This is a genomic window from Streptomyces sp. NPDC001848 (assembly GCF_042891915.1).
Taxonomy (GTDB): Bacteria; Actinomycetota; Actinomycetes; order Streptomycetales; family Streptomycetaceae; genus Streptomyces.
The window spans coordinates 110,665-166,828 of sequence record NZ_JBIATP010000002.1; the positions used below are offsets into that span (position 1 = coordinate 110,665).

Genomic DNA, 56,164 nt, shown 5'->3' on the forward strand with positions numbered 1-56,164 from the left:
TGCGGGGCGTGCACGGCCGTGGCCCCCGCCATGCCGCCGGCCACCGCGGCGCCCGCCGCCGGGGTCCCGAGGCCCAGCGCCAGCAGGGTGCCGCCGCCCGCCTCCACCAGCCCGGAGGCCAGCGCGCTCCGCTTGCCCGGCCGGTAGCCCACGGACTCCATCCACTGCCCGGTGCCCTCGAGCCCGCCCCCGCCGAACCAGCCGAACAGCTTCTGCGCGCCGTGCGCCGCCAGCACCCCGCCGGCACCCAGCCTGAGCAGCAGCAGCCCCACGTCACGTCGGTCGAAACACGTCACGGTCACTCCCTGGCAGACAACAGGAACAGTCCCCTCCGCGTTCCCACGCTCCCATCTCCGACACCGCTCCGGCCTGTTCGGCGGTGCCGTTCGGGTGGCGGGGCGCCCCGCTCCCGGCCTGCGGGCTTGCCCTCGTGTGCGCTCCAACTCCTACGGTCACCGGCATGGAGAGCTTCGAGCACGTCAGGCCACTGGGAAGAAGCGGTATCCGGGTCAGCGCCCTCGGCTTCGGCTGCTGGGCCGTCGGAGGCGAGTGGGCGTCGCTCGACGGACAGCCCCTCGGCTGGGGGAAGGTCGACGACGAGGAGTCCGTACGGGCGATACGGCGCGCCCTCGACCTCGGTGTCACCTTCTTCGACACGGCTGACGCCTACGGCGCCGGCCACAGCGAGCGCGTCCTCGCGCGCGCCCTCGGCAAACGGCGCGCCGACGTGGTGGTGGCCACCAAGTGGGGCAACGTCATCGACGAGGAACGCCGGCTGCTCACCGGCAGCGACGACTCACCGGCGTACGCCCGCCGCGCGCTCACCGCCTCCCTGCGCCGCCTCGACACCGACCACATCGACCTGTACCAGCTGCACCTGTCCGACGCGGACCCGGAACGTGCGGCCGAACTCCGCGACACCTGCGAGGACTTCGTACGGGAAGGGCTCATCCGCGCGTACGCGTGGAACACCGACGACCCGGCCCGCGCCGCCGTGTTCGCCGTGGGGGAGCACTGCACGGCCGTCCAGCACCGCCTGAACATCCTCCAGGACGCGCCCGAACTCCTCGCCCTGTGCGAGGAGTCGGGTCTCGCGAGCATCAACCGCAGCCCCCTCGCCATGGGGTTGCTGACCGGCAAGCACCGCGCCGGACGCGTCCTCGAAGCCGGCGACATCCGCAACGCCCCGCCCGCTTGGCTGCCGGGCTTCACCGAGGGTGGGGGCGCCGACGGCGAGTGGCTACGGCGTGTCGAAGCCCTGCGGGACGTCCTCACCAGCGGCGGCCGTACGCTCGCCCAGGGCGCCCTCGCCTGGATCTGGGCCCGCAGCCCGCTCACCGTCCCCATCCCGGGCTTCCGCTCGGTCGCCCAGGCCGAGGAGAATGCCGGCGCGCTCGGGAAGGGGCCGCTCGCCGCGGCGCAACTGGCCGAGGTGGACCGGATCCTGGGGAGGTGAGCGCACCTGGGCGGTGGCCCGCCGTGGGTCCGGCCATGTGCCGGGGCGAACCGGCCGACGGCCCCGAGTAAGAGATGCGTGAGGGCTGGGAAAGCGGTGCCCGGGCCGGATTTCCCCAAGACAGCGCAATCTTCGGCGGTTGACGGTGTGGTTCCGGGAAACCCCTGGTGAGTGGTGTGTTCTGCGCCACGGACGTTTTCCGGACATGACCCGGCCTTTGCCGCGCCTTTGTCATCCCGCTGTGCGTCACCGGTGATTCGCTCTGTACCGTCCCGGCGTGCGTTTTTCCTCTCCGCTTTCCCCGTCCGACGCGCGGCCGTCCCGGCGCGCCGTGCTCGCGCTCGCCGCCGCCGCGCCGCTGACCCTGGCCGCGCCCGCGTCCGCGGCGGCGGCCCCCACCATCGGAGGCGAACGGCTGGGTCTGGCCGGCGTCCAGGTGCAGGGGGGTGGCCCGCTGCCGAAGAAGCTCACCGCCCGCTCCTGGCTCGTCGCCGACCATGACAGCGGTGCGGTGCTCGCCGCGTGCAACGCGCACCGGCGGCTCGCCCCCGCCTCCACGCTGAAGATGCTGTTCGCGGACACCCTGCTGAAGAGGTTCGAGCGGACCCTGACCCACACGGTGACCGACGCCGACCTCGCCGACATCCCGGCCGGCTCCAGCCTGGTCGGCATCAAGCCCGGAATCACGTACACCGTCGAGCAGTTGTGGCTCGGCGTCTTCCTGCGCTCCGGCAACGACGCGGTGCATGTCCTCAGCATGATGAACGGCGGGATCGCGAAGACCGTCGCCGAGATGCAGGCCAAGGCCGAGGATCTGCAGGCCCTGGACACCCATGTGGTGAGCCCCGACGGCTTCGACCACCCCGGGCAACTCTCCTCCGCGTACGACCTGACGCTGTTCGCCCGCCACGGCCTGAAGAACGGTGACTTCCGGGGCTACTGCTCGACACGGATCGCGAACTTCCCGGCGGGCGGGAAGAAGACGTTCCAGATCCAGAACACCGACCGCCTGCTGACCGGTGCCTGGGGCCTCGGCGCCTACAGGGGCCTCATCGGCGTCAAGAACGGGTACACCAGCAACGCGGGCAACACCTTCACCGGCGCCGCCACGCGTGGCGGGCGCACCCTGCTCGTGACCGTCATGCACCCCGAGCCCGGCGGCAACGGCGTCTACCAGGAGACCGCCTCCCTGCTCGACTGGGGCTTCGCGCACGCCGGGAAGCTCCAGCCCGTGGGCACCCTGGCCGAGCCGCTCAGCGAGGGCGGGGCGAGGGCGACACCCGCGCCGGGACCACAGGCGTCGGCCCACGGGTCGGCCGCCGCGGCGCACGGCGGCTCGTCGTGGGGGCTGATCGGCGGGGCCGGGGGAGTGGCGGCGCTGCTGGCCGGCGGGGTCTACGCGCTACGCGGGCGCGGGCGGCGCAGAGCCGCCGAGGACGGCCGCCACCGGCGCTGAGGCGAGGAGCATGGGCAGCCGTTCCGCGGCCCGGCGCGTACCTCGCGGTCCCGCGCGAGGTCCACCCCCTGCCGGACCACGGAACGGCCGCCGTCTCCCCCCCCATGGGTGTGGCGTGCGGAATTCCAGTGCTCCAAGTGTGAAGCTCCGGTGTAGATGGGCACAGCGTAAGCCCGTTATGAGCCCAGATGGTGCGGAGTCTTCCATTCCGTTTGTGGAAGTTGAGTTGTCGACAAAGCGCCGTCCAGGTCGCCGCTTCCCGCGCGCCCGGAGGACGCCGCGCCTCGCGCGCGGCGTGTCCGCCCCTCGGTACACCGTCCCGTCCACCCCCTGCCGGCTGAGACCATGAGCGGCGGACCGCACACCGAGGGAGGAGCACATGCCCGAGCGTGGCCGCACCACGCACGACAGGGAGCAGCCGGAGAACCACATAACCGAGCCGGGGACGGCCGCGCCCTGCGCCGCACCGCACACCGAAGGCGGGTCCTGGCGGTGGGCCTCACGGTCGTCACCCTCGCCGCGACCGCGCTGCTGCTGATGGCGACGGGCGCCCTCGGCGACGTCGGCCTCGCACCGGTCGCCGCCACACTGTTCGTGCTGATGTCCGCCATGGGCATCACCCTGCCCGACACACAGGCACTCGCGCTGATGCGCACCCGCCACAACGCCGGTTCCGCCTCCGCGCTCCTCGGCACCACCTCCTTCCTCATCGGCGCGGTCGCCTCGCCGCTCGTCGGGGTCGCCGGTGAGCACACCGCCGTCCCGATGGCCGTCGTCCAACTGGCGGCGGCACTGGTGGCGATGGCCTGCTTCGTGGCACTGTGCCGTCCCTGGAACGCACACGCGGCCGAGAGCTTGGGGGAGGAGAGCTGAGCGCACCGAGACTGCGCGTCGACACCCCGGAGAAAGCCGGGCTCGACGCGGAGCAACTGCGTCTTCTCGTACGCGAGGTCCACGCCGCCGTCGCCGGGGAGCGCCCCTGGGCGGCCGGCGCCGTGGTGGTCGCCGGGCGCGGACCGGTGATCGCCGTGGAGAAGGCGGTCGGCTGGGCGGTCCGCTACTCCGCCTACGACGAGCGGACCGACCGGGGTGTGGAGCTGCCGCGGCAGGAGCGGGTGCCGATGACCGTGGACACGCCCTTCGACCTCGCCTCGCTGACCAAGCTGTTCACGGCGGTCGCCGCGGTGCAGCAGCTGGAGCGGGGCACGCTCGGCGTCGACGCCCGCGTGGACGCGTACCTGCCGGAGTTCCGGGCGGCGGCGGACGCCGGGATCACCGTACGGCACCTGCTCACCCACACCTCCGGGTTGCGGCCCGAACTGCCGTTGTACGACTGTGCGTCGCACGAGGAGCGGCTCGCGCTGCTGCGGGCGGAGGCGCCGGTGAGCGCGCCCGGCACGTCGTACCGCTATTCGGACCTGAACCCGCTCCTCCTGCAGCACGTCCTGGAACGCGTCACCGGCCGCACCCTCGACGTGCTCGTCCGGGACGGGATCACCCGGCCGCTGGGCATGACCGCGACGGGCTTCGGTCCGTGTCCGGACGCGGCGGCGACGGAGGACCAGCGGCGGCCTTGGGCCAAGGCCGACCGGGGAATGGTGCGGGGCCGCGTCCACGACGAGAACGCGTGGGCGCTCGGCGGGGTGGCCGGGCACGCGGGCCTCTTCTCCACGGGGCGGGACCTGGCGGTCTTCTGCCGCACACTGCTGGCCGGCGGCTCGTACGGGACGGCGCGGATCCTGGGTCCCGATTTCGTGGAGCTGATGCTGACCCCGCCGGGGCTGGGCTTCGCGGTCGACCAGCCGTGGTTCATGGGGGAGCTGGCGGGGCGGGGCGCGGCGGGCCACACCGGCTTCACGGGCACGTCACTGGTGCTGGACCCGGCGACGGACACGTTCCTGGTGCTGCTCGCGAACAGCGTGCATCCGCGCCGCCGGGGGCCGGACAACGGGCCCCGGGCGCGGGCGGGGGATCGGCTGGCCCGGGCGGTACGAGGCGTGAGCGGCGCTCTCGGGGGAGAGAGCCGCTCTTGTAGGTGAGCGCTGGTGTCGGCGGCTCAGTCTCCTGCGGCGGCTCCGTTTCGCTCTACGGGCCGCTCGGGCTGCGGGCGTGGCCGCCGGTGTTCTTGACGATCACCGTGTCGCCGATCCGGCTGAAGTCGTAGAAGCGGTGGGCGTCCGCCGTGCTCAGGTGGATGCAGCCGTGGGAGGTGTCGGCCCGGCCGATGGCGTGGTCCCAGGGTGCCGCATGGACGAACACACCGGCGCTGGTCAGGCGCACCGCCCAGTGGACCGTGAGGGCGTAGTAGTCGGCACTGTGCGGATCACACGTGATCTTCGCGCTGCACGAGGTCATCCTGATGACCGCGTCCTTGCCGAGCACGTGGAACGTTCCGGACGGAGTGGGGAAGAGAGGCTTGCCGAAGCCCACGGCGAAGGTCATCACCGTCCGGCCGTGATCCGTGACGGTCATCCGGTGGGTCGCCGCGTCGATCGTCGAGACGTGGCCCGAGGGGGCCGGGGCAGGACCTGCGCCCAGCGACAGGACGGCCGCCACCACACCGGCCAGTGCGAGCCGGGAGGCATCACGAAGGCGTGAGCCGGGGACCTTGCGTCGGTGGGCCATGTCTGATCACCATCGCCTCCTGTACAAGTCAGGGTATTCCGGCCCTTTCCTCCCTTCGAGCCGGCTCAACTGTCGGACGAAGTCGGCCCGGCGACTTCGGGTCGTCCGAGCCGCTGCGTCGCCAGGATCGCTGCTCTCCGAAGTGAGCATCGCTCTCCAAAGTGAGCAGCGCTCTCAAAAGCGTCGCTCTCCGAAGTGAGCACCGCTCACCATCCTAGAATCTCCACGTGAACGCCCCCGACTCCCCGGCCGACGCCCTCCGTGCCGCCCTCGCCAGGCTGCTCGACGGGCTTCCGTCCCGGCAGGCCGCGCAGGCCGTGGACCGGCTGATCGCGAACTACCGGGGGCGGACCCCGACCGACGCACCCGTGCTGCGGGACCGTTCCGACGTGGTCGCCTATGCCGCCTACCGGATGCCCGCGACCTTCGAGGCGGTGTGTGCCGCGCTCGGCGCCTTCGCGGACGCCGCCCCCGGCTGGGTGCCCGCGAGCCATGTGGACGTCGGCGGCGGGACCGGCGCCGCGACCTGGGCCGTGAGCGCCACCTGGGGTGGGGAACGCCCGGTCACCGTGCTCGACTGGGCCGAGCCCGCGCTGGCGCTCGGCCGGGAGATGGCTGCCGCCCTCCCGGCGCTCAAGGCCGCCGAGTGGCGCCGCTCTCGTATCGGATCGCAGCTCACCATGGAGAGCACTGATCTCGTCACGGTCTCGTACGTCCTCGGCGAGCTGACCGAGGCCGACCGTGCCGCCGTCGTGGACACGGCTGCGACCGCCGCCCAGGCGGTCGTGATCGTCGAACCCGGCACCCCCGACGGCTACGCCCGCGTCATCAAGGCGCGCGACCGCCTGATCCGCGCCGGCTTCCACATCGCCGCCCCTTGCCCGCACAGCGCCGCCTGCCCCATCGTCCCCGGCGAGGACTGGTGCCACTTCTCGGCCCGGGTCAGCCGCTCCTCACTGCACCGCCAGGTCAAGGGCGGCTCGCTGGCCTACGAGGACGAGAAGTTCAGCTATGTCGCCGCGGCCCGCTTCCCGGTGCGCCCCGCCGTCTCCCGCGTGGTCCGGCGTCCCCAGATCCGCAAGGGCCAGGTGCTCCTCGACCTGTGCGGTCCCGACGAGTTCCTGCACCGCGACACGGTGACAAAACGCCACGGAACGCTCTACAAGGCCGCCCGCGACGCGGATTGGGGCGACGCCTGGCCGCCGCCGTCCGGCGACGCGGAGGGACAGACCGGATGAAATCCCGCGATGTCACCTGATTGTGGCCCTCAGTTGGCATCGTCCCGGCCACCCCGGTTGGGCACTCCGGCCACCCGGCGCGCAGGATGATGGGACCATAGGGCATGCTGTCGGGACCACAGCAGCGAGGCGAGGGGATAGATGAGCGCAGACTTCGGCCGCCGCACGAGCGTGCAGGGCAGGATCTCCCAGTGGCTGCGCGGACGACGTCCCGCCCGTCTCAAGGAGGACGCCGGCGACGGCGGCCGTGAGGCGATGCTGCTGGCTGCCGCCGCGGCCGGGTTGCCGCTCGCTCCCGCCGCCCACCCCGTCGGCTACCGCTGTTCCTGCGACCGCGTCGGCTGTCCCACGCCGGCCCGGCACCCGGTCTCCTTCGCCTGGCAGACGCAGTCCACCACGGACCGGGCACAGATCGAGCGGTGGGCCCGGCACCAGCCGCAGGCCAACTTCATCACCGCCACCGGGATGGTGCACGACGTGCTCGACGTCCCGCGCGAGGCCGGCGAGGAGGCCCTGGAGCGGCTGCTCGCCTCCGGCGTCGAGGTGGGGCCCGTCGCCACCACCGGTGACGGCCGCATGCTGTTCTTCACCCTCACCCGCGGCACCCCCGAGGACGAGGACGAGTGGTGGCCGTGCGAACTGGACTGCCACCCCGAGACGATGGACGAGCACCCGGGGCTGCGGTGGCACTGCCGGGGCTCGTATGTGCTGGTGCCTCCGGCGCAGTTGCCGGGTGAGCCGGCGGTGGAGTGGGTCCGGGGCCCCGAGCACGCGCTGCCGGATCCGCTGAGCCTGCTGGAGGCACTCACCGACGCGTGTGCGCGGTACGCGGGCGACGAGAGCGAGTTGGCGGGCTGGCCGCACCGGGGCTGAGCCCCGGTGGCGACCCGCGTCGCTGACGTCACTCCCCCTTGGCCCCCGTCAGCCCCTCGACCCGGCTGACGAACTTCACCTCGCCCTTCCTCGGATCCACCACCGCCTGGTTCGACACGTACTCCCGGGTCAGGGACTGCTTGACCTCCCCGGTCAGCAGGGCCTTGGCGTTCGGGTCGGTGATGTCGATGTTCACCCCCTGCGCGGCGATCTGCCGCTCGTAGTGGTGCGTGGCGAAGAACACCAGCGCGCCGCCGTCCGTGGTGCGCAGCCCCACCGGGGCGTAGTCGCCGTTCGTCAGCGGCTCGTCGATGTACTGCCGGGCCAGCCCGGGCCTGCTCGCGTTCTGCAGCCGGGTGGCCCGCCACTGCGAGGTGTGCGGGCCCGGCGCGAAGACGTCCCCGCCGCTTCGCAGATAGGTCGCGTAGGCGGTGCTGAGCTTGCGGGGCTGGACGGCGAGCGTGGGGTCGTCCGGGGTGACGGGCTCGGCCCAGCCGTCCTTGTCCGTCTTGAACGCCGGCACGTCGCCGGGCGCCAGAATCGTCAGATACGACACCGCCCACACCTTGCTCGCGTCGGAGCGGGTGAAGACGAGCAGCCAGTGGGCGTCCGCGCTGCCCTTGTTGGCGTGTGCGTCGGCGACGAACCAGCGCGGCCAGCCCGCCTTCTTCGGGATCGTGAACCTGGCGCCGGTCAGCTGCAGCGGCACGTGGCCGGGGTTGCCGCCCGGGTTGGTCTGGTGGCCGGCCTCCAGCTTGCCGGCGTCGATGGCGCCGAGCGCACCGGTGACCCGGCTCGCGTCCAGCGACCGGTCGTACGTCTTGTCCGCCTCGTTGTAGGCGGTGAGGAAGTCCTGCAGCGCGCGGGCGGCCTCGGCGCGTGTCGCCGTCGGTACGACCTCCCGCTCGCCGTGCACCACGACACAGCCGCTCGCCGTCACGGACAGAACCGTCACCGCCGCCGTTGCCAGGGCGAACCGGCCTGGACTACGCAGCGTTCGAGGGCTGCGATCCCCGCGCTCCCTGCTCATCAGTGACCTTCACCTTCCCCTTTCCGGAGGCGAACCCTACCGGGGACAGGAAAAGCGCGAGCGTCGGGATCAAGTAGAGCAGCCACACCGTGACCTGAAGGACCGTCGGATCGGGCTGGAAGTTGAACACGCCCTTCAGCAGGGTGCCGTACCAGCTGTCCGGCGGGATCGTGTCGCTGATGTCGAAGGCGAGGCTCGTCAGGCCCGGGATCCAGCCGGCCTCCTGCAGGTCGTGGAAGCCGTAGGCGAGCACACCCGCGGCGACGACGACCAGCATGCCGCCGGTCCAGGTGAAGAACTTCGCCAGGTTGATCCTCAGGGCGCCGCGGTAGAACAGCCGGCCCAGGAAGACGGCGGTGGCGAGGCCCAGGGCGACGCCGACGAGCGGGCGCGGGGTGCCGTCGCTCGCCGCGTGCACCGACGCCCACACGAACAGGGCGGTCTCCAGCCCCTCCCGGCCGACGGCGAGGAACGCGGTGGCGACCAGCGCGCCGGTGCCCATCGCCAGGGCCGCGTCCAGCTTGCCGCGCAGTTCGGACCTCAGGTGCCGGGCGGTGCGCCGCATCCAGAACACCATCCAGGTCACCAGGCCCACGGCGAGGATCGACAGGGAGCCGCCGAGCGCCTCCTGCGCCTGGAACGTCAGCTCCTGGGAGCCGAACTCGAGGACGCAGCCGAAGCCGAGCGCGATGGCGATCGCGGTGCCGATGCCGGTCCAGATCGGCCGCAGGGCGTCGCGGCGGCCGGTCTTGACCAGGTAGGCGATCAGGATGCAGACGACGAGGCCGGCCTCCAGCCCCTCGCGCAGGCCGATCAGATAGTTGGAGAACACGGGTTACGCCTCCTCGGACAGCAGGGTGCGGCCCCACCAGTCGCCCGGGTCCCGGACGCCGGGAGGGATGGCGAAGACCGCCGAACCCACGTGCTGGATGTACTCGTTGAGCGCGTCGTGCGCGGCCAGCCTGCGCTGGAGCGGGATGAACCCCTTGCGTACGTCGCGCTGGTAGGCCAGGAAGAACAGGCCCGCGTCCAGGCGGCCGAGGCCGTCGGTGCCGTCGGTGAAGGAGTAGCCCCGGCGCAGGATGGTGATGCCGCCGTTGGAGTCGGGGTGCGCGAGCCGGACGTGCGCGTCGGGCTTCATCGCCTTCAGGAACGGCTCGTCGTGCTCCTTCGCCTTGCCGACCGGCGCGCCCTCGCGCTTGTCCCGGCCGAAGACGTCCTCCTGCTCCTGCAGCGAGGTCCGGTCCCAGGTCTCGATGTTCATGCGGATACGCCGGGCCACGAGGTACGACCCACCGGTCATCCACGCCGGCCCGTCCCCGTCGCCGACCCACACGAACTTCTTCAGCCGGTCCGTCTCCGTCCCCGCGATGTTGCGGGTGCCGTCCTTGAACCCGAAGAGGTTGCGCGGGGTCTGGGCGTCGGGGGTCGTCGACGAGGTCTTGCCGAAGCCGAGCTGGGACCAGCGGACGGCGACCTTGCCGAAGCCGATGCGGGCCAGGTTGCGGATCGCGTGCACGGCGACCTGCGGGTCGTCCGCGCAGGCCTGGATGCACAGATCACCGCCCGTGCGGGAGGCCTCCAGGTTGTCGCCGGGGAACTTCGGCAGGTCGACCAGTGCCTCGGGCCGCTTGTCCCGCAGCCCGAACTTCTCGAAGAACGACGGCCCGAAGCCGATCGTCAGGGTCAGCCGGGAGGGCTTGAGGCCCAGCGCCTCCCCGGTGTCGTCGGGCGGCGCCTCGGCGAGCCCGCCGTACGCGCCCTCACCCACGGCCTGCCCGGCCGTCATCCGACGGGCGGCGGCCGTCCAGTCCTTCAGCATCCGCACGAACTCGGCCCGGTCGTCGGTCTTCACGTCGAACGCGGCGAAGTGCAGCCGGTCCTGCACCGGGGTGGCGATGCCGGCCTGGTGGGCGCCGTGGAACTCCACCGCGCCGCCCGCCTCGGCGGCGGCCGGAGCCGCGTCGTCGCCCGCGTTCGCCGCCACGACCGCGCCACCGGCCACGGCGGCACCGAGCGCGAGCCCGGCGCCCGTCCAGCCGATCAGCGTCCGGCGTGACGGATTGCTCCCCCGGGTGTCGGCCATCTGCGTACCGGTCACCTGCGTGTCGGTCATCTGCGTATGGGTCATCTGCGTATGGGTCATCTGCGTATCGGTCATCGCCCTGCCCCCTGCTTACTTCACGACTGCGGCGGCGGCGAGCTTGGACAGCGGCTCGGCGAGCGCGTTCACCGCGTCCGAGAGCTCCTTGCGCTGGTCCTTGGTGACCTTGTCGTAGGAGACGAACTCGTAGGAGGTCCTGTCCGAGCGGTACTTGTCCAGCAGGGCGGTCAGGGCGGTGAACTGCTTGTCCAACTCCTCGGTCAGCGCGGGGTCGTTCTTCGAGGCGACCGGCTTCAGCAGCTCGTACGCCTTCTGGGCACCCTCGACGTTGCCCTTGAAGTCGACCAGGTCGGTGTGGGCGTAGCGGTCCTCCTCGCCGGTGACCTTGCCGGTGGCGACCTCGTCGAGGAGTTCCCTGGCGCCGTTGGCCATCGAGGTCGGGCTGATCTCGGCCGTGCCGACCCGCTTCTGCCAGTCGGTCAGGTCCTTCACCAGCCGGTCGGCGAGCTGCTTCTCACGGTCGCCGATCTTCTTGTCCTGCCACAGGGCCTTCTCCAGGCGGTGCCAGCCGGTCCAGTCGGTGGCCGGGTCCTGGCCCTCTTCCAGGCCGTCCTCGCGGACGTCGACCTTCGGGTCGATGTCGCCGAAGGACTCGGCGACCGGCTCGGTGCGCTCCCAGCCGAGGCGCGAGGGGGCGTACGCCTTCTTCGCGGCGTCCAGGTCACCGGCCTTCACGGCGTCGGTGAAGACCTTCACCTTGGGCAGCGTCTCGTCGGCCTGCGCCTGCGCGTACTCGCGGTAGGCGGCCACGGCCCGGTCCAGGCGCGGGTCGCGCCCGGCGACGCTGCCGCCGCCGGTGGCCGTGACGGTCTGGCGTATGCCCTTGCCCTTCATGCCCGGCTTGCAGGCGATCCGGTAGTCGCCGGCCTTCACCTCCGCCGTGACCGTCTGCCTGGTGCCCGGGCCGATGTTCTCGCGCTCGGCGACGATCCGGTCGTCCGGGAACAGCAGGTACACCTCGGTCACCTTGGGGCCCTTGTTCTCGACGGCCAACTCGACGTGCCCGGCGGGGAACTCCTTCTTCGACACCTCGCACGTGGCGTCCGTGGCGGTCACCCGGATCACGCGGTCGGAGCCGCTCGCGGCGCTCTTCTCCGTGCACCCGGTGACGGCGGTCAGAGCCGCCGTGGTGGCGACGGCGGTGACGACGGAGAGTCGGACGGCTCGCATGCAGGCTCCAGGAAGGTGGTTCGGTGAGGCTTACCTAATTTAACGGAGGTTTACCTGACCTATAACCGCCCTTGCCGTGATTCAGGTCTCACCGGGGTCGCGAAGGGGCGGCCGAGGCGCACGAGCGGCGCCCTCTCCGCCCGGTGCCACCGCGCGGGACACCGTCGCCACCGGGTGGTGTTTCAATGCCCCGGTGACTGACTACGACGTGCTGCGCGTCTTCTGCGGGCCGGATGGCGGCTACGGCAACGAACTCGGCGTCGTCCGGGACGGCTCGGTGATGCCCGAGCGGGACGAGCGGCAGGCGTTCGCCGCCAAACTCGGCTTCAGCGAGACGGTGTTCGTCGACGACCCCGAGCGCGGGGTCATCGACATCTACACACCCACGCTGCGGCTGCCGTTCGCCGGGCACCCCTGTGTGGGCACGGCCTGGCTGCTCGACGTACCCGAACTCGTCACCCCGGCCGGTGTGGTGGGGGCGCGCCTGGACGGCGAGTTCAGCTGGATCGAGGCCCGCCCGGAGTGGGCGCCACCGCGCACGCTGCGGCAGTACGCGACGGCGGCCGAAGTGGACGGCCTGGCGGTCCCGCCGCCGGGGGAGTGGATCTACGCGTGGGCGTGGGAGGACGAGGCGGCGGGCCGCATCCGCGCCCGGGCCTTCCCTGGCCGGATCGATGAGCGCGGCGTCAGCCGCTCCAGTGGAGCCGGTGCTTGCACCGGGGGTATCGAGGAGGACGAGGCGACGGGCGCGGCGGCGCTCCTGCTCACCGCCCGACTCGGCCGCGCGCTCAACATCCGCCAGGGCGCGGGCTCCCAGATCCTCACGGCGCCGCAGCCGGAGGGGTGGGTGGAGGTCGGGGGCAGGGTCTTCCTGGAGCGGTGAGTGCTGTGTTCCGGGGGCACCCGTGCGGTGCTACGGCAGGGTGAGGATCTCCGCCCCCGTCTCCGTGACGACCAGCGTGTGCTCGAACTGCGCCGTCCGCTTACGGTCCTTGGTGACAACCGTCCACCCGTCGTCCCACATGTCGTACTCGTACGTGCCGAGGGTGAGCATGGGCTCGATGGTGAAGGTCATGCCGGGCTGCATCACCGTGGTCGCGTGCGGGCTGTCGTAGTGCGGGATGATCAGCCCTGAGTGGAACGACGAGTTGATCCCGTGACCGGTGAAGTCCCGCACGACCCCGTACCCGAACCGCTTGGCGTAGGACTCGATGACGCGGCCGATGACGTTGATCTGACGGCCCGGCCTGACGGCCTTGATGGCACGGTTGAGGGACTCGCGGGTGCGCTCCACGAGCAGCCGCGACTCCTCGTCCACGTCGCCGACCAGGTAGGTGGCGTTGGTGTCGCCGTGGACGCCGCCGATGTACGCCGTCACGTCCAGGTTGATGATGTCGCCGTCGCGCAGGACCGTGGAGTCCGGGATGCCGTGGCAGATGACCTCGTTGATCGAGGTGCACAGCGACTTGGGGAACCCGCGGTAGCCCAGGGTCGACGGATACGCCCCGTGGTCGCACATGTACTCGTGCGCGACCCGGTCCAGCTCGTCGGTGGTGACGCCCGGGGCGATGATCTTCGCCGCCTCGGCCATCGCCCGCGCCGCGATCCGCCCGGCGACGCGCATCGCCTCGACGGTCTCGGGGGTCTGCACCTCCGGCCCGGTGTACGGGGTCGGCGCCGGTTTCCCGACGTACTCGGGGCGGCGGATGTTTCCGGGCACGGAACGGGTGGGAGACAGCTCTCCTGGTACGAGCAGCGACTGGCCAGACATGCCAGCGAGTGTATCCAGCGGCCGTGCGGGACCATGGCCGTGGTGAAAGGAGCTCCTGCGATGGCGCTGTTCAGGAAGCGGACGGTCGGCAAGCCGGGCGAGTGGTTCTACTGCCTGGTCCACCAGAAGGTCGAGGAGGGCCCGGAGTGCCCGGCGAAGGACCGTTTCGGTCCGTACGCGTCCCGCCAGGAGGCGGAACACGCGATGGAGACGGCACGGGAGCGGAACGTCGAGTGGGAGACGGACCCGCGCTGGCACGACGCTCCGCCGGCGGCGGAGCGGGGGGAGGACTGAGCCGGGCCTGACGGACCGCCGTCACCCGTGCGGGCCGCCTCCGCCGCGGCGGCGGAAATTCCCCCTCCGCCCGCCCCTGCGGGCGGGCGGAGGCCGGGGCGAGGCACAGGGGGCGAGGAAACCTGTGGTCAGCCCGCCGCCTTGCGTTGCGCCCTCAGCCGTAGCGCGTGCTCGTTCGTCCGGGCGTCGTACGTCGTCAACGCCGGCAGACACAACGCCAGCACGCCCACCGCCCCGGCGCACAGCACACCCCCCGCCCATATCGACGCCCGCACGCTCGTCCACGCCGCCATGCCGCCCGAGCGCACCTGACCCAGTTGCGGCCCGACCGAGTACGACAGCAGCTCGATACCCGCCAGCCGTCCCCGCAGCTCGTCCGGGATCGTCTGGTTCCACATCGCCCCCCGGAAGATCCCGCTGACCATGTCGAAACAGCCGCCCAGGGTGAGGAACAGCAGCACCAGCCAGATGTTGCTCGCGGCACCCGCCGCGGCGATCGCGAGCCCCCAACCGGCCGCCGCGAGCACCACCATCAGCCCGTGCCGGTGGATACGCGACGTCCACCCGCTCGTCAGCGACACCATCAGCGATCCCGCCGGAACTGTCGCGTACATCAGCCCCAGCGACCACTCCGCGTGCATCTCGTCCGCGAGGAACGGCAGCAGCGCCAGCGGCATCGCGAAGAACATCGCGGCGAGGTCGACCACGTACGTCCCCAGGAGTTCCTTACGGCTCCACGCGTACCTCGCGCCCTCTGCGATCGACCGCAGGGACGGCTTCGCGGCCTCGTGCGATGCGGGAGACGCGGCAAGCCCGAGGCCCAGCACCACCGACACCGCAAACGTCACCAGATCCGCGCCGTACGCCGCGCCGAGCCCCGCGTAGGCGACGACCACACCCGCCAGCGCCGGGCCCGCGACCCCGCCGACCGTCCAGCGCAGCGAGTTCAGCGAGGCGGCAGCCGGTAGGTGCTCGTGCGCCACGATGCGCGGCACCAGTGCGTCGAGCGCGGGGCGCTGGAGCGAGGTGAGGGCGGAGGAGAGGGCCGCGACGGCGTACAGCGGCCAGACCGCGGGCTCGGGCAGCAGGGCGTTCAGCAGGAGCGCGGCTGACAGCAGCCCCAGCCCGGCCTCCGTGGCGAGGATCAGTTTCCGCTTGTCGTACGCGTCGGCCAGCGCACCGCCGTACAGACCGAAGACGATCAGTGGTACGAGCTCCACGGCGCCGATCGCGCCCACCGCAGCCGCCGAGCCGGTGAGGTCCTTCAACTGCACCGGCAGCGCGACGAAGGTGAGGAAGGTCCCGAAGTTGGTGATCAGTCCGGCCAGCCACAGCCGCCGGAAGTCCGCCGACGCCCGCCAGGGCGCCAGGTCCGGGAGCAGTGCGCGCAACCGGGAGCCCGGTTCGGTGTCGACGGGCAGGGCCCGGGCGGAAACGGAGGCGTCGTCGGTCACGACGGGTCATGCTCGACCGGCACCGCGCCCCGGGCAACCGGTTTTCCGGCGGCTACCACCTGGCCGGCGGTGGCTCCGTCAGCTGGTCCGCCAGCCGGGACAGACGGTCCCGGAAGCGGCGCCGGCCCCTCGGAGCCGGCAGCCGGTTCTCCCCGGCCGCCGCGCTCACCAGGTGCTGCACCGTGTCCAGGTCCAGATCCGTGTCCCCGGGCACCGTCAGCGACTCGTGGGCCAGAGCCGTCAGGTCCCGGTCCCCGGTGTCCAGCGCCAGCACCGTCGCCCCGGCCCGCCGCGCGTCATGGACCCGCTCCAGCAGCCCCGCGCCCGGCGCGGCGGGCGACACCACCAGCAGGGTCTCCCCGCGCCGCGCCGCCGACAGCCGTCCCAGCCCCACCGCCAGGTGCGCCGGATCCGAGGCCCGCGCCGCGTGCCGCACCAGCGTCGGGGACAGCTCCGGAGTCCCGGACCAGGCCGCCTCGTCGACCAGGTGCGCCGCCAGGTGCCACGGCTCGTACTCCTGAGTGCCCACGAGCAGCAGCCCGCCCCCGTGCGACACCACCGACCCGCGCAGTGTCCCCGCGAACCGACGCGTGGCGACCGGCCACTCGGTCCCGGCGAGCACATCCCGCAGCAAGGCGACCCGTACGGCGTCCATGGGCAGGCATCCTGCCGCAGACGTCCCCGGGCGAGCGGGGGTTCTCCCCGAATTCCCCCGAACCGGGCACGGACCCCGGGCACCGGTCGCCACGGGTCACCGGCGGGCCCGTCTCACCTGAGCGGCGCGGTCGGCCGGGGCGCACGTAGAGTCGGCCCATGACCTCTACCGACAGTGCACCCAAGGCCCCCGCCAAGGACCCCTGGGACCTCCCCGACGTCTCCGGGTACGTCGTCGGCGTCCTCGGCGGCACCGGGCCGCAGGGCAAGGGCCTCGCCTACCGGCTCGCCCGGGCCGGCCAGAAGGTGATCATCGGCTCCCGGGCCGCCGAGCGCGCGCAGGCCGCCGCCGAGCAGCTCGGCCACGGCATCGAGGGCGCCGACAACGCCGAGACCGCGCGGCGCAGCGACATCGTGATCGTCGCCGTGCCGTGGGAGGGCCACGGCCCGCTGCTCCAGTCGCTGCGCGAGGAACTGGTGGGCAAGCTCGTCGTCGACTGCGTCAACCCGCTCGGCTTCGACAAGAAGGGCGCCTACGCGCTGAAGCCGGAGGAGGGCAGCGCCGCCGAGCAGGCCGCCGCGCTGCTGCCCGAGGCACGCGTCACCGCCGCCTTCCACCACCTGTCCGCCGTCCTCCTGGAGGACCCGGAGATCGAGCAGATCGACACGGACGTCATGGTCCTCGGTGAGGACCGGGCCGACGTGGAGATCGTGCAGGCGCTGGCCGGACGCATCCCCGGCATGCGCGGCATCTTCGCGGGCCGACTGCGCAACGCCCACCAGGTGGAGTCGCTGGTGGCGAACCTGATCTCCGTCAACCGGCGGTACAAGGCACACGCCGGTCTCCGGATCACGGACGTATGACCCGATGGGGGACACTGGTCGTCGGAGCAGTTCCGAGGAGTCGCGCGTGGTTGCGAGTACTCCGAGCAGTTCCGAGTGATCCGAGCAGTGTCCCCCGACAGGAGCGACCGACATGCCCCGCCTCGCCCTCTACGCCCTCGCCGTCTGCGTCCTCTCCGTGGCCGCGGCCGTCGTCTCCTTCGTCCAGGGCAGCTGGCTCGGCATCGTGTGGATCCTGCTCGCGGGCGTGTCGTCCAACATGACCTGGTACTACGTCAAGCGCGGCCGCGCGGAGCGGGCGGCGCGGGCGAAGTCCGTCACGGGCTGACCGAGCAGAACCCGTTGCCGCCCTGCCAGAAGCGGTACAGCTCCTGACCGCAGTACCGGTCGAACTCGCCGATGCCCAGTCCGTTCAGGATCGTGTCGATCACGTCGAAGAACGCGTTGTTGACGGACGGCACCCACAGCAGCGCGAACACGAACAGCAGGCCGAACGGCGCGAAGGGCTCCACCTGGCGCTTGACGCCGTACGGCAGCCAGGGCTCGATCACGCCGTATCCGTCCAGGCCCGGCACCGGTAGGAAGTTCAGGATCGCCGCCGTCACCTGCAGCAGTGCGAGGAAGGCGAGGGCGAACCGGAAGTCGCGGGGCACCCCGTCCAGCGCGTGCAGCCAGAACGGGGCCGTGCACACCGCCGCGAACAGCACGTTCGTCAGCGGGCCCGCCGCCGAGATCAGGCTGTGCCGCCAACGGCCCCGGATCCGGCCCCGCTCGATGAACACCGCGCCGCCCGGCAGCCCGATCCCGCCCATGATCACGAAGATCACCGGCAGCACGATGCTCAGCAGGGCGTGCGTGTACTTCAGCGGGTTCAGCGTGAGGTAGCCCTTCGCGCCGACCGAGATGTCGCCGCTGTGCAGAGCGGTGCGGGCGTGCGCGTACTCGTGCAGGCACAGGGAGACCACCCAGGCGGCCGTCACGAACAGGAACACGGCGACGCCGGGCTGTTCGGCGAACCCGCTCCAGGTGGCCCAGCCGGTGACCGCCGTCACGGCCAGAATCCCGACGAACACGGGACTGATCCTGCGGTCACTGCGCCGGGCGGCGGCGGTGGTCATGGGGCTCCCTGGTCTCGTGGATCGCGTACGCATAAGGGCGACGGCCCGACCGTACCGGGCGCACCGGGAGAACGTCTCGCTGGAGGGGGCCGGTTCCGCGTTCGCGGGCCGCGCCGCGGGAAACCCCGTGACCCGCGGTGACGATGGCAGAGAGAATGAACCCCGTGCGCTATCGCCTTCTCGGTACCACCCAGGCACTCCGCCCCGACGGCACGCCCCTGCCCGTCGGCGGGGCGCGGCTGCGTGCCCTGCTGACCGTGCTCGCGCTGCGGGCCGGCCGGGCCGTGCCGGCCGCCCTGCTCGTCGACGAGGTGTGGGACGGCGACCCGCCGGCCGACGGCACCGGCGCCCTGCAGGCACTGGTCGGGCGGCTGCGCCGGGCGCTCGGCGCGGACGCCGTGGAGTCGGTGGACGGCGGCTACCGGCTGGCCGCGGCTCCGGACGACATCGACCTGCACCGGTTCGAGCGGCTCACCGGGGAGGGGCTGCGCGCACTGGCCGACGGCGACCCCGCGAAGGCGGCGGTGGTGCTGGACGACGCCCTCGCCCTGTGGCACGGCCCCGCCCTCGCCGACCTGCCCGACCGCACCGCCGAGGCCGCCCGCTGGGAGACCCGCCGCCTCGACGCGCGCCGCGCCCGCCTCACCGCCGCGCTCGCCCTCGGCCACGGCGAGCAGCATCTGCCCGAGCTGACCGCCCTGTGCGACCTCCACCCCCTGGACGAGCCCCTGCAGGCGCTGCGCCTGCGCGCCCTGCGCGACGCGGGCCGCCCGGCTCAGGCCCTGGCCGCCTACGAGGACGTACGGCAGTTGCTCGCGGACCGGCTGGGCTCCGACCCGGGACCCGAACTGCGGTCGCTGCACGAGGAGTTGCTGCGTTCCCCCAGCGCCGCGCCCACCGCGCCCACCGCTCCCACCGCGCCCTCCACGGTCCCGTCCCCCGGGGGCACCCCCGCGGCACCCTCACCGCCCGGCAACCTCCGCGCCCGGCTCACCTCCTTCGTCGGGCGCGGCGCCGACATCGACACCCTGCGCGATGATCTCGCCCGCGCCCGGCTCGTCACCCTGCTCGGTCCCGGTGGCGCCGGAAAGACGCGGCTGTCGCAGGAGGCCGCCGAGACCGTGGCGCACGAACTGCGGGACGGCGTGTGGCTGGCCGAGCTCGCGCCCGTCGACGATCCCGAGGCCGTGCCCGAGGCCGTGCTCACCGCCGTCGGCGCGCGTGAGACCGTGCTGCGCGGCGCCGGCGCCGAGGAGCTGCGTGCCGTCGCCGACCGGCACGACGATCCCCTCGTCCGGCTCGCCGAGCACTGCGCCCGGCGCCGCATGCTGCTCATCCTCGACAACTGCGAGCACGTGGTGGACGCCGCCGCCCGCCTCGTCGCGCACCTGCTGGAACGCTGCCCCGGCCTCACGGTCCTCGCCACCAGCCGGGAACCCCTCGGCGTCCCCGGAGAGGTGCTGCGCCCGGTCGAACCGCTGCCGCAGCCCTACGCGCTGGAACTGTTCGCCGACCGCGGCGCCGCCGCCCGGCCCGGCTTCCGCGTCGAGGACGACCCCGAGGCCGCCGCCGAGATCTGCCGCCGCCTCGACGGGCTGCCCCTCGCCATCGAACTGGCCGCCGCCCGCCTCCGGGTGCTCACCCCCCGCCAGATCGCCGACCGGCTCGACGACCGCTTCCGGCTGCTGACCTCCGGCAGCCGCACCGTGCTGCCCCGCCAGCAGACCCTGCGGGCCGTCGTCGACTGGTCCTGGGACCTGCTCGACGAGGACGAACGCGCGGTGCTGCGCCGGCTGTCCGTCTTCTCCGGCGGCTGCGACCTCACCGCGGCCGAGGCCGTGTGCGGGCCCGCCGCCCTGGAGGCGCTCGGCTCGCTCGTCGACAAATCCCTCGTCGTGGCCGCCCCGTCGGGCGACGGCGAGATGCGCTACCGGCTGCTGGAGACGGTCGCCGAGTACGCGGGCGAACGGCTCGACGAGTCGGGTGAGCGCTCCGACACCGAGCGCGCGCACCTCACCCACTACCGTGAACTCGCCCGCACCACCGACCCGTTGCTGCGCTCCTCGCAGCAACGCGCGGCGATCGAACGGCTCCAGCTGGAGTACGAGAACCTGCGCACCGCCCTGCGCCACGCGGTCGCCGCCCGCGACGAGCAGGAGGCGCTGTGCCTGCTGCTCTCGCTGTGCTGGTACTGGCAGATGCGGGACCTGCGCACCGAGGCCCGCACCTGGTCGACCGCCGTCATGGCTCTCGGCCCCGATCCGTTCGCGGGGCCCCCGCGCGCGGTGCCCGACCTACCCGAGAGGCCCACCGACAACCCGCCGCCGATGCGCCCCGAGGTCCTCGACGAGGCCCGCCGCGGCGCGCATCTCGTCCATCTCGCCTGTATGGACATGGACCTCCAGGCGTGGGAGACACCCGAGGCCAAGGCGAAGCTGCGCGTCATCAGCGAGACCTACCGCCCCGGCCAGCCGCAGACCTGCCGGATGCCCGGTTTCCTGTGGTTCTTCGCCGTCCTGCTCAACGCCGACATGGAGCGGGTACGGCTGGTCCTCGACGAGACCGTACGCACCTGCCGCGACCTCGACCAGCCCTGGGAGCTGGCCCAGACCCTGCAGCTGCGTGCCAACATCCTCGCCAACCGCGCCGAATGGGCGGGCGACGCGGCCCGGGACGCCGACGAGGCACTGGAGATCTTCCGCCGCCTCGGCGACGCCTGGGGCACGGCCGAGGCGATGTCCGCGCGGGGCGAGGCCCATGAACAACGCGGCGACTACCTGCTCGCCGCCGCCGATTACGAAGCCGCGCAGCGCTACGCGGAAGAGCTCGGGGCCCGCTCCCAGATGGCCGTGCTCGGCGCCCGCCTCGGCAGCGCCCTGCTGGACGCCGGGGACGCCGAGCGCGGCGAGCGGCTGCTGCGCCAGGTGATCGAGGAACGCCACGGCGCGATGGACGCGGTACCGTTCGCCCGGATTTTCCTGACCAGCCGGCTCGGTCGGACGGACCGCGTGACCGAGGCGCGCGAGCAACTCCAGGCGGCGCGCGAGGAGTTCGGCGCCGTGGCCTTCCCGCTCTTCGCCGGAATGGTGACCGGCCTGGACGCCTGGCTGGACGCCCTCGAGGAGCGGTACGAGGAGGCGCTCGTCAAGGTGCGTACCGCGCTCGCGCGGGCCGGGGACCGGATGAGCAGGGTGATCGCGCCGCACATGGCCTCCGTGCTTCTGGTGACCGCGGCGATGGCGCTCGCCGGCGTGGACGGCGGGCGTCGTGCCGGGGACGCGGCCCGGTGTGTGGGGGCCGCCGACGGGCTGCTGCCGCCCGGCCACGTCCGGGGACCCGCGGAAATCGAGGCCCGGGCGACGGCGGAGGCGGGCGCCCGGGCCGTGCTGGGTGACTCGGCCTACGAGGCCGCGTACGCGGAGGGCGACGGCCTCACCCTGGAGGAGGCCGCCGCCCTGGTGTGACGTGGACCGGCACCGCTGCCGCCGGTCAGCTCTTGGTGGTGAACTTGCGGATGGCTATGGGGGCCGCGATCGCCGTGATCACGGCCGACCAGATCAGGGTCACGATCACGTCGTGGGCGATCGGCGTGCCGCCGTTCATCAGACCACGGGCGGCGTCGGCGAGCGTCGACAGCGGGTTGTAGTCGGTGAAGGCCTGCAGCCAGCCCGGCATGGTGGACGGCGGAGAGAAGATCGACGACCCGAACTGCAGGGGCATCAGCACGAGGAACCCCATTCCCTGGATGGCCTGGGCGTTCTTCATCACCACGCCCATGGTCAGGAAGATCCACATGATGGAGGAGCCGAAGACCATCGACAGGCCGATGGCCGCGAGCAGCCCGGGCACACTGTGGACGGACAGGCCCAGCGCGAAGCCGACGGCGAGCAGGATCGCGGTGGCGACCAGCATCCGGCCGATCTCCACCGTGACCTTGGCGATCAGAACCGAGGATCGGGCGATCGGCAGGGACCGGAAGCGGTCCATCACACCCGTCTGGAAGTCCTGGTTGAAGCCCGTGCCGACACCCATGGCGATGTTCATGCCCATCATCGCCATCAGGCCGGGGACCACGTAGTTGACGTACACGTCCTGATGGCCCTTGCCCGCGATCGCGCCGCCGAAGACGAACACGAACAGGAGGGTGAAGACGATCGGCATCAGGACGGCGTCGAACATCGACTCCGGGTCCTGCCGGATCCACAGCAGGTTGCGGCGGACCAGGGCGCCGATGTGACGCAGATGGGCCCGCAGGCCCAGACGGCCCTCGCCGTCGGCCACGGGTACGGACACGGTGACGGCACTCATGCCGCGACCTCCTCACGGGCGGGGGACGCGTCCTGCGCGATACCGGCCTTGTGGCCGGTGAGGGACAGGAACACCTCGTCCAGGCTGGGCAGTTCGGTGGAGATGTCGGCGAGCGTGATGCCGCGGGCGGTGAGCGCGCCGACCACCGCGGTCAGCTGCTCGTCGCTGAGGATGGGCACGAGGACGGTGCCGGTCCCGGTGTCCACGGTCGCGTTGCCCGGGCCGGTGAGCCCGAACTCGTCGAGCGCCGCGGCCGTCGGGCGCAGCTCCACCGGATCGGCCGGGCGGACGCGCAGGGTACGGCCGCCGACCTTGGCCTTCAGCTCGTCGATGCCGCCGCCCGCCACGACCTTGCCGCGGTCGATGACGGTCAGCTCGGAGGCCAGCTGCTCGGCCTCCTCCATGTACTGGGTGGTGAGCAGCACGGTCGCGCCCTCGGCGACCATCCGCTTGACCTCGGTCCACACCTCGTTCCGGGTGCGCGGGTCGAGGCCGGTGGTCGGCTCGTCCAGGTAGAGCACCGCCGGGTGCCCGATCATCGAGGCGGCGAGGTCCAGGCGCCGGCGCATACCGCCGGAGTACGTGGACGCCGGGCGCCGCGCGGCCTCGGTGAGCGAGAACCGCTCCAGCAGCCCGTCGGCCCGGGCGCGGGCCTCCTTGCGGGACAGGTCGAGGAGCCGGCCGATCATGTAGAGGTTCTCGAAACCGGACAGCTTCTCGTCCACGGAGGCGTACTGGCCGGTGAGGCCTATCACGCGGCGCGTCTGCCGCGGCTGCCGTACGACGTCGTAGCCGGCGACCACCGCGTGGCCGGCGTCCGGTGTGATGAGGGTGGACAGGCAGCGCACGAGGGTGGTCTTGCCGGCGCCGTTCGGCCCGAGCACGCCGAGGACGGTGCCCTCGCGCACGTCGAGGTCGACGCCGTCCAGCGCCTTGGTCTCGCCGTAGTGCTTGACCAGCCCCCGCACGGTGACGGCCGCGTCCGGTGCGGCGTCGTTCGGGTTGTCGTCGATTCGCGTCATGCCACGAAGGTGACAGCCCCCACCGACAAACCACCGACAGACCGCCTACAGCCACCGACAGTGCACATACAGCCGCCGACAGACCACCGACACCGCCGACAAATCCCCGACGACCACAGCAACCATCAATGGAGGAACCACGACGGCGATCAACCAGGTCCGCGAGCGCGGCGCCGGTTCAGGCGCAAAAGGGGTGCAGCCCGCCGACGGGGGATGATCGGCGGGCTGCTGCGCGCCCCGAGCGGGGCGCCCCGTAAGGGGTGCGGGACGGGATCACCGGGCGGCTCCGCCGCGTGCGGCCGGCCACAGACGGTACCGGGTGATCCGACTGCCGCACCCCGCAGACGGTCAGTGGACCGAGTGCTCCTCGAGCGGGAACGCCCCGCCCACCACGTCCTCGGCGAATGCCCTCGCCGCGTCGCCCATGACCTGGCGCAGGTCCGCGTACTGCTTTACGAACTTCGGCACCCGCCCCCCGGTCAGCCCGAGCATGTCGGTCCACACGAGCACCTGCGCGTCGGTGTCCGGACCGGCGCCGATGCCGACGGTCGGGATGTGCAGCACCCGGGTCACCTCGGCCGCCAGCTCGGCCGGGACCAGCTCCAGGACCACCGCGAACGCACCCGCGTCCTGCACGGCCTTGGCGTCCCGCAGCAGCTGCGCGGCCGCCTCCTCGCCGCGGCCCTGGACGCGGTACCCCATGGCGTTCACGGACTGCGGGGTCAGGCCGATGTGCGCCATGACCGGGATGCCGGACTCCACCAGCAGCTCGATCTGGCGGTGCGAGCGCTCGCCGCCCTCCAGCTTCACCGCGCCGACGCCGGCCTCCTTCACCAGCCGGGTGGCCGAGCGCAGCGCCTGCACCGGGCCCTCCTGGTACGAGCCGAAGGGCAGGTCGCCGACGATCAGGGCGCGCCTGGTGCCCCGTACGACGGCGGCGGAGAGCATGGTCATCTCGTCGAGGGTGACGGGCACGGTCGTCTCGTAGCCCAGGTGGCAGTTGCCCGCCGAGTCGCCGACGAGCATGACCGGGATACCGGCCTCGTCGAACACGGACGCGGTCATCGCGTCGTAGGCGGTGAGCATGGGCCACTTCTCGCCGCGCTCCTTGGCGGCGGTGATGTCGCGCACGGTGATACGGCGGGTGCTCTTCCCTCCGTACAGCGCCTTGCTGCTGTCGGAGGACCTGAGCGTGCCCTGAGCGTGCTGCCCCTGGGCAGCCGGAAGCTGCGTCATCGCAACGGCTCCTTCTGTCATCTCGAGGCGCCCTGACGGCGTCCCCGGACCATCCCCATGGTGGCACCTCGTGCCACGCGCGGCTAGGGCAGGGGCGGGCCTCGACTCCGGGGCGGGGACAGGCCGGCCGCCCAACCTCAGGGGCGTGGGCCACGTCCCCGGCCTTGGGCTGTTTGACACGTGACCCAGGTCTCTTCTTTAAGGAGTCCGTAAAGACTTCCGATACGAGACCGTTCCGTATCGGAAGTCGCCTAGGCTCGCTCGCATGACTACCCCTGCTGCTCCTGTCGAACGGCGGGTGCCCGAGGCCGTGTACCGGCGCCGGTGGGCCATCCTCGGCGCGCTGATGCTCAGCCTGCTGATCGTGGTGCTCGACAACTCCATCCTGAACGTCGCCATCAAGACGATCTCCACCCCGGCGCCGACCGGCCTCGGCGCCACCCAGAGCGAGCTGGAGTGGGCCATCAACGCCTACACGCTCGTCTTCGCCGGTCTGCTGTTCACCGCTGGGCTGCTGGGCGACCGCCTGGGCCGGAAGAAGACGCTGCTGGGCGGTCTCGTCGTGTTCGGCGCGGGGTCGGCGCTCGCCGCCGAGTCGGGTTCACCCGATCAGCTGATTGCGTTCCGCGCCCTGATGGCCCTCGGCGCCGCCTTCGTGATGCCGGCCACGCTCGCCGTCCTCATGAACGTCTTCGAGCGCGACGAGCAGCCCAAGGCCATCGGCATCTGGGCCGGTGGCGTCGGGCTCGCCATCGCCATAGGGCCGATCACCGGCGGGGTGCTGCTCGACCACTTCTGGTGGGGCTCCGTCTTCCTGGTCAACGTGCCGATCGTGATCCTGGCGCTCGCCCTGATGATCTGGCTGGTCCCTGAATCCCGCGACCCCAACCCGGGTCGGATCGATCCCATCGGCGTCGTGCTGTCCGTCGTCGGCCTGGTCCTGCTCGTCTACGGCATCATCAAGGGCGGCCAGCTCGCCGACTTCACCGACACCAAGGTCATCGCGACCATAAGTGCCGGTCTCGCCGTCCTCGCGTTCTTCGTCGTGTTCGAGAAGCGCAGCGACCACCCGTCCATCGACGTCACCTACTTCAAGAACAAGGTCTTCTCCTCCGCCATCGCCGCGATCTGCCTGGTCTTCTTCGCGCTGATGGGTGTGACGTTCTTCTCCGTCTTCTACATCCAGAGCGTGCGCGGCTACTCGCCGCTGCAGGCCGGTCTGCTGCTGCTGCCGCTGGCCGCCGCCCAGTTGATCTTCGCGCCGCGCGCCCGGCTGCTGGTCGACCGGTTCGGCAACCGGGCCACGACCACCGCCGGCATGCTGGTCATCGCCGCGACGCTCGCCGCGTTCGCCGCGCTGAAGGCGGACACGCCGCTGTGGATCCTCGAGGTGGTCTTCTTCCTGATGGGCACCGGTATGGCGCACATCATGACCCCGACCAGCGTCGTCATCATGCAGGCGCTGCCCCGCGAGAAGGCCGGCTCCGCGTCCGCGCTCAGCAACACCTTCCGCCAGGTCGGCGGCGCGCTCGGCATCGCGGTCCTCGGCTCGGTCCTGTCGACGTCGTACCGCGACGGCATCCAGGACAAGCTGACGTTCCTGCCGGCGGGTGTGCGCCACACCGCGGGCGAGTCCATCGAGGCGACCCTCGGCATCGCCGCCAAGCTCGGCCCGAAGGGCAAGGCGCTCGTCTCGCCGGCCAACGACGCGTTCCTGCACGCCATGCACGTCACCGCGCTGTGGGGTGCGGTCGTGGCGGTGCTCGGCGCCGTCGTGGTCGTCCTGTTCCTGCCCGGGAAGGCGCCCGGGCCGAAGGCCGGCACGGAGGAACCGGAGCTGGTCGCGGCCGACCACTGACGGTACGTCAGGACGGGCACTCGGGGAGCCGGGTGCCCGTTGCGACATACAGCGGGAACAACACCCAGCGCCAGCAAGGACGGAGTCGAACGTGAGCCTCGCCGACAGCAGGCCCCGGACCCAACAGCAGGAGTGGCCGGTGCGCGGACGCCCGCGCAGCGAGGCCGTCGAACGGGCCATCATCGAAGGCGTGATGAAGCTCATGGAGGACGGCATGTCCCTCGCGGACCTGTCCATAGAGCGCATCGCCCGCACCGCGGGCGTCGGCAAGGCCACCATCTACCGGCGGTGGAGCAACAAGGAGGACCTCTTCGTCGACGTCCTGCGCGCCGCCGACCCCGAGCAGCCCGAGCTGCCGGGCACCTCGATGCGCGACGACCTGGTCGTGCTGCTGGAGTGGCTGCGACAGCGCGCCCTCGCCAGCCGCTCCTCGGCGATCCTGCACAACGTGCAGGCGCAGATGAAGTCCAGCCCCAAGATCTGGGCCGCCTACCACGCGAACGTCATAGCACCCCGGCGCCGACTCGGCCTCGACGTCCTGCGCCGCGGACAGCAGAACGGCGAGCTGCGCACCGACGTGGACATCGAGCTGATGAACGACATGCTGGTCGGCCCGATGCTCGTACGCTCCCTGCTGCGCCCCGAGGCACCCCTTGAGGAAGGCCTGAGCGAGCGGATCGTCGACACGGCCCTGGAAGGCCTACAGCCCGTCAGATCGTAACGCCCGTGTGCCGGTTTCCCGTGCGTGTGTGCGCGTTTCGTCACAGAAGGGCCCTTCGGCGCCCCCGTTCGGAACTTCGGACGCCGCCTCGCTCGTCCTCGTGCGCGTACGGCCGCCACGGGGCGGCAGGGAGGAGCCGATCATCCCCTAGGGTCGTTACCGCGGGGGGCGACGGTGTGCACGGCGAGGTGTGAGGCGACGGTATGGCGCAGGCGTACATGACGGAGACGGGCGGCGGCGGCACGGGGCCGGGCCGCGGAGGATCCCGGCTCCGACGCCTGTACGAGGGGTTGCGCGGCAACCGCGGCATCTGGCGCCGCGGCATCGTCCTGGCCGTTCTCGCGGTGCTTCTCGCGCTGGTGATGCTGCTGCACGCGCAGATCCCCAACAGGGTGGGAAACACCGGCTCCCTGACGGAGACGTTCCTGCCCTGGCTCGGGATCGTGGGCGTGCCGCTGCTGCTGCTCCTGGCGCTGCTGCGGAAGTCGGCGACGGCGCTGATCGCGGTGCTGGTGCCCGTGACGGTCTGGCTGAACCTCTTCGGCGGGCTGCTCGGCGACAAGAGCGCGAGCGGCGGTGACCTGACCGTGGCCACGCACAACGTGAACGCCGACAACCCCGACCCGTCCGGCACCGCCCGGGACGTGGCCGCCTCCGGCGCGGACGTGCTGGCGCTGGAGGAGCTGAAGGCGTCCGCCGTCCCGGTGTACGAGCAGGCGCTGGCGTCGACGTACCGGTACCACTCGGTGCAGGGCACGGTCGGGCTGTGGAGCAAGTACCCGCTGAGCCGGGTCGAGCCCGTGGACATCAAGCTGGGCTGGACCCGGGCGATGCGGGCCACCGTGAACACGCCGGAGGGGCAGGTCGCCGTCTACGTCGCCCACATGCCCTCCGTACGGGTGAAGCTGGCGGCCGGGTTCACGGCGCGGCAGCGGGACACCAGCGCGGACGCGCTCGGGGAGGCCATCGCCGAGGAGAAGCTGAGCAAGGTGATCCTGCTCGGTGACCTGAACGGCACCATGAACGACCGCGCGCTCAACGCCGTCACCTCCCAGATGCGTTCGACGCAGGGCGCGGCCGGCAGCGGCTTCGGGTTCAGCTGGCCGGCGTCGTTCCCGATGGCGCGAATCGACCAGATCATGGTCAGGGGCATCGAGCCGGTGAGTTCGTGGACGCTGCCGCGGACGGGGAGCGACCATCTGCCGGTGGCGGCACGTGTGAACGTCACCACGTCTTAACCCCCCGGAATACTGGGCCTGCCAGACTTTGTTCCGTACGTGAACATACGAAACGCAGACGACGTACGGAACCCGTTTTGGAAAGGCACAGGCACTTCATGCCCCTGGCCCTGCTCGCCCTTGCCGTGGGCGCCTTCGGCATCGGAACAACCGAGTTCGTGATGATGGGCCTCCTGCCCAATGTCGCGGACGACCTGCACATATCCATCCCCACCGCCGGGCACCTGGTCTCGGCGTACGCCCTGGGCGTGGTGATCGGCGCGCCGCTGCTCGCCGCGGTCACGGCGCGCATGTCCCGGCGAACGGTCCTGATCGGCCTGATGGCCCTGTTCGTGCTGGGCAACGCGCTGTCGGCGCTGGCGCCGGACCACGACTGGCTGCTGGCCGCCCGCTTCCTGAGCGGGCTGCCGCACGGGGCGTTCTTCGGTGTCGGCGCGGTCGTCGCCACGAGCCTGGTGGCGCCCGAGCGCAAGGCCCGCTCGGTGTCGCTGATGTTCCTGGGACTGACCGTCGCGAACATCGCCGGTGTGCCGGTCGCGACCCTGATGGGGCAGCACCTGGGGTGGCGCGCGACGTTCCTGGGCGTGAGCTCGATCGGTCTGGCCGCGATCGCCTCCCTCTTCCTGCTGATCCCGCACGACCACACCCACGCCCCGGCCGGCGGTCTGCGCGGCGAACTGGCCGCCCTGCGCTCGCTGCCGGTGTGGCTGGCGCTGGGGACGACGGTGGCGGGCTTCGGCGCGCTGTTCTCGGCGTACAGCTATGTGACGCCGATGCTGACGGACGCGGCCGGCTACGCCGATTCGAGCGTGACGCTCCTGCTGGCGCTGTTCGGCGTGGGCGCGACGATCGGCAACCTGGTGGGCGGCCGGCTGGCGGACCACTCGCTGCGGGGAGCGCTGTTCGGCGGCCTGACGTCGCTGGCGGTGGTCCTGGCCCTGTTCCCGGTGCTGATGGGCGCCGAGTGGAGCGCCGCCCTGGCGGTCACCCTGCTGGGCGTGGCGGCCTTCGTCACCGGCTCGCCGCTGCAGCTGATGGTGATGGAGAAGGCGTCGGCGGCGCCGTCGCTGGCCTCCTCGGCGAACCAGGCGGCGTTCAACATGGCCAACGCGGGCGGGGCGTGGATCGGCGGTCTCGCGCTGGCGGCCGGCTTCGGCACCACGTCCCCCGCCGTGGCGGGCGCGGCGCTGGCGGTACTCGGCCTCGCGGTGGCCGGTGTGGCCTACGCGGTGGACCGGCGGCGGGTCCCTGCCGGAGGGCGGGAGCGCGTGGTCGCCTCCCATGTCCCGCAGGAGGCGGAGACACTGCACCGCTGAGGCGGTGGCCGGCGGGGGCGGGTGGTCCTCGCCCTCGCCGGCCCGAACCTGTCCTGACTTCGCAGCCGGTGGCGTGTGGGTCGTCTGTTCAGCGGCTCAGTGCGGCTGCGCCGCCCGGCGTGGGATGGGTGAACAGGCAGAACGAATGCCCCGCATCCCTTGATCAACCCCGCATCGCGGGGTGGCAGCACCGGAGGCGAGGTCGGCTACCTGCGCTCTTGCCCACGCCGGTTCGTATTGACGCGTAAGAGCTCGGATGCGGCGAGGTGGACCCCGCAGGCGCAGTCATCCGACGTTCCCGGTGACAGGCTGCCGCTCCGGTTCGGCCAGCTCGCACCAGACCGTCTTGCGGTCCGCTCCCTGATCCACGCCCCAGCGCCGGGAGAGCCGGCCGACCAGGGCCAGACCGCGGCCGGACTCGGCTGTTCCGGTGGCGGTCAGCAGGGTCGGCAGTGCGCGTGGGTCCGGATCGGTGACCTCGACGCGGGTGTGGCCGCAGGGCGTGCTGGTCACGCGGACGGTCACTGGCGTGCCCTCGCCGAGGTGGTCGATGACGTTGGTCAGTAACTCGGTGACGCACAGGCGGACTTCGAAGTCGAGCGCGCGAAGGTGGTGGCGCACTTCGGGTACGGCCTTGGGGGTGGCGAGCAGGTCGACTTCGAAGGTCATCGCTCGGCCGCCGCCTTCCGGAGGGCGGTGGCGAGCGCGTGGGCCGTGGCCGTGTTGCAGTTCCCGAGCGCGACGAGGCCCGCGGGCGGTGCGTACGTGCCCGCGAAGCTCGGCAGGTCGACGCGCAGGGAGGGGAGCGTGATGTCGTGCAGGGCGAGGGCGGCGCGGAGGTCCTCGACGCAGAGGGTGACGTCGTGGGCCGTGGGGGAGGGGTCGGGCATGGGGAGATGACAGCCTTCTGTGCGGTGTGTGACGAACGCCTCACAGAGTGTCGCCCGGCTCGCTAGCGTGGAAGGCGTTTCGCGTCCGCGACGCGAACAGCGGAAACGGCGCGGTGAGTTATGGCGGTGAGCACGTGGCACGGCGTAGGGACATCGACGGCTCGATGAGCGTCCCGACCTTCTACGGCAAGGAGTTGCGGTGGAAGAGGGAGGCGGCGGGCCTGTCGCTGGAAGCGTTCCTCGAAGGCAGCTTCTACGGCAAGACCTACCTCAGCGACATCGAGCGCGGGGAGCGGCGTATGCCGTTGGATCTGGCCCGGCATGCGGATCGGGTCCTGAAGACCGACGGGTTCTTCGAGCGGCATTGCGAGGATGTGCGGAAGGCGCGGCGAGGGCCGCATGCCGCGTACTTCGAGAAGGCCCTGGAGGCGGAGAAGTACGCGGAGTCCATCGAGCTGTGGTCCCCCATCATCTTCCCCGGGCTGCTCCAGACCGCCCCTTACGCTCGGACGCTGGTCCGGTCGGCCCACCCGGCGGCCTCCGACGAGTGGGTCGAGGAGAAGGTGACGGCCCGACTCGCCCGCGCCCGTCTCTTCGAGGACGATCACTCCACCCCGGAGTACTGGGCGATCCTGCACGAGTCGTTGATCGCGGACCCGATCCTCTCGCCGCCGGAGACGGCTGAACAGCTCGACCGGATCGTGGAGTTGGCCGAGCGGCGGCGGATCACTCCGCAGATCGTTCCGCGGACGTGCGGCGCGTACCCCTTGATGGCCGCCTCCATCATGGTCATGACGTTCCCGGACGCTCCGCCTCTGATCTACACCGAGGCGTCCTACAGCGGGGACACCATCGATGATCCGGCCCTCGTGAAGCAGTACCGCAAGGCATACGATCGGCTCAGGGCCGTCGCGCTGTCACCAGACACGTCCCTCGCCATGATCAAGGCCGCCGCAGAGGATTACCGAAATGGCAAGCAACCGGATCGACTTGAGTGAAGCGCTCTGGTTCAAGAGCAGCCACAGCAACGGTGACGGCGGGGAATGCGTAGAAGTCGCCAGCGACTTCCCCGGCGCCGCCCTCTGGCGCAAGTCGAGCTACAGCAATGGTGACGGCGGCAACTGTGTCGAGGTAGCCGACAACATCCCCGACCTCGTCCCCGTCCGTGACTCCAAGGTGCCCGACGGCCCCGTCCTCGTCCTCACCGCCGCTGCCTGGGCCCCCTTCATCGCCTCGCTCAAGAGGTGAACCGGGGCCCAGGGGCCGTCACGTCTCCGGGGTGTCGAAGCGGGCGAGGTCCCGCAGCCAGGTCCGTGCGTTGCTGTCGGACGGTGCGCGCCAGTCGCCGCGCGGGGAGAGCGAACCGCCGGCCGAGACCTTCGGCCCGTTGGGCATGGCCGACCGCTTGAACTGCGCGAAGCCGAAGAAGCGGCGACAGAAGACCTCCAGCCAGTGCCGGATCTCCGCCAGGTCGTAGGCCACCCGCTTGGCCTGGGGGAAGTTCGGCGGCCAGGCGCCCGCCTCCGGGTCGTGCCAGGCGTGCCAGGCCAGGAAGGCGATCTTCGACGGCCGGAAGCCGTAGCGCAGCACGTGGAAGAGCGTGAAGTCGTGCAGCGCGTACGGGCCGATCTTCGACTCGGTGGACTGCATCTCCTCGCCCGGTACGAGCTCCGGGCTGATCTCGGTGTCGAGGATCGCGGCGAGGGTCTTGCCCGTCTCCTCGTCGAACTCCCCGCTGCTGATCACCCAGCGGATCAGATGCTGGATCAGCGTCTTCGGCACGCCCGCGTTGACGTTGTAGTGGCTCATCTGGTCGCCCACGCCGTACGTGGACCAGCCGAGCGCCAGCTCGGAGAGGTCACCGGTGCCCAGCACGATGCCGCCGCGCTGGTTGGCCAGCCGGAACAGGTAGTCGGTGCGCAGCCCGGCCTGCACGTTCTCGAAGGTGACGTCGTACACCGGCTCGCCGGAGGCGAACGGGTGGCCCATCTCCTTCAGCATCAGCCGCGCGGTGGGGGTGATGTCCAGCTCGGCCGCGGTGACGCCGAGCGAGTTCATCAGCTTGTGGGCGTTGTCCTTGGTGTGGTCGCTGGTGGCGAAGCCCGGCAGCGTCCAGGCCAGGATGTCGCTGCGCGGGCGGCCCGCGCGGTCCATGGCGCGGGCGGCGACGATCAGCGCGTGCGTGGAGTCCAGGCCGCCGGACACCCCGATGACCACCTTCGGGCCGCCGATCGCCGCGAGGCGCTGCTGGAGGCCCTCGACCTGGATGTTGTACGCCTCGTAGCAGTCCAGGGCGAGGCGGTCGGGGTCGGCCGGCACGAACGGGAAGCGCTCCAGGCGACGGCGCAGCCCCAGGTCGGTCAGCGGCGGATCGAGCTCGAACGCGACCGTCCGGAAGTCGCCGGTCCGCGCGCTGTGCGTACGGCGGTTGTCGTCGAACGTGCCCATCCGCTGCCGCTCCTGCCGCAGCAGGTCGAGGTCCACGTCGGCCACCGCGTAACTGTCGCCGAGCGGGAACCGCTCGGTCTCGGCCAGCAGCACGCCGTTCTCGTAGATCATGGTCTGGCCGTCCCAGGACAAGTCGGTGGTCGACTCGCCGAGGCCTGCCGCCGCGTAGACGTAGGCCGCGAGGCAGCGGGAGGACGCCGAGCGGCACAGCAGCTTGCGGTCCTCGGCCCGCCCGACCGTGATCGGGCTGCCCGAGAGGTTGACCAGGACGGTCGCACCGGCGAGGGCTGCCTCCGCGCTGGGCGGCACCGGCACCCACATGTCCTCGCAGATCTCCGCGTGCAGGACGAGACCCGGGACGTCCTCGGCCGCGAACAGCAGGTCCACGCCGAACGGCACGACCTCGCCGCCGACGCGGATCGACCCGCCGCGCTCGTCGGCGCCGTCGCCGATCTGCCGGCGCTCGTAGAACTCCCGGTAGTTCGGCGGGTACGACTTGGGCACGACACCGAGGACGCGGCCGCGGTGCACGATCACCGCGCAGTTGTAGACCCGGTTGCGGTGGCGCAGCGGCGCACCGACGACCAGCACCGGCAGCAAGTCCGCAGAGCCGGTCACCACCTCCTTCAGTGCCTCCTCGACCTGGTCGAGCAGCGCGTCCTGCAGCAGCAGGTCCTCGATCGAGTAGCCGCACAGCACCATCTCCGGGAAGACGGCGACGGCGACCCCCTCCCCGGCGCACCGGCGCGCGTGGCGCAGGACCGCTTCGGCGTTGGCGTGCGGGTCCGCGATGACGGTGTGACCCGTGCACGCGGCGACGCGTGCGAAGCCGTGCTGATAGATCGACCAGAAGTTCAAGGGAGGCACGAGCCCAGTGTAATCGTCAGAGCGACGCGATGGGGTGGTGCGGGGGTGTGTGCCGGCCCACGCATGGCGAAGGGGCGCGGGGTGGACCCACCCCGCGCCCCTCAAGGTGCCGTTGCCGGCGGTGCCTCAGTGGTGCTTGTACGACTCGACGTAGCCGGGAGCGGGCGAACCCACACCGGTCACGTCGTCGTAGCCCTTCACCGCGGACAGCGAGCTGTCCTTGCCGAGGCTGCGCACCGAGGTGGCCAGCCCACCCGTGGCGTCGTAGCCGTCGACGAAGTCGACGCGCGCCACGGCGAGTCCGGAGCCCGTCGGGTTGTCCGTGACGTCGTGGTACACCTTCGAGCCGTACCTGGCGTAGATCTCCGGGTTGGCGAAGCCGATCGGCTGCCCGCCGCGGGCCTCCTGAGCGAGGGCCTGCACGGCCGCGATCACGGGCGCCGCGAGCGAGGTGCCGCCGATGCGGTACTCGTCGTACGCCTGCGTCTTGCCGTCCGGCAGGGTCTGCGTCTGGCCCACCAGGAAACCGGTGTTGGGGTCGGCGATCGCCGCGATGTCCGGGACGACGCGGTTGCCGTCGGCGCTGTTGGCCTTCGCCAGCGCGTCCGGGACGACGCCCTTCTGGTAGTAGGGCTCCGCCACGGTCTTGCTGGTGCCGCCGCCCGCGCCCGAGGTGAACGCGCCGGGGAAGTTCACCCAGCTCTTGCCGTCGCTCGACAGCAGGGCCTTCTCGGTGCCCCAGCCGGTCTCCCACTGGTACGTGTCGTTCTTGCCGACCGCCAGCGAGGTACCGCCGACCGCGGTCACCCAGGCCGAGTTGGCCGGGGTGTCGACCTGCTTCGTACCGGTGTTGGCGACCTCGTCGCCGTTGTCACCGGAGGAGAAGTAGAAGCCGATGCCCTCCGCCGCGCCGAACTGGAACACCTGGTCGTAGGCGGCCGCGAGGTCCGGGGTCTGGTTGGCCTCGATGTCGCCCCAGGAGTTGGAGACGATGTCGGCCAGGTGGTTGTCGACGACCTTGCTGAGCGAGTCGAGCAGGTCGTCGTCGTAGCAGGAGGCGGCGCCGACGTACGTGACGTTCGCGGCGGGGGCGACCGCGTGCACGGCCTCGACGTCGAGCGTCTCCTCGCCGTACCAGCCGGCGGCCTTGCACTCGTTGATCTTGGTGTACTGGTTCGGCAGCACCTGGCGCAGCTGGCTGGTGGTCCAGGCGGCGTCGCCGTGCTTCTTCGCGTAGGTGGCCGCGTCGAAGGCGATGGTCGGGGAGGCGTACGCGTCGGTGATGGCGACCCGCACCCCCTTGCCCGTGCGGGTGCCCGCGCCGTACGCGGCCCGCAGCTGCTCGCCCGTGTAACCCTTGATGGCGTACGGGATCTTGTGGCCGTACGCGTCCGGCAGCGTCGTCGCGGTGTTCGAGCCGAAGTACGAGGAGAACGGCCCGGAGTTGCGGAAGACGGTCTCCGGCGGCGGCAGCTGGTCGTCGTGGTTCGCCTTGTGCGGGGCGTTGTCCAGGCCGGTGACGGTCAGGACGGCACCCTGCAGGCTCGTGGGCACGGAGGCCGGCTTCACCGGGGCACGGTAGGTCTTCGAGCCCTTGGCGTAGTTGTGCAGCTGGGTGCCGAACGCCTTCTCGGCGGCGGCCACGTCACCGCTCACGGCGACGTAGTGCTGCGTGACGGCGGTGACCTTCAGGCCGGACGCCTTCAGCCACGACGTCACCGCGGCCACCTGCTCCTTGGTCGCGCCGAAGCGCGCCTGCGCCTGCTTCGCGCTCAGGTACTTGCCGTACACCGGCGAGTGCGGGTCGGAGACGGCCTTCGCGAAGGCGGCCAGGCCGCGCGCGTCACGGCCGGCGAAGTAGACCCGGGCGTTGACCTGGGCGCTGTCGGCGGCAGCGCCCTTGTCCGCCTTGGCCGTCGCCCACGCGGGCTTGGTGCCCGCGAGCGCGTCCCGGCCGGGGTTGTCCGCGGCGTGCGCCGCGGGTATGCCGAGCGCCAGTGCGCCGGCGAGCAAGGGCAGTGTCGCTGCCAGGCTCACCCCGGCGCGCGCCTTGGCGCGGTTGGATCTCATAGAACCCCCTGCGATGCGGTTCGTCGCATGTAGTGGTCGGTCGATGTGATCCGCGTAGAACACCGCGCGATGACGACGCGGTGAATGGATCACACGATGGGGGCCACTCTCTCGATGAACGGTTCATGCCAGGGGAATGAAGAGACCAAGGAAACGCCAAGTGGCCGCGACTACGGGGGATTTGAGCGGGATCGGGCGTTCCTTGTGTGTTGCGGAAAGGTTGCGATTGCCGGGATACCCTTGCGGCACCCTCCGGTTCGATGCCGCTTTGTCGACATGTATGCAGGCCGGCGGTTGTCCGCAGGCCGGGGGCGTCAGGTGCGCGGCTTGGCGCCGCGTTCCTTGAGCATCGTCGTCATCAGGTCGATCTCCGACCGCTGTGCGTCGACCATGCCCTGCGCGAGTCTCTTCTCCACGCCGACCGTGCACTTGGCGACGCAGCCCTCGGCCATGTGGATGCCGCCCTTGTGATGGTCGGTCATCAGTTGCAGGTAGAGGACCTCGGCCTGCTTGCCGCGCAGTTCGCCCAGTTTCCTCATCTCGGTGTTGGTCGCCATGCCCGGCATCAGTGCGCCGTCCTTGCCGGAGGCCATGCCTCCCATGCCCATCCACGTCATCGGCGGATCGGAGGACACCTTCGGCAGCCCCCACAGGTCGAGCCAGCCCAGCAGCATGCCGCGCTGGTTGGCCTGCGTCTGCGCGATGTCGTACGCGAGCCGGCGCACCTCCTCGTCCGTGGTGCGGTCGCGCACGATGTACGACATCTCGACGGCCTGCTGGTGGTGGACCGCCATGTCCCGCGCGAAACCGGCGTCCGCGGAGTCCGCGGCGGGTACCTTGATGCTCCTGGACCCGCCGTCCTCGGCGACCGCGTACGTGATCGCGCCCGTCGCGACGAGCGCCGCCGCCGCGGCCCCGGCGATCCAGCCGATGTGCCGGCTCACTTCATCGTCCCGCCGGTGCACGGGGCACCCGGCTCGGGCGTCTGCTCGCCCTGGACGTACGTGGAGAGGAACTTGTCGACGCCCGGGTCGTCGGCGCTCTGCACGGAGAGCTGGTGGCCCCAGGCCGTGAGCACGATCGGGCTCGCCTGATTCTCGTACGGGCTCATCAGCGTGTACGGGGTCCTCTTCACCTTCGCCGCGAGCGCCGAGACGTCGGCCTTCGACGCCTTGCCGCTGTACGTCACCCACACCGCGCCGTGCTCCAGCGAGTGCACGGCGTTCTCGTCCCTGACGGGCTCGGTGTAGACGTCGCCGTTGCAGTCCAGCCACACCGGGTTGTGGTCGCCGCCCACGGGCGGGCGCATCGGGTAGGACACGCTCGTGGTGACGTGGTTGCGGGTCAGCGTGCCCGTCCAGATCCGCACACCGTCCTTGCCGGTGACGAAGTGGCCGACGTCCTTGGAACTCCTCCCCGACGCCTTGGAGCCGCTCGCCGACGCCGCCGGGCCGCCCGCCGACCCCTTCGGGCCGCTCGCCGCGGAGGCCCTGCTCCCGGACTGGGTGTCGATGAGGACCACGCCGCCGACGACGAGACCGGCCACGACGACCACACTCGCCGCGAGGGTCAGGATGCGGTTGCGGCGCTCACGGGCGCGTTCCGCACGGCGCAACTGCTCCACGCGGGCCTTGCGCTCGGCGGAACCGGGGGTGGGGGCGGAGCCCATGGTGCGTCCTTCGGGGAAAGGGACCTTCGGGACGGCTGATCGTAGTGGGGCGGGAGTCCATACACCTAGGCCGGACCACCCGAACGGCTGAAGGGGCGGCCTTCGCGCCGGTGATGTGAAGCGTAATTTGAAGCTCGGATGCGCATTATCTACGCTGGCGGCATGCGGCTGTTGCGCTCCACCGACCTGGCGCTGCGGGTCCTGATGCGGCTCGCCGTCGCAGGCGACTCCAGCCCCGCGACCCGCGAGGTCGCGGCGGCCATGGACGTGCCGTACACGCACGCCGCGAAGGTCGTGGCCGAACTGACGCACATGGGGCTCCTCAAGGCCCGCCGGGGCCGGGGCGGCGGGCTCACGCTCACCGAGGCCGGGCGCACCGCGTCGGTCGGCGCGGTCGTGCGCCGCTTCGAAGGGGACGGCGACGTCGTCGACTGCGAGGGCGCCACGCCCTGTCCCCTGCACACCGGCTGCCGGCTGCGGGGCGCGCTGCGCCGGGCCCAGGAGGCGTTCTTCGCCTCGCTGGACCCGGTGACGATCGAGGACATGGTCGCGGCGCCGACGGGACCCCTCCTGCTGGGGATCCCCTCTCCGCGTCAGCCCTGAGCGAGCCAGAGGTCCGGGCCGAACACCTCGTAGTGGATGTCGGCGGGCGCCACGCCCTTCTCGATCAGTTGGGTACGCACCGCGCGCATGAAGGGCAGCGGACCGCACAGGTACGCGCGCGTGCCCGACGCGACCGGTACGGCGCTCAGGTCCACGAGGCCCGGGTGCGCGCCCTCGGGGGCGTCCTGCTCGTACCAGAGGTGCACGGCGGCGTCCGGCAGCTTGGCCGCGAAGCCCTCGTGGTCGGCGCGCAGGGCGTGCGTGGCGGGGGAGCGGTCGGCATGCACCACGGTGACCGGGGCGCTGTGGCCGGTGCGGTCGAGCTGCTCCAGCATGGCGATCATCGGGGTCACGCCGATGCCGGCGGAGGCGAGCAGCAGAGGGGCGTCCGTGGCGTCCAGGACGAGGTCGCCGTAGGGGGCGGAGAGCTCCAGGGTGTCGCCCTCACGCACGCGCGCGTGGAGGTGGCCTGAGACCTCGCCGTCCGGCGTGTCGTCGCCGTGGACCCGCTTGACGCTGATCTGCCGCACCTCGGAGCCGGGCGCGGCGGAGAGGCTGTACTGGCGGATCTGCCGGGCCCCGTCCGGGAGCTCGACGCGGACGGAGACGTACTGGCCCGGGAGGAAGTCGGGGGCCGGCCCGTCGTCGGCCGGGCGGAGCTGGAAGGTGGCGACGTCCGCCGTCTCCTCGACGCGCCCCACGACGCGCCACGCACGCCACCCGCTCTGGCCGCTCGCCGCGTACAGCCGCTTCTCGATCGCGATCAGCGCGTTCGCCATCAGCCAGTAGACCTCGTCCCAGGCGGCGGCGACCTCGGGGGTGACCGCGTCACCGAGGACCTCGGCGATGGCGGCGAAGAGGTGCTGGTGGACGACCTCGTACTGCTCGGGCGTGACGCCCAGCGAGGCGTGCTTGTGGGCGATGCGGCCCAGCATCACGTCGGGGCGCTCGTCCGGGTGCTCCAGCAGCTGCGTGGCGAAGGCGGCGATCGAACCCGCCAGTGCCTGCCGCTGGGTGCCGGCCGCCTGGTTGCCGCGATTGAACAGGTCGCGCAGCAGTTCCGGATGGGCGGCGAACAGTCCGTCGTAGAAGCGCTCGGTGATCTCGCCCAGTGCGGCACCGACGGCGGGGAGGGTGGCGCGCACGGTGGCGACGGACTGCTCGGACAGCATCGTGACTCCTTTGTGAAGGACTGTGCGGGACCTTTGTGAAGGAAGGGTGGGCATCGGTCGTCGGCACCGTAATAAAACTTGCATATGAGATGCAAATTAACCGGGCCGGGAGAGGGACGAGATCGGCCATTACGTATGGGGCGGCGAACAGGCAAGATGGGCGTCAGAGCAGGACACCTGCCGTATGCGAGGCGTTCAGCCCGGGGTCGGGCGGCCGATCAAGGTCCGCAACGCGCATGAAATGCTGTTGTGGTGGGATGCTCAGGTGCCCGACCGCCTCCGGCGCACACCGGAGACAGGCGGCCTGACCAGCAAGGATGGGGAAGCGGAAGATGGACAAGCAGCAGGAGTTCGTGCTCCGGACCTTGGAGGAGCGCGACATCCGGTTCGTACGCCTGTGGTTCACGGACGTGCTGGGCTTCCTCAAGTCCGTGGCCGTGGCCCCTGCCGAACTTGAGCAGGCGTTCGACGAAGGCATCGGCTTCGACGGCTCCGCCATCGAGGGCTTCGCCCGTGTCTACGAGTCCGACATGATCGCCAAGCCGGACCCGTCGACCTTCCAGATCCTGCCCTGGCGCGCGGAGGCCCCCGGCACGGCCCGTATGTTCTGCGACATCCTCATGCCGGACGGCTCGCCGTCCTTCGCGGACCCGAGGTACGTGCTCAAGCGTGCCCTGGCCCGCGCCTCCGACCTGGGCTTCACCTTCTACACCCACCCCGAGATCGAGTTCTTCCTGCTGAAGGACCGGCCGCTGGACGGCAGCCGCCCGACGCCGGCCGACAACTCCGGCTACTTCGACCACACCCCGCAGAACATCGGCATGGACTTCCGCCGCCAGGCGATCACCATGCTGGAGTCGATGGGCATCTCGGTCGAGTTCTCCCACCACGAGGGCGCCCCGGGCCAGCAGGAGATCGACCTCAGGTACGCCGACGCGCTGTCCACCGCCGACAACATCATGACGTTCCGCCTGGTCATGAAGCAGGTGGCGCTGGAGCAGGGCGTGCAGGCCACGTTCATGCCGAAGCCGTTCTCCGAGCACCCCGGCTCCGGCATGCACACGCACCTCTCGCTCTTCGAGGGCGACCGCAACGCGTTCTACGAGTCCGGCGCGGAGTACCAGCTGTCCAAGGTGGGCCGCTCCTTCATCGCGGGTCTGCTGCGGCACGCCGGGGAGACCTCGGCGATCACCAACCAGTGGGTGAACTCCTACAAGCGCATCTGGGGCGGCAGCGAGCGCACCGCGGGCGCCGGCGGCGAGGCGCCGTCGTACATCTGCTGGGGCCACAACAACCGCTCGGCCCTGGTCCGGGTCCCCATGTACAAGCCGGGCAAGACGGGTTCGGCCCGCGTCGAGGTCCGCTCGCTGGACTCCGGCGCGAACCCGTACCTGGCCTACGCGGTCCTGCTGGCCGCGGGCCTGAAGGGCATCGAGGAGGGCTACGAGCTGCCTCCCGGCGCCGAGGACGACGTATGGGCCCTGACGGACTCCGAGCGCCGCGCGATGGGCATCGAACCGCTGCCGCAGAACCTCGGCGAGGCGCTCGCGCTGATGCAGCGCAGCGACCTGATCGCCGAGACGCTGGGTGAGCACGTGTTCGACTTCTTCCTGCGCAACAAGAAGCAGGAGTGGGAGGAGTACCGCAGCGAGGTCACCGCGTTCGAGCTGCGGAAGAACCTGCCGGTGCTGTAGCCCGGAGCAGAGGCGCTGGGGCCGACGGTCGTGGACCGTCGGTCCCGGCGCGTCTCACAGGGCGTGTCGCCCTGGACTCGAAGGACCTCGGGGCTCCCCACCCAGGAGGACGGGATGGTGCGACACACCCGGCTGCCCGGCGAGTCCGCCGACTACCTCGCCGCCCGCGAAGAACTCCGGCTCGCCGAGATCGAACTCATGCGCCACCGCGAGAAGATCGCCGCCCAGCGCCGGGCGCTGCCCGAGGGCCCCGCCGTCGACGACTACGCCTTCCTCGAAGGCCCGGCCGACCTGGACGAGGGCGACACCCCGGTTCGCGAGGTCACCCTGAGCGGCCTGTTCACCGGCCCGGACCGGCCGCTGATCGTCTACCACTTCATGTACGGCAAGCTGCAGACCGACCCCTGCCCGATGTGCACGCTGTGGATCGACGGCTTCAACGGCGTCGCGCACCACATCGCCCGGAACGCCGACTTCGCCGTCGCCGCCGCGGCCGACCCGCCCACCCTGCGGCAGCACGCCCGCAACCGCGGCTGGTCCCGGTTGCGCCTGCTCAGCTGCGGCGACAGCACCTTCAAGTACGACCTCGGCAGCGAGGACGAGGACGGCGCGCAGGACTCCACCGTCTCCGTCTTCACCCGGGACGGCGACGGCACGGTCCGCCACTTCTACTCGGCCCACCCGCGCATGGCCGACGACATCGACCAGCGCGGCATCGACCTGCTCAACCCCGTCTGGCACCTCCTCGACCTGACCCCGGGTGGTCGCGGCGACTGGTTCGCGGGCCTGGACTACTGATTCGTACCCGCCGCGCGGTACGGCGCGGAGTGGGCCCGTTGCGATGCCGGAGGGCGGTGTGGTCGGCGGTGTGCCGGACATGGCCGTGCGGTGTGGCATGGTCCGGACATGGCTGGGCGTCCCCGGGCAACCCGGGGACCATGGGCGACATCCTGGTGGGGACGTGTTCGTGGACGGACCGGGCGCTGGTGGCGAGCGGCTGGTACCCGCGCGGGCGGCGCGACGCGGAGGGGCGGCTGCGGTTCTACGCCGAGCGGTTTCCCGTGGTGGAGGCGGACTCCTCGTACTACGCGCTGCCCGGTGAACGCACCGGCCGCCTGTGGGCGGAGCGCACACCGGACGGTTTCGTCTTCGACGTCAAGGCCTTCTCGCTGCTGACCGGGCATCCGACGCGGCCGGAGGCGCTGCCCGCCGACCTGCGGCCGGCCCTGGGCCGCCGACGTGCCCCCGAACCGGGTGACGGGGGCCTGCTCGACGAGTTATGGGCGCGCTTCGCCGAGGCGCTGGAACCGCTGCGGCGGGCCGGACGGCTCGGGACGGTGCTGTTCCAGTTCCCGCCGTCGCTCGCTCCCGGCGCGCGCTCCCAGGCCTTCGTGCGCGCGTGCCGCGAACGGGCCCGTGACTGGCCGTTCGCCGTCGAGTTCCGGCACCCGGAGTGGTGGCGGGGCGGAAGGGAGACGGCCACCGCGGCGCTGCTCGCGGACCTGGACGCCACCGCGGTCGCCGTGGACACCGCGCAGGGGCTGGCGACCTCGGTGCCGCCCGTCACGCCGGTCACGGCACGGCGGCCGGCCGTCGTCCGCTTCCACGGGCGCAGCCCGCACTGGGGCACCGGGTCCAAGGAGGACGCCTACCGCCACGCGTACACCGAGCGGGAACTGGAGGAGTGGGTGCCGCGGGTACGGGAGCTGGCCGAGCGGACGGAACAGGTGCACGTCCTGTTCAACAACTGCTGCGCCGACGCGGCGGTCCGCGCGGCGGAGACGATGCGGCGGCTGCTGGGGGAGGCGGTGCCGCACCAGCTGCGGCATGCCTTCACGCCGGCGCCGGCGCCGGGGCTCCGGCCGGGGGACTGACACCCCCGGCACCGCCACCCGACGGCCCGCGCCCGCCCGGGTCCTCGCCCCCGAGGGCCTGCGCATCCGCGCGGGCCTCGCCCCCCGGCCGCCCAAGCGCCCGCCCGGGTCCTCGCCCGCCACCCGAGCGCCCGCGCGACCCCGCACCCGCTCCCCGCGGGCACCGGCGGGCACCACCCCGGCGCTCCCCTCCCCGTCTCCGGTTACGCTCAAAGCCGCAGGAGCTTGATCTCGATGCTCGGGAGGCCGAGGGATGACCGTGCCCCAGGGGCGCAGAAGCAGCACCTTCACGCGGCTGCTGCGACACGGTTTCACCGACCCCTCCGCAGCCGAGCGGCTACTGGAGAGCGTCGAGCTGGCGCCGATACGGTCGGACCCCGTCCTGCTCGACGCCCTGGGCGCCACCGCCGACCCCGATCTGGCGCTGGGCGGCCTGGTCCGGCTGCTGGAGGCGCAGCCCACCCCCACCGCCCGCCGTGAGCTCCTCGACACGCTGATCTCCGCCAAGCCGCTGCGCGACCGGCTGCTCGGTGTCCTCGGCGCCTCCGCCGCGCTCGCCGACCACCTCGCCCGCCACCCCGGCGAATGGCACGCCCTGGTGAACTACGAGCCGCACGACCTGCACCCCGGCGTCGAGGAGTTCGAGCGGCAGCTCGCCGAGGCCGGCGACCCCGTCTCGCTGCGCGTCGCCTACCGCCGCTGCCTGCTGTCGATCGCCGCGCGCGACGTGTGCGGTACCACCGACGTCGCCCAGGCCGCCGCCGAACTCGCCGACCTCGCCACCGCCACCCTGCGCGCCGCCCTCGGCATCGCCCGCGCCGCCGCCCCCGACGACGCCGCGCTGTGCCGGCTCGCGGTGATCGGCATGGGCAAGTGCGGCGGCCACGAGCTGAACTACGTCTCCGACGTCGACGTCATCTTCGTCGGCGAGGCCGTGAGCGGCGCCGACGAGCGCAAGGCCCTCCAGGCCGCGACCCGGCTCGCCTCGCACATGATGCGGATCTGCTCCGAGACGACCGTCGAGGGCAGCATCTGGCCCGTCGACGCCAATCTGCGCCCCGAGGGCAGAAACGGTCCGCTGGTGCGTACCCTGGCCAGCCACCTCGCCTACTACCAGCGCTGGGCCAAGACGTGGGAGTTCCAGGCCCTGCTCAAGGCGCGCCCGGTGGCCGGCGACCTCGACCTCGGCGAGGAGTACATCGCCACTCTGGCACCGCTCGTGTGGCAGGCGGCCGAGCGGGAGAACTTCGTCGCCGACGTGCAGAAGATGCGCCGCCGGGTCGTCGAGAACATCCCCGCGGGCGAGGTCGAGCGCGAGCTGAAGCTCGGTCCCGGCGGCCTCAGGGACGTCGAATTCGCCGTCCAGCTGCTGCAGTTGGTGCACGGGCGGTCCGACTCCTCGCTGCGCAGCGGCACCACCCTGGACGCGCTCAAGGCGCTCGCCGCCGGCGGCTACGTCGGCCGCGCGGATGCCGCCCAGCTCGACGACGCCTACCGCTTCCTGCGCTCCATGGAGCACCGCATCCAGCTCTACCGGCTGCGCCGCACCCACCTCGTCCCCGAGGACGAGGCCGACCAGCGGCGCCTGGGCCGCTCCCTGGGACTGCGCACCGACCCCGTCGGCGAGCTGAACCGCGAGTGGAAGCGGCACACCAGCGTCGTACGCCGCCTGCACGAGAAGCTCTTCTACCGCCCGCTGCTCGACGCCGTCGCCCAACTCGCCCCCGGCGAGGCCAGGCTGAGCCCCGACGCGGCCCGGGAGCGGCTCGTCGCGCTCGGCTACGCGGACCCGGCCGCCGCCCTGCGCCACCTGGAGGCGCTGGCATCCGGCGTCACCCGGAAGGCCGCCATCCAGCGCACCCTGCTGCCCGTGCTGCTCGGCTGGTTCGCCGACTCCGCCGACCCGGACGCGGGCCTGCTCAACTTCCGCAAGGTGTCCGACGCGCTCGGCAAGACGCCCTGGTACCTGCGGCTGCTGCGGGACGAGGGCGCCGCCGCCGAGAACCTCGCCCGTGTGCTGTCCGCCGGTCGGCTCGCCCCCGACCTGCTGATGCGCGCCCCCGAGGCGGTGGCCCTGCTCGGCGACGGGGACGGCGGCGGACTCGAACCCCGCTCCCGCGCCCACCTCGAACAGGAGATCCTCGCCGCCGTCGGCCGCGCCGAGAACGCCGAACAGGCGGTCACGGTGGCGCGCGGGGTGCGGCGCCGCGAGCTGTTCCGCACCGCCGCCACGGACATCGTCGGCTCCTACGGCACCGAGGAGACCCCGGCCCGGCCGGACCAGGGTGCCCTGGTGGACCTGGTCGGCGGCGCGGTCTCGGACCTGACGGCGGCGACGCTCGCGGGCACCCTGCGGGCTGTCGTGCGGGACGGCTGGGGCGACACCCTGCCCACCCGGTTCGCGGTCATCGGCATGGGCCGCTTCGGCGGGCACGAGCTGGGCTACGGCTCCGACGCGGACGTGATCTTCGTGCATGAGCCGCAGGAGGGCGTGGACGAACGGGAGGCCGCCGAGGCCGCGAACAAGGTGGTCTCGGAGATGCGGCGGCTGCTGCAGATCCCCAGCACCGACCCGCCGCTCCTGATCGACGCCGACCTCAGGCCCGAGGGCAAGTCGGGACCGCTGGTGCGCACCCTCACGTCGTACGAGGCCTACTACCGGCGCTGGTCGCTGATGTGGGAGGCGCACGCGCTGCTGCGGGCCGAGCGCGTCGCCGGGGACGAGGACCTGGGACGCCGTTTCATCGAGCTGATCGACCCGCTGCGCTATCCCGCGCAGGGGCTCGGCGACGACGCCGTACGCGAGATCCGGCGCCTGAAGGCCCGTATGGAGTCCGAACGGCTGCCGCGGGGCGCCGACAAGACCCTGCACACCAAGCTGGGCCGCGGCGGGCTGTCGGACGTGGAGTGGACGGTCCAGCTGCTGCAGCTCCAGCACGGCCGGTCGGTACCGGGCCTGCGCACCACCCGCACCCGCGCCGCCCTCGCCGCCGCGTGCGCCGCCGATCTGATCTCCGAGGAGGACGCAGCGATCCTGGACGAGGCGTGGGTCCTGGCCACCAGGGTGCGCAACGCGGTGATGCTGGTCCGGGGCCGCGCCGGCGACACGTTCCCCTCCGAGACCCGCGAGCTGGCCGCCGTGGGCCGCTACCTCGGGTACGGCCCGGGCCATGTCGGGGACATGCTGGACGACTACCGGCGTACCACGCGCAGGGCACGGGGCGTGGTGGAGAGGCTGTTCTACGGGGCGTGACGCGTCGGCGGCGGTCAGCCCGCCCGGACCGCGGTGGGCCACGCCCGACCGCGGTGGGCCACGCCCGACCGCGGTGGGTCAGGCCCGCACCGGCACCAGCGCCGGCTCGCCCGCCGTCGCCACCCGTCGCGGCAGTGCGTACGGCAGCGCGCCGTACCAGACGCGCACCACCGCGAAGCCGAACGCCAGGCACAGCGTGCCGCCCACCGCGTCCAGCCAGAAGTGGTTGGCCGTGGCGACGATCACCACCAGCGTCGTCGCCGGGTACAGCAGGCCCAGGACCCGCGCCCATGGCACCGTCGACAGCGCGAAGATCGTCAGACCGCACCACAGTGACCAGCCGATGTGCATCGACGGCATCGCCGCGTACTGGTTCGACATGTCCTTCAGGTCGCCCGACGCCATCGAGCCCCACGTGTGGTGCACCACCACCGTGTCGACGAAGTGCCCGCCGTTCATCAGGCGCGGCGGCGCCAGCGGGAAGAAGTAGTAGCCGAGCAGCGCCACGCCGGTCGTGGCGAACAGGGCGAGCCGGGTGGCCGCGTACCGGCCCGGATGGCTGCGGTACAGCCACACCAGCACGCCCAGTGTCACTACGAAGTGCAGTGTGGCGTAATAGTAGTTCATCCCGATGATCAGCCATGTCACCGAGTTCACGGCGTGGTTGACCGAGTCCTCGACGGCGATCCCCAGGTGGTTCTCCAGCCGCCACACCCAGTCGGCGCTGCTCAGCGCCGCGGCCTTCTGCTCCGGCACCGCGTTGCGGATCAGCGAGTAGGTCCAGTAACTCAGCGCGATGAGCAGGATTTCGAACCAGAAGCGGGGGCGGCGGGGGGTGCGGATCCGGCGCAGCAGGACCAGGGTCGCGCGGTCCTCGGCCGTGTCCGTGACGGGCCGGGGAGCTGCCTGCTCCTGGCCTCCCACCACCGCTGTCACGGTCCTGTCACCCATAGGTACAGAGTTTGCCAGAAAAGCGTTCCCCGCCGATCATCCCCTGGAAGGGTCCCGGCCACCCGTTCTCCAACCGGCGTACTGGTACGAAGCGCCGGAACTACTGCCTAGGGACGACTCCGGTCCCCAGGAGCCGAAGCAGTGGACCCGCGCACCACCAGCTCCGGCATGAACACGAACTCACTGTGGGGGGCGGGTGTCCCACCGATCTCCTCGAGCAGGGTGCGCACCGCCGCCTGCCCCATCGCGGGGACCGGCTTGCGGATCGTCGTCAGCGGCGGGTCCGTGAAGGCGATGAGCGGCGAGTCGTCGAAACCCACCACCGAGATGTCCGTGGGCACTTCCAGCCCCCGCTGCCGCGCCGCCCGTATCGCCCCGAGCGCCATCATGTCGCTCGCGCACACCACCGCCGTGCAGTCCCGGTCGATCAGCGCGGACGCCGCCGCCTGACCGCCCTCCAGGGTGTAGAGGGAGTGCTGGATCAGCCGGGACTCGATGTCCTCGACACTCAGCCCGAGCTGCTCCTGCATGGTCCGCACGAAGCCCTCGATCTTGCGCTGCACCGGCACGAACCGCTTGGGTCCGAGGGCGAGTCCGATCCTGGCGTGCCCGAGGGACACCAGGTGCGTCACCGCGAGCGCCATCGCCGCGCGGTCGTCGGGGGAGATGAACGGCGCCTGCACCTTCGGCGAGAACCCGTCCACCAGCACGTACGGCACGCCCTGGGCGCGCAGCCGTTCGTAGCGCTGCATGTCGGCGGTGGTGTCCGCGTGCAGCCCTGAGACGTAGATGATCCCGGCGACCCCGCGGTCCACGAGCATCTCCGTCAGCTCGTCCTCGGTGGAGCCGCCCGGCGTCTGCGTCGCCAACACCGGGGTGTAGCCCTGCCGGGTCAGGGCCTGGCCGATGACCTGGGCGAGGGCCGGGAATATGGGGTTCTCCAGCTCGGGGGTGATCAGACCCACCAGCCCCTCGCTGCGCTGCCGCAGCCGGACCGGGCGCTCGTAGCCGAGCACGTCGAGGGCGGCCAGCACGGACTGGCGGGTGGTCGCCGCGACGCCCGGCTTTCCGTTCAGGACACGGCTGACAGTCGCCTCGCTGACCCCCGCCTGCGCCGCGATGTCGGCAAGCCGTGTGGTCACGACACCGGACTGTACCGGTCGAACCTCCGTTTGTGCATTAAACGGACGCCGGGCCCGCGCGGTGGAACGGCCCGTTGCGGGTTGCTGCGTCATCGCGCTCCCTCATGTCGTGTTCGGCCTCCGGTCCGCAACGGGATCATTCCCGCGCCGGTGTGGTGTGGCAAGGCCTTGCAGAGTCTTGCACAAGTGGCCGCAGTCCCGCCCAGCAGCCGAGAATCCAGGTTTACGGCCCCTCACGACGAGGTCACGGCGGCGTAACCATCATGCGTTCTTGCACTTTTTTGCTGCAAGGTCTTTCGCAAGGCTTGCATCGCTGTTACGTTCACCGTCGCCCGGCGGCCGCAACGAAGCAGTCGGCAGTCGGCAGGGGCGGCAGACGGGACCGCCACCTGTAGCACTCGGGCTTACACCCTCAAGGAGAACTCATGCGGCGTGGCATAGCGGCCACCGCGCTGGTGGCGTCCCTCGCCCTCGCGGCGACGGCCTGCGGCGGAAGTGACAACGGCAGCGGCAAGTCCGGCGGCCCGGTCACCATCACCTGGTGGGACACCTCCAACGCCACCAATGAGGCGCCGACGTACAAGGCCCTGATCGCGGACTTCGAGAAGGCCAACCCGACCATCAAGGTCAACTACGTCAACGTCCCCTTCGACCAGGCGCAGAACAAGTTCGACACCGCCGCAGGCTCCAAGGGCGCCCCCGACGTGCTGCGCTCCGAGGTCGGCTGGACCCCCGCCTTCGCCAAGAAGGGCTACTTCCTGCCGCTGGACGGCACCGCGGCCCTCGCCGACCAGAGCAAGTTCCAGCCCAATCTGATCAAGCAGGCCCAGTACGACGGCAAGACCTACGGCGTGCCGCTGGTCACCGACACCCTCGCCCTCGTCTACAACAAGGCCCTGTTCAAGAAGGCCGGCATCACCGAAGCCCCGAAGACCTGGGACGAGCTGAAGTCCGACGCCGCCAAGGTCAAGGACAAGACCGGCGCCGACGGCTACTGGGGCTCCACCCAGGCCTACTACGCGCAGACCTTCCTCTACGGCGAGGGCACCGACACCGTCGACGCCGCCGCCAAGAAGATCACCGTGAACTCGGCCGCCGCGAAGAAGGCGTACGGCACCTGGCTGAGCCTGTTCTCCGGCAAGGGCCTGCACAAGGCCGACACCACCGCCGACGCCTACGCCCACATCCAGGACGCGTTCGTCAACGGCAGGGTCGCCGCGATCATCCAGGGCCCCTGGGAGATCACGAACTTCTACAAGGGCAGCGCCTTCAGCGACAAGTCCAACCTCGGCATCGCCACCGTCCCGGCCGGCTCCACCGGCAGGGCGGGCGCCCCGACCGGCGGCCACAACCTCTCCGTCTACGCCGGCTCCGACAAGGCGCACCAGGAAGCCGCCCTGAAGTTCGTCAACTTCATGACCTCGGCGAAGTCCCAGGAGACCATCGCCCTGAAGAACTCCACGCTGCCCACGCGTGACGACGCCTACACCGCCCAGGTCAAGGCCGACCCCGGCATCGCCGGCTACCAGTCGGTTCTGTCCGCCGCCCAGCCGCGCCCGGCGCTGCCCGAGTACAGCTCCCTGTGGGGTCCGCTCGACACCGAGCTGCCCAAGGTCGCCGGCGGCACCGAGTCGCTGGACAAGGGACTGAGCAACGCGGAACTCGCGATCGCGAAGCTGGTCCCCGACTTCAGCAAGTGAGCCCGAGTGGCCGTCGGATCCTCCGGACAAGGACCTGGGGGGAAGGATCCGGCGGCCACCGGCCTGTGCCCAGGCCCGCCCCTTGATCTCCTCTGATCTCCCCGAAGGTGTCGCACCATGACAGTCGCCATCGACCGCGCGACCGGCCAGCGCCGCGGTGACCGCGCGCCCCGGCCCGGCCTGGGCCGGCGCATCAAACACGCCTACCAGAAGCACTGGTACGCCTACGCGATGATCGCCCCGGTCACCGTCGTGCTCGGCGCGCTCGTGATCTATCCGCTGGTGTACGGCTTCTACCTCACGCTGACGGACGCCAACAGCCTCAACAGCGCCCGCACGATCGGCGTCAACCACATCGACGCCACCTACAAGTTCATCGGGCTCGACAACTACAAGGACGTCCTGTTCGGTCCGCTGTCCTACGACCGCTTCTGGTCGCACTTCATCTGGACGATCGTGTGGACGGTCGTCTGCGTCACCCTGCACTACACCATCGGTCTGGGCCTCGCCCTGCTGCTCAACCAGAAGTTCCGCGGGCGCACCCTCTACCGGCTGATCCTCGTGCTGCCCTGGGCCGTGCCCACCTTCGTCACCGTCTTCGGCTGGCGCTTCATGCTCGCCGACAGCGGCATCCTCAACGCCGCCCTGCACGCCCTCCACCTGCCCCAGCCACAGTGGCTGGAGGACACCTTCTGGCAGCGGTTCGCCGCGATCATGGTCAACACCTGGTGCGGTGTGCCGTTCATGATGCTGTCGCTGCTCGGCGGGCTGCAGGCCATCGACACCTCGCTCTACGAGGCCGCCGAGATGGACGGCGCGAATGCCTGGCAGCGGTTCCGGTACGTCACCGTGCCGGGCCTGAGGTCCGTCAGCTCCACCGTGGTCCTGCTCGGCGTCATCTGGACCTTCAACCAGTTCGCCATCATCTTCCTGCTGTTCGGCAACACCGCCCCGGACGCCCAGATCCTCGTCACCTGGGCGTACTACCTGGGCTTCGGTCAGCAGCCGCGTGACTTCGCGCAGTCCGCCACCTACGGCATCCTGCTGCTGGCCATCCTGATCGTCTTCACCTCGTTCTACCGCCGCTGGCTGAACCGCAACGAGCAGCAGCTCGCGATCTGAGGCAGGAGTCCGAAATGAGTACGACCACAATTGAGACCTCCGCCGCGGTGACCGAGCAGTCCGTCGCGGGCGCGTCGCGGCGCAGGGCGCGCCGGCGCGGCGAGCGCGGCCCCGCCGCGACCCTCGCCTCGCACGCCCTGCTGATCGTCGCGAGCTTCATCGCCTTCTTCCCGGTCGGCTGGCTGATCTACCTGTCCCTCGGGCCGGACAAGGACGACTATCTGCACCCCGGGCACATCTGGCACACGATGACGCTGGACAACTACGCGTTCGTCCTGAAGCACACCAGCTTCTTCGACTGGCTGAAGAGCACGCTCATCGTCGTGGGCGGCACCACGGTCATCGGCGTGCTGATCGCCGCCACCACCGGATACGCGGTCTCCCGCATGCGCTTCCCCGGTTACAGGAAGTTCATGTGGCTGCTGCTGCTCACCCAGATGTTCCCGATCGCCGTCCTGATCGTGCCGATGTACCAGATCATGTCGGACCTGGGACTCATCGACACCTACCTCGGCCTGGTCCTGATCAACAGCACGACGATCGTTCCGTACTGCGCCTGGCTGCTGAAGGGGTACTTCGACACGATCCCCTTCGAGATCGACGAGGCGGGCCGGGTCGACGGACTCACCCCGTTCGGCACCTTCGTCAGGCTGATCCTGCCGCTCGCCAAGCCCGGTCTCGCGGTCGCCGCCTTCTACGCCTTCCTCACCGCGTTCGGCGAGGTCGCCTTCGCCTCGACGTTCATGCTGAGCGACAGCAACTACACCTTCGCCGTCGGCCTGCAGAGCTTCGTCAGCGAGCACGATGCCCAGCGCAACCTGATGGCCGCCACCGCCGTGCTGATCGCGATACCCGTTTCCGCGTTCTTCTACCTGGTACAGAAGAACCTGGTGACCGGCCTCACCGCGGGCGGCACGAAAGGCTGATCGCCCGGTGTCCCAAGGCTCCCGCGCGCCTGTCCGCGCGGGTGGCGGCCGCGGTGCGCCCATCCGACCCCGCTGTCACCGCGGCCGCCTCGTCACCGCCCGCCGTACCCACGCCCATGACCCGAACCTCGTTATCAAGGACGCCATGAGCCAGCACTCCGCCGACCCGGCCCCGAACACCGCCCTCGCCACTGTCGCCTCCCACCGCGACTGGTGGCGGGACGCGGTGATCTACCAGGTCTATCCGCGCAGCTTCGCCGACAGCAACGGCGACGGCATGGGCGACCTGGAGGGCGTACGTTCCCGACTTCCGTATCTGCGCGACCTCGGCGTGGACGCCGTGTGGCTCAGCCCCTTCTACGCCTCGCCGCAGGCCGACGCCGGCTACGACGTCGCGGACTACCGTGCCGTCGACCCCATGTTCGGCAGCCTGCTGGACGCCGACGCCCTGATCCGCGACGCCCACGAGCTGGGCCTGCGCATCATCGTCGACCTGGTCCCCAACCACTCCTCGGACCAGCACGAGTGGTTCAAGCGGGCGGTCGCCGAAGGCCCCGGATCGCCGCTGCGGGACCGCTACCACTTCCGCCCCGGCAAGGGGGAGAACGGCGAACTCCCGCCCAACGACTGGGAGTCCATCTTCGGCGGCCCGGCCTGGACCAGGGTCCCGGACGGCGAGTGGTACCTGCACCTGTTCGCCCCCGAACAGCCCGACTTCAACTGGAACCATCCGGCCGTCGGGGACGAGTTCCGCTCGATCCTCCGCTTCTGGCTGGACATGGGCGTCGACGGCTTCCGTATCGACGTGGCCCACGGCCTGGTGAAGGCCGACGGCCTGCCCGACCTGGGCGCCCGCGACCAGCTCAAGCTGCTGGGCAACGATGTCATGCCGTTCTTCGACCAGGACGGTGTGCACGAGATCTACCGCGAGTGGCGCAGGATCCTCGACGAGTACTCAGGCGACCGGATCTTCGTCGCCGAGGCCTGGACCCCGACGATCGAGCGCACCGCGAACTACGTCCGCCCGGACGAACTGCACCAGGCCTTCAACTTCCAGTACCTGAGCACCCACTGGGACGCGGCCGAACTGCGCGCCGTCATCGACCGCACCCTCGACGCCATGCGCCCGGTCGGCGCCCCCGCCACCTGGGTCCTGTCCAACCACGACGTGACCCGGCACGCCACCCGCTTCGCCCACGACACGGCCCTCGGCACCCAGATCCGCGACGCCGGCGACCGCGAACTGGGCCTCAAGCGGGCGAGGGCGGCGACCCTGCTGATGCTGGCGCTGCCGGGATCGGCGTACGTCTACCAGGGTGAGGAACTGGGTCTCCCGGACGTCGTGGACCTCCCCGACGAGGTCCGCCAGGACCCCGCCTACTTCCGGGGCGCCGGCCAGGACGGCTTCCGCGACGGCTGCCGGGTCCCGATCCCGTGGACGCGTACGGGTGCGTCGTACGGCTTCGGCAGCGGTGGCAGCTGGCTGCCGCAGCCGGAGAACTGGGGTGAGTTGAGCGTGGAGGCCCAGCAGGGCGCCCCCGGCTCCACCCTGGAGCTGTACCGGACCGCCCTCGCGGCCCGCCGCGCCCACCCGGACCTGGGCGCGGGGGAAGCGGTGGAGTGGCTGAAGGCCCCCGAGGGCGTCCTCGCCTTCCGCCGAGGCGACTTCGTCTGCGTGGCGAACACGACGGGCGAGGCGGTGACGATCCCGGCGTACGGGCGCGTCCTGGTGGCCAGCGCGGAGGTGACGGTCGCGGAAGCGGAGGCGAAGCTGCCGTCGGACACGACGGTGTGGTGGACCACGGCCTGACGGCCCGCCATGCACGTCGCCGGGCCCGCCGTCGCCGGGACGGCGGGCCCGGCCGCCCTACGGTCTGCGGGCCAGGAAGCTTGCGAAGGGCCTCTTCATCCCCTCCGCGGGCTCCTGCACCAGTCGCGCGGTGACGATGAACCCCGCCTTCTCCAGCAGTTCCGCGATCCGGTCCGGCGGCAGCAGATGGGACTCGTAGGACACGGGGTGACCGCCGTAGGCCTGTGTCGGACGCAAGTGCTCGTCATTTCCGACATAGCCGACGAGCAGCAGATGTCCGCCGGGCGCCAGGGTGCGGTGGAACTCGGCGTACACGACCGGCAGGAGTTCCGGCGGCGTGTGGTGAGTGGAGTAATAGGCGAGGACGCCCCCGAGTTCGCCGTCGCCCATCTCCAGCGCGGTCATCGAACCGACCGTGAACCGCAGGTCCGGATAGGTCTGCCGAGCCAGTTCCACCATCTTCGGTGACACGTCGACACCGAAGGCCGGCACCCCCAGTCCGGACAGGTGCGCCGTCACCTTGCCGGGCCCACAGCCCAGGTCCGCGACCGGACCCAGCTCAGCGTCCCGCACGACTTCGGCGAACGCGGCCAGTATGGCGCGCGACAAGGGGTCGAGGTCGGCGGGGTTCTTGACGCGTGCGACGTAGTCGGCCGCGACGGTGTCGTACGACTCCCGGACGGCCGCGAGGTAGGAGGGCTCGGTCATGGGCTCGATGATGCCTCAGCCAGCCGTGAACCAGCAGATGTCGGCGGAACGAAGTAGAGAGGAGCCATACGTGCCTAGCGCACCAGGTAGTCGAGTTCTTCATCGTATCCGGCGGGCTTCGGCATGGCGGCCTCCTCGGTGCAGGGCATGGTATCTCGCGGGGGTGGAGCACGAGCAGTTCGCCGACGGGGACGCGGCTCGCCGGTTCAACCCGCTTCTCCGCCGTTCCGGGCCGGCCGTACCGTGTCGCAGTGGATCTCTTCGTGTGGTCTTGGGCGGCGCTGCGCACGGCGGTGGCGGACATTCCGGACGAGGAGTTCGAGCGGCCGTCCGGTTGCGCGGGCCGGCTCGTGGGGGACCTGGTGTATCACCTGGTCATCGGCGCTCAGGACGTCCTGGTCACCCTGGTGACGCCTGCGGAAAGCGAACCGACGGTGGACGCGGTCACCTATGGGAAGCTCGCCGAACTCCCGACCGGAGAGCAGCCGCCCGAGGCGCTGATCCCTCGGCTGGCCGCCGCATAGGGCGAGCCGCGGTGGCTCAAGTTCCACTTCGACGACGTCGGCTCCGCCGCGGGCCGGGCCGCCGAACTCGCTGATCCGGCCGCCCGTGTCAGCACACGCGACGAGGTGCTGACCGTCGGCGATCACCTTTCCGCTTACGTCCTTGAATGGAGCTTGCACCACCTCGATCTGATCGCGCACCTGCCGTCGGCCACCGAGCCGCCCGCCAAGACGCCGGCGGCGGCACGCGCACTGCTGGAGAACATCGGCGGAACCCCGTTTCCGGCGTCGTTTTCCGATGTGGACGCGCTGCTGGTCGGCACCGCCGCGCAGCTCCCGCTCGTCCTCGGCTGAGCGGGAGCTGCGCGGCGGACGGGTCACTTCCAGGTGTCGCTGGTGGTGTAGCCCGACGACGTGCCCGTGGTGTACGAGCGGTTCGCGCCGGACTCCCAGGTCACGTTTCCCGAGCCGTCCTTCTTCAGGTACTTGTAATCGAATGCCGTGCTCTTGGGGACGATCGCCAGCTTGCTCCACGTCGGGTACGACGCCGACGACAGCGGGATCGCGTCGGCCGTGTTCCAGGAACCGAGGGACGGGATGGAGCCCACGACGTAGACGTTGGTGCCCCAGTCGGTCGTCGCGTACTCGTTGAAGGTGATGTCGGTCGCGTTCGCGTCCGCCAGGTTCCAGGAGTTGTCGAGCGCAACCGCCGATGTGGTCGTGGCGGCCGAGCGGTTGGCGTTCGACTCCCAGGTCACGTTCCCGGAAGAGTCCTTCTTGAGGTACTTGAACTGGAACGACGTGTTGGTCGGCACGCTCACCTCACCCGACCACACCGGGTACCCGGATGACGACAACTTGATCGCCTTCGACGTGTCCCAGGAGCCCAGCGCCGCGATCGAGCCGACGACGTAGAC

The 56,164-nt window shown here is 71.2% G+C and carries 49 protein-coding genes and 2 pseudogenes (2 of these 51 running past the window's edge); 27 read left to right on the forward strand and 24 right to left on the reverse strand.

All coding sequences use genetic code 11. The features are described 5' to 3' along the window. Nucleotides 1–296: the 5' portion of a DoxX family protein gene (locus ACFYZJ_RS03595; RefSeq protein ID WP_388562410.1), read on the reverse strand. 250 nt of this gene lie to the left of the window's left edge; the window shows 296 of its 546 coding nt (coding positions 1–296); its start codon is at nucleotides 294–296; its stop codon lies beyond the left edge, outside the window. 164 nt (nucleotides 297–460) lie between these two features. Between ACFYZJ_RS03595 and ACFYZJ_RS03600 the strand changes: the two genes are divergently transcribed. The 4 genes and pseudogenes from ACFYZJ_RS03600 (at nucleotide 461) to ACFYZJ_RS03615 (ending at nucleotide 4,951) form a co-directional block, all read left to right on the forward strand. Then, nucleotides 461–1,456 carry an aldo/keto reductase gene (locus ACFYZJ_RS03600; RefSeq protein WP_388562412.1) on the forward strand — a complete coding sequence of 332 codons (996 nt, stop codon included), beginning with the start codon at nucleotides 461–463 and terminating at the stop codon, nucleotides 1,454–1,456. 277 nt (nucleotides 1,457–1,733) lie between these two features. Beyond that, nucleotides 1,734–2,912 (forward strand): D-alanyl-D-alanine carboxypeptidase family protein, encoded by a 1,179-nt coding sequence (locus ACFYZJ_RS03605; RefSeq protein ID WP_388562414.1) that lies wholly within the window; start codon nucleotides 1,734–1,736, stop codon nucleotides 2,910–2,912. 477 nt (nucleotides 2,913–3,389) lie between these two features. Further along, nucleotides 3,390–3,785: pseudogene (locus tag ACFYZJ_RS03610) on the forward strand (Bcr/CflA family drug resistance efflux transporter); the annotation flags it as partial. Beyond that, nucleotides 3,734–4,951: a serine hydrolase domain-containing protein gene (locus ACFYZJ_RS03615; protein ID WP_388562416.1), complete on the forward strand. Its 1,218-nt coding sequence runs from the start codon at nucleotides 3,734–3,736 to the stop codon at nucleotides 4,949–4,951. The pseudogene ACFYZJ_RS03610 and the gene ACFYZJ_RS03615, both read left to right, overlap by 52 nt. 46 nt (nucleotides 4,952–4,997) lie before the next feature. On the opposite strand, the gene ACFYZJ_RS03620 is transcribed toward ACFYZJ_RS03615, so the two are convergent. After that, entirely contained in the window at nucleotides 4,998–5,537 is a 540-nt protein-coding gene (locus tag ACFYZJ_RS03620; protein WP_388562418.1) for a L,D-transpeptidase, read from the reverse strand. 227 nt (nucleotides 5,538–5,764) lie between these two features. Here ACFYZJ_RS03620 and ACFYZJ_RS03625 point away from each other — a divergent pair, with 227 nt between their 5' ends. Next, nucleotides 5,765–6,775 (forward strand): small ribosomal subunit Rsm22 family protein, encoded by a 1,011-nt coding sequence (locus ACFYZJ_RS03625; RefSeq protein WP_388562420.1) that lies wholly within the window; start codon nucleotides 5,765–5,767, stop codon nucleotides 6,773–6,775. A 141-nt stretch (nucleotides 6,776–6,916) separates the two neighbouring features. Next, nucleotides 6,917–7,648: a bifunctional DNA primase/polymerase gene (locus ACFYZJ_RS03630; RefSeq protein ID WP_388562422.1), complete on the forward strand. Its 732-nt coding sequence runs from the start codon at nucleotides 6,917–6,919 to the stop codon at nucleotides 7,646–7,648. Between the two features lie 28 nt (nucleotides 7,649–7,676). Here ACFYZJ_RS03630 and ACFYZJ_RS03635 read toward each other — a convergent pair whose 3' ends face one another. Genes ACFYZJ_RS03635 through efeO form a run of 4 tightly spaced genes read right to left on the reverse strand, consistent with a single transcriptional unit; the run spans nucleotide 7,677 to nucleotide 12,012 of the window. Continuing rightward, entirely contained in the window at nucleotides 7,677–8,678 is a 1,002-nt protein-coding gene (locus ACFYZJ_RS03635) for a hypothetical protein (protein ID WP_388562424.1), read from the reverse strand. Continuing rightward, nucleotides 8,635–9,510, reverse strand: coding sequence for an iron uptake transporter permease EfeU (gene efeU, locus ACFYZJ_RS03640; RefSeq protein ID WP_388562426.1), 876 nt, complete (start codon nucleotides 9,508–9,510; stop codon nucleotides 8,635–8,637). The genes ACFYZJ_RS03635 and efeU overlap by 44 nt, the downstream gene beginning before the upstream one ends. Before the next feature lie 3 nt (nucleotides 9,511–9,513). Continuing rightward, complete coding sequence (efeB, locus tag ACFYZJ_RS03645) at nucleotides 9,514–10,794, reverse strand: iron uptake transporter deferrochelatase/peroxidase subunit (RefSeq protein ID WP_388563363.1); 1,281 nt, start codon at nucleotides 10,792–10,794, stop codon at nucleotides 9,514–9,516. A 60-nt stretch (nucleotides 10,795–10,854) separates the two neighbouring features. Beyond that, on the reverse strand, nucleotides 10,855–12,012 hold the full coding sequence (gene efeO / locus ACFYZJ_RS03650) for an iron uptake system protein EfeO (protein ID WP_388562428.1): 1,158 nt from the start codon (nucleotides 12,010–12,012) through the stop codon (nucleotides 10,855–10,857). A 193-nt stretch (nucleotides 12,013–12,205) separates the two neighbouring features. Here efeO and ACFYZJ_RS03655 point away from each other — a divergent pair, with 193 nt between their 5' ends. Beyond that, nucleotides 12,206–12,895, forward strand: a complete 690-nt coding sequence (locus ACFYZJ_RS03655) for a PhzF family phenazine biosynthesis protein (RefSeq protein WP_388562430.1) — start codon at nucleotides 12,206–12,208, stop codon at nucleotides 12,893–12,895. Nucleotides 12,896–12,925: 30 nt separating this feature from the next. Here ACFYZJ_RS03655 and map read toward each other — a convergent pair whose 3' ends face one another. Beyond that, nucleotides 12,926–13,783: a type I methionyl aminopeptidase gene (gene map, locus ACFYZJ_RS03660; RefSeq protein ID WP_388562431.1), complete on the reverse strand. Its 858-nt coding sequence runs from the start codon at nucleotides 13,781–13,783 to the stop codon at nucleotides 12,926–12,928. Nucleotides 13,784–13,843: 60 nt separating this feature from the next. On the opposite strand from map, the gene ACFYZJ_RS03665 reads away from it, so the two are divergent. After that, a complete protein-coding gene (locus ACFYZJ_RS03665) occupies nucleotides 13,844–14,077 on the forward strand; it encodes a hypothetical protein (protein WP_388562433.1) in 234 nt (77 codons plus the stop codon). 128 nt (nucleotides 14,078–14,205) lie between these two features. Here the strand turns inward: ACFYZJ_RS03665 and ACFYZJ_RS03670 are convergent, their stop codons facing one another. Then, nucleotides 14,206–15,531 (reverse strand): MFS transporter, encoded by a 1,326-nt coding sequence (locus ACFYZJ_RS03670; protein ID WP_388562435.1) that lies wholly within the window; start codon nucleotides 15,529–15,531, stop codon nucleotides 14,206–14,208. Nucleotides 15,532–15,583: 52 nt separating this feature from the next. Beyond that, nucleotides 15,584–16,186 carry a hypothetical protein gene (locus ACFYZJ_RS03675; protein WP_388562437.1) on the reverse strand — a complete coding sequence of 201 codons (603 nt, stop codon included), beginning with the start codon at nucleotides 16,184–16,186 and terminating at the stop codon, nucleotides 15,584–15,586. 158 nt (nucleotides 16,187–16,344) lie between these two features. Here ACFYZJ_RS03675 and npdG point away from each other — a divergent pair, with 158 nt between their 5' ends. Both npdG and ACFYZJ_RS03685 read left to right on the forward strand, forming a co-directional pair. Further along, nucleotides 16,345–17,049: an NADPH-dependent F420 reductase gene (npdG, locus tag ACFYZJ_RS03680; protein ID WP_388562439.1), complete on the forward strand. Its 705-nt coding sequence runs from the start codon at nucleotides 16,345–16,347 to the stop codon at nucleotides 17,047–17,049. Nucleotides 17,050–17,161: 112 nt separating this feature from the next. Continuing rightward, entirely contained in the window at nucleotides 17,162–17,356 is a 195-nt protein-coding gene (locus ACFYZJ_RS03685; RefSeq protein WP_388562441.1) for a hypothetical protein, read from the forward strand. Here ACFYZJ_RS03685 and ACFYZJ_RS03690 read toward each other — a convergent pair. Next, nucleotides 17,346–18,146, reverse strand: coding sequence for a site-2 protease family protein (locus ACFYZJ_RS03690; protein WP_388562443.1), 801 nt, complete (start codon nucleotides 18,144–18,146; stop codon nucleotides 17,346–17,348). The genes ACFYZJ_RS03685 and ACFYZJ_RS03690 overlap by 11 nt on opposite strands. A gap of 155 nt (nucleotides 18,147–18,301) precedes the next feature. Between ACFYZJ_RS03690 and ACFYZJ_RS03695 the strand changes: the two genes are divergently transcribed. Next, complete coding sequence (locus ACFYZJ_RS03695; protein ID WP_388563365.1) at nucleotides 18,302–21,610, forward strand: BTAD domain-containing putative transcriptional regulator; 3,309 nt, start codon at nucleotides 18,302–18,304, stop codon at nucleotides 21,608–21,610. A gap of 25 nt (nucleotides 21,611–21,635) precedes the next feature. On the opposite strand, the gene ACFYZJ_RS03700 is transcribed toward ACFYZJ_RS03695, so the two are convergent. The 3 genes from ACFYZJ_RS03700 to panB all read right to left on the reverse strand — a co-directional run bounded on the left by ACFYZJ_RS03700 (nucleotide 21,636) and on the right by panB (nucleotide 24,712). Further along, nucleotides 21,636–22,454 carry an ABC transporter permease gene (locus ACFYZJ_RS03700; RefSeq protein WP_388562445.1) on the reverse strand — a complete coding sequence of 273 codons (819 nt, stop codon included), beginning with the start codon at nucleotides 22,452–22,454 and terminating at the stop codon, nucleotides 21,636–21,638. After that, nucleotides 22,451–23,476: an ATP-binding cassette domain-containing protein gene (locus ACFYZJ_RS03705; protein ID WP_388562447.1), complete on the reverse strand. Its 1,026-nt coding sequence runs from the start codon at nucleotides 23,474–23,476 to the stop codon at nucleotides 22,451–22,453. The genes ACFYZJ_RS03700 and ACFYZJ_RS03705 overlap by 4 nt, the downstream gene beginning before the upstream one ends. 348 nt (nucleotides 23,477–23,824) lie before the next feature. Next, nucleotides 23,825–24,712 (reverse strand): 3-methyl-2-oxobutanoate hydroxymethyltransferase, encoded by an 888-nt coding sequence (gene panB, locus ACFYZJ_RS03710; protein ID WP_388562449.1) that lies wholly within the window; start codon nucleotides 24,710–24,712, stop codon nucleotides 23,825–23,827. A gap of 265 nt (nucleotides 24,713–24,977) precedes the next feature. Here panB and ACFYZJ_RS03715 point away from each other — a divergent pair, with 265 nt between their 5' ends. The 4 genes from ACFYZJ_RS03715 (at nucleotide 24,978) to ACFYZJ_RS03730 (ending at nucleotide 29,845) form a co-directional block, all read left to right on the forward strand. Further along, entirely contained in the window at nucleotides 24,978–26,570 is a 1,593-nt protein-coding gene (locus ACFYZJ_RS03715) for an MFS transporter (protein WP_388562452.1), read from the forward strand. Nucleotides 26,571–26,661: 91 nt separating this feature from the next. After that, nucleotides 26,662–27,291: a TetR/AcrR family transcriptional regulator gene (locus ACFYZJ_RS03720; RefSeq protein WP_388562454.1), complete on the forward strand. Its 630-nt coding sequence runs from the start codon at nucleotides 26,662–26,664 to the stop codon at nucleotides 27,289–27,291. Between the two features lie 203 nt (nucleotides 27,292–27,494). After that, entirely contained in the window at nucleotides 27,495–28,529 is a 1,035-nt protein-coding gene (locus ACFYZJ_RS03725; protein ID WP_388562456.1) for an endonuclease/exonuclease/phosphatase family protein, read from the forward strand. A gap of 98 nt (nucleotides 28,530–28,627) precedes the next feature. Continuing rightward, on the forward strand, nucleotides 28,628–29,845 hold the full coding sequence (locus ACFYZJ_RS03730) for an MFS transporter (protein ID WP_388562458.1): 1,218 nt from the start codon (nucleotides 28,628–28,630) through the stop codon (nucleotides 29,843–29,845). A gap of 285 nt (nucleotides 29,846–30,130) precedes the next feature. Here ACFYZJ_RS03730 and ACFYZJ_RS03735 read toward each other — a convergent pair whose 3' ends face one another. After that, nucleotides 30,131–30,514 (reverse strand): ATP-binding protein, encoded by a 384-nt coding sequence (locus ACFYZJ_RS03735; RefSeq protein ID WP_388562460.1) that lies wholly within the window; start codon nucleotides 30,512–30,514, stop codon nucleotides 30,131–30,133. Further along, nucleotides 30,511–30,735, reverse strand: a complete 225-nt coding sequence (locus ACFYZJ_RS03740) for a hypothetical protein (RefSeq protein WP_388562462.1) — start codon at nucleotides 30,733–30,735, stop codon at nucleotides 30,511–30,513. The genes ACFYZJ_RS03735 and ACFYZJ_RS03740 overlap by 4 nt, the downstream gene beginning before the upstream one ends. 134 nt (nucleotides 30,736–30,869) lie before the next feature. Here ACFYZJ_RS03740 and ACFYZJ_RS03745 point away from each other — a divergent pair, with 134 nt between their 5' ends. Next, the gene (locus ACFYZJ_RS03745) at nucleotides 30,870–31,733 is read left to right on the forward strand and encodes a Scr1 family TA system antitoxin-like transcriptional regulator (protein WP_388562464.1); all 864 of its coding nucleotides are present in this window, start codon (nucleotides 30,870–30,872) and stop codon (nucleotides 31,731–31,733) included. Then, on the forward strand, nucleotides 31,705–31,983 hold the full coding sequence (locus ACFYZJ_RS03750; RefSeq protein ID WP_388562466.1) for a DUF397 domain-containing protein: 279 nt from the start codon (nucleotides 31,705–31,707) through the stop codon (nucleotides 31,981–31,983). Before ACFYZJ_RS03745 ends, ACFYZJ_RS03750 begins: the two co-directional genes overlap by 29 nt. Nucleotides 31,984–32,001: 18 nt before the next feature. Here the strand turns inward: ACFYZJ_RS03750 and ACFYZJ_RS03755 are convergent, their stop codons facing one another. From ACFYZJ_RS03755 to ACFYZJ_RS03770, 4 genes are all read right to left on the reverse strand, one after another. Next, entirely contained in the window at nucleotides 32,002–34,050 is a 2,049-nt protein-coding gene (locus ACFYZJ_RS03755; protein ID WP_388562468.1) for an NAD(+) synthase, read from the reverse strand. 126 nt (nucleotides 34,051–34,176) lie between these two features. Then, entirely contained in the window at nucleotides 34,177–36,120 is a 1,944-nt protein-coding gene (locus ACFYZJ_RS03760; protein WP_388562470.1) for a protease pro-enzyme activation domain-containing protein, read from the reverse strand. A 314-nt stretch (nucleotides 36,121–36,434) separates the two neighbouring features. Continuing rightward, nucleotides 36,435–37,064: a DUF305 domain-containing protein gene (locus tag ACFYZJ_RS03765; RefSeq protein ID WP_388562472.1), complete on the reverse strand. Its 630-nt coding sequence runs from the start codon at nucleotides 37,062–37,064 to the stop codon at nucleotides 36,435–36,437. Further along, on the reverse strand, nucleotides 37,061–37,789 hold the full coding sequence (locus ACFYZJ_RS03770) for a DUF3105 domain-containing protein (protein ID WP_388562474.1): 729 nt from the start codon (nucleotides 37,787–37,789) through the stop codon (nucleotides 37,061–37,063). Before ACFYZJ_RS03770 ends, ACFYZJ_RS03765 begins: the two co-directional genes overlap by 4 nt. Nucleotides 37,790–37,951: 162 nt before the next feature. On the opposite strand from ACFYZJ_RS03770, the gene ACFYZJ_RS03775 reads away from it, so the two are divergent. Next, a complete protein-coding gene (locus ACFYZJ_RS03775) occupies nucleotides 37,952–38,392 on the forward strand; it encodes an RrF2 family transcriptional regulator (protein WP_388562475.1) in 441 nt (146 codons plus the stop codon). Here ACFYZJ_RS03775 and ACFYZJ_RS03780 read toward each other — a convergent pair. Further along, the gene (locus tag ACFYZJ_RS03780; protein ID WP_388562476.1) at nucleotides 38,383–39,564 is read right to left on the reverse strand and encodes a globin domain-containing protein; all 1,182 of its coding nucleotides are present in this window, start codon (nucleotides 39,562–39,564) and stop codon (nucleotides 38,383–38,385) included. The genes ACFYZJ_RS03775 and ACFYZJ_RS03780 overlap by 10 nt on opposite strands. A 332-nt stretch (nucleotides 39,565–39,896) precedes the next feature. Here ACFYZJ_RS03780 and glnA point away from each other — a divergent pair, with 332 nt between their 5' ends. From glnA to ACFYZJ_RS03800, 4 genes are all read left to right on the forward strand, one after another. Then, a complete protein-coding gene (glnA, locus tag ACFYZJ_RS03785; protein WP_388562478.1) occupies nucleotides 39,897–41,258 on the forward strand; it encodes a type I glutamate--ammonia ligase in 1,362 nt (453 codons plus the stop codon). A gap of 114 nt (nucleotides 41,259–41,372) precedes the next feature. Continuing rightward, nucleotides 41,373–42,056, forward strand: coding sequence for a DUF899 family protein (locus ACFYZJ_RS03790; protein WP_388562480.1), 684 nt, complete (start codon nucleotides 41,373–41,375; stop codon nucleotides 42,054–42,056). A gap of 140 nt (nucleotides 42,057–42,196) precedes the next feature. Next, nucleotides 42,197–43,132 (forward strand): DUF72 domain-containing protein, encoded by a 936-nt coding sequence (locus ACFYZJ_RS03795; RefSeq protein WP_388562482.1) that lies wholly within the window; start codon nucleotides 42,197–42,199, stop codon nucleotides 43,130–43,132. 253 nt (nucleotides 43,133–43,385) lie between these two features. Further along, nucleotides 43,386–46,385 (forward strand): bifunctional [glutamine synthetase] adenylyltransferase/[glutamine synthetase]-adenylyl-L-tyrosine phosphorylase, encoded by a 3,000-nt coding sequence (locus ACFYZJ_RS03800; RefSeq protein ID WP_388562484.1) that lies wholly within the window; start codon nucleotides 43,386–43,388, stop codon nucleotides 46,383–46,385. Nucleotides 46,386–46,463: 78 nt separating this feature from the next. Here ACFYZJ_RS03800 and ACFYZJ_RS03805 read toward each other — a convergent pair whose 3' ends face one another. Both ACFYZJ_RS03805 and ACFYZJ_RS03810 read right to left on the reverse strand, forming a co-directional pair. Then, entirely contained in the window at nucleotides 46,464–47,336 is an 873-nt protein-coding gene (locus ACFYZJ_RS03805; protein WP_388562486.1) for a phosphatase PAP2 family protein, read from the reverse strand. A gap of 107 nt (nucleotides 47,337–47,443) precedes the next feature. Continuing rightward, nucleotides 47,444–48,478: a LacI family DNA-binding transcriptional regulator gene (locus ACFYZJ_RS03810; protein ID WP_388562488.1), complete on the reverse strand. Its 1,035-nt coding sequence runs from the start codon at nucleotides 48,476–48,478 to the stop codon at nucleotides 47,444–47,446. 425 nt (nucleotides 48,479–48,903) lie between these two features. Between ACFYZJ_RS03810 and ACFYZJ_RS03815 the strand changes: the two genes are divergently transcribed. The 4 genes from ACFYZJ_RS03815 (at nucleotide 48,904) to ACFYZJ_RS03830 (ending at nucleotide 54,036) form a co-directional block, all read left to right on the forward strand. Further along, nucleotides 48,904–50,178, forward strand: coding sequence for an extracellular solute-binding protein (locus tag ACFYZJ_RS03815; RefSeq protein ID WP_388562490.1), 1,275 nt, complete (start codon nucleotides 48,904–48,906; stop codon nucleotides 50,176–50,178). A 117-nt stretch (nucleotides 50,179–50,295) separates the two neighbouring features. After that, nucleotides 50,296–51,300: a carbohydrate ABC transporter permease gene (locus tag ACFYZJ_RS03820; RefSeq protein WP_388562492.1), complete on the forward strand. Its 1,005-nt coding sequence runs from the start codon at nucleotides 50,296–50,298 to the stop codon at nucleotides 51,298–51,300. Between the two features lie 14 nt (nucleotides 51,301–51,314). Further along, nucleotides 51,315–52,226: a sugar ABC transporter permease gene (locus ACFYZJ_RS03825; protein WP_388562494.1), complete on the forward strand. Its 912-nt coding sequence runs from the start codon at nucleotides 51,315–51,317 to the stop codon at nucleotides 52,224–52,226. A gap of 145 nt (nucleotides 52,227–52,371) precedes the next feature. After that, a complete protein-coding gene (locus ACFYZJ_RS03830; protein WP_388562496.1) occupies nucleotides 52,372–54,036 on the forward strand; it encodes a glycoside hydrolase family 13 protein in 1,665 nt (554 codons plus the stop codon). A 57-nt stretch (nucleotides 54,037–54,093) separates the two neighbouring features. Here the strand turns inward: ACFYZJ_RS03830 and ACFYZJ_RS03835 are convergent, their stop codons facing one another. Continuing rightward, nucleotides 54,094–54,744 (reverse strand): class I SAM-dependent methyltransferase, encoded by a 651-nt coding sequence (locus ACFYZJ_RS03835; protein ID WP_388562498.1) that lies wholly within the window; start codon nucleotides 54,742–54,744, stop codon nucleotides 54,094–54,096. A gap of 251 nt (nucleotides 54,745–54,995) precedes the next feature. Between ACFYZJ_RS03835 and ACFYZJ_RS03840 the strand changes: the two are divergent. After that, nucleotides 54,996–55,601 (forward strand): annotated as a pseudogene (locus tag ACFYZJ_RS03840) (maleylpyruvate isomerase N-terminal domain-containing protein). A gap of 23 nt (nucleotides 55,602–55,624) precedes the next feature. On the opposite strand, the gene ACFYZJ_RS03845 reads toward ACFYZJ_RS03840, so the two are convergent. Beyond that, on the reverse strand, nucleotides 55,625–56,164 hold the end of the coding sequence (locus ACFYZJ_RS03845) for a carbohydrate-binding module family 20 domain-containing protein (RefSeq protein WP_388562500.1). It continues 1,530 nt past the right edge of the window; only the last 540 of its 2,070 coding nucleotides appear in the window; its start codon lies off the right edge, out of view; its stop codon occupies nucleotides 55,625–55,627.

Coding starts and splice junctions, on each gene's coding strand:
- ACFYZJ_RS03620 (WP_388562418.1), bottom strand. CDS start 5,537: ATGGCCCACCGACGCAAGGTCCCCGGCTCACGCCTTCGTGATGCCTCC.
- ACFYZJ_RS03780 (WP_388562476.1), bottom strand. CDS start 39,564: ATGCTGTCCGAGCAGTCCGTCGCCACCGTGCGCGCCACCCTCCCCGCC.
- ACFYZJ_RS03775 (WP_388562475.1), top strand. CDS start 37,952: ATGCGGCTGTTGCGCTCCACCGACCTGGCGCTGCGGGTCCTGATGCGG.
- ACFYZJ_RS03705 (WP_388562447.1), bottom strand. CDS start 23,476: ATGACGCGAATCGACGACAACCCGAACGACGCCGCACCGGACGCGGCC.
- ACFYZJ_RS03800 (WP_388562484.1), top strand. CDS start 43,386: ATGACCGTGCCCCAGGGGCGCAGAAGCAGCACCTTCACGCGGCTGCTG.
- npdG (WP_388562439.1), top strand. CDS start 16,345: ATGACCTCTACCGACAGTGCACCCAAGGCCCCCGCCAAGGACCCCTGG.
- ACFYZJ_RS03805 (WP_388562486.1), bottom strand. CDS start 47,336: ATGGGTGACAGGACCGTGACAGCGGTGGTGGGAGGCCAGGAGCAGGCA.
- ACFYZJ_RS03815 (WP_388562490.1), top strand. CDS start 48,904: ATGCGGCGTGGCATAGCGGCCACCGCGCTGGTGGCGTCCCTCGCCCTC.
- ACFYZJ_RS03715 (WP_388562452.1), top strand. CDS start 24,978: ATGACTACCCCTGCTGCTCCTGTCGAACGGCGGGTGCCCGAGGCCGTG.
- ACFYZJ_RS03790 (WP_388562480.1), top strand. CDS start 41,373: ATGGTGCGACACACCCGGCTGCCCGGCGAGTCCGCCGACTACCTCGCC.
- ACFYZJ_RS03725 (WP_388562456.1), top strand. CDS start 27,495: ATGGCGCAGGCGTACATGACGGAGACGGGCGGCGGCGGCACGGGGCCG.
- ACFYZJ_RS03600 (WP_388562412.1), top strand. CDS start 461: ATGGAGAGCTTCGAGCACGTCAGGCCACTGGGAAGAAGCGGTATCCGG.
- ACFYZJ_RS03730 (WP_388562458.1), top strand. CDS start 28,628: ATGCCCCTGGCCCTGCTCGCCCTTGCCGTGGGCGCCTTCGGCATCGGA.
- ACFYZJ_RS03690 (WP_388562443.1), bottom strand. CDS start 18,146: ATGACCACCGCCGCCGCCCGGCGCAGTGACCGCAGGATCAGTCCCGTG.
- ACFYZJ_RS03665 (WP_388562433.1), top strand. CDS start 13,844: ATGGCGCTGTTCAGGAAGCGGACGGTCGGCAAGCCGGGCGAGTGGTTC.
- ACFYZJ_RS03675 (WP_388562437.1), bottom strand. CDS start 16,186: ATGGACGCCGTACGGGTCGCCTTGCTGCGGGATGTGCTCGCCGGGACC.
- ACFYZJ_RS03835 (WP_388562498.1), bottom strand. CDS start 54,744: ATGACCGAGCCCTCCTACCTCGCGGCCGTCCGGGAGTCGTACGACACC.
- ACFYZJ_RS03735 (WP_388562460.1), bottom strand. CDS start 30,514: ATGACCTTCGAAGTCGACCTGCTCGCCACCCCCAAGGCCGTACCCGAA.
- panB (WP_388562449.1), bottom strand. CDS start 24,712: ATGACGCAGCTTCCGGCTGCCCAGGGGCAGCACGCTCAGGGCACGCTC.
- ACFYZJ_RS03700 (WP_388562445.1), bottom strand. CDS start 22,454: ATGAGTGCCGTCACCGTGTCCGTACCCGTGGCCGACGGCGAGGGCCGT.
- ACFYZJ_RS03750 (WP_388562466.1), top strand. CDS start 31,705: ATGGCAAGCAACCGGATCGACTTGAGTGAAGCGCTCTGGTTCAAGAGC.
- ACFYZJ_RS03635 (WP_388562424.1), bottom strand. CDS start 8,678: ATGAGCAGGGAGCGCGGGGATCGCAGCCCTCGAACGCTGCGTAGTCCA.
- map (WP_388562431.1), bottom strand. CDS start 13,783: ATGTCTGGCCAGTCGCTGCTCGTACCAGGAGAGCTGTCTCCCACCCGT.
- ACFYZJ_RS03820 (WP_388562492.1), top strand. CDS start 50,296: ATGACAGTCGCCATCGACCGCGCGACCGGCCAGCGCCGCGGTGACCGC.
- efeB (WP_388563363.1), bottom strand. CDS start 10,794: ATGACCGACACGCAGGTGACCGGTACGCAGATGGCCGACACCCGGGGG.
- ACFYZJ_RS03825 (WP_388562494.1), top strand. CDS start 51,315: ATGAGTACGACCACAATTGAGACCTCCGCCGCGGTGACCGAGCAGTCC.
- ACFYZJ_RS03685 (WP_388562441.1), top strand. CDS start 17,162: ATGCCCCGCCTCGCCCTCTACGCCCTCGCCGTCTGCGTCCTCTCCGTG.
- ACFYZJ_RS03760 (WP_388562470.1), bottom strand. CDS start 36,120: ATGAGATCCAACCGCGCCAAGGCGCGCGCCGGGGTGAGCCTGGCAGCG.
- ACFYZJ_RS03740 (WP_388562462.1), bottom strand. CDS start 30,735: ATGCCCGACCCCTCCCCCACGGCCCACGACGTCACCCTCTGCGTCGAG.
- ACFYZJ_RS03630 (WP_388562422.1), top strand. CDS start 6,917: ATGAGCGCAGACTTCGGCCGCCGCACGAGCGTGCAGGGCAGGATCTCC.
- glnA (WP_388562478.1), top strand. CDS start 39,897: ATGGACAAGCAGCAGGAGTTCGTGCTCCGGACCTTGGAGGAGCGCGAC.
- ACFYZJ_RS03830 (WP_388562496.1), top strand. CDS start 52,372: ATGAGCCAGCACTCCGCCGACCCGGCCCCGAACACCGCCCTCGCCACT.
- efeO (WP_388562428.1), bottom strand. CDS start 12,012: ATGCGAGCCGTCCGACTCTCCGTCGTCACCGCCGTCGCCACCACGGCG.
- ACFYZJ_RS03770 (WP_388562474.1), bottom strand. CDS start 37,789: ATGGGCTCCGCCCCCACCCCCGGTTCCGCCGAGCGCAAGGCCCGCGTG.
- ACFYZJ_RS03795 (WP_388562482.1), top strand. CDS start 42,197: ATGGGCGACATCCTGGTGGGGACGTGTTCGTGGACGGACCGGGCGCTG.
- ACFYZJ_RS03695 (WP_388563365.1), top strand. CDS start 18,302: ATGAACCCCGTGCGCTATCGCCTTCTCGGTACCACCCAGGCACTCCGC.